This is a genomic window from Azospirillum sp. (assembly GCF_050789165.1).
The window spans coordinates 1-51,973 of sequence record NZ_JBOZRT010000038.1 but is presented as its reverse complement, the minus strand read 5'-3'; the positions used below and the strand labels follow the sequence as shown (position 1 = coordinate 51,973).

Here is a 51,973-nt window from a genome sequence, read left to right as displayed (position 1 = left end):
ATCGAGGAAGCGCTCGGTGACCAGCCGCTCCGGCGCCACGTAGACGAGGTCGATGTCGCCGTTGACCATGGCGCGCTCGACCTCGCGTGCCTCGGCGGCGCCCAGCGACGAGTTGAGGAACGCCGCCCGCACGCCGAGCTGGCGCAGCGCCGTCACCTGATCGCGCATCAGCGCGATCAGCGGCGACACCACGATGGTGACGCCTTTGCGCACCAGCGCCGGGATCTGGTAGCACAGCGACTTGCCGCCGCCGGTCGGCATCAGCACCAGCGCGTCGTTCCCGGCGATCACGTGGTTGATGATGTCCGCCTGCTGGCCGCGGAACGCGTCGTAGCCGAACACGCTGCGCAGCACGTCCAGCGCCGAGTCGGTGTGTCTGGAGAACAGCGTATCCACGCTCATCCGATGCTAAATCCGGTGGCCGTAAGGCTGGCCGTCATACAACGGCTATGATGTGGCACAGATCCCCGCGCCGGTGAAGCGCCATTCTGGCAGTCCTGCGCGGACATCGGTGCGACAGCGCGTCGTCCGCGAATACGCTTGTGCTCCGTTCCCGCGTCGCGCGTAAATGGAAACGGCGGGTGGATTGGCCACCCGCCGCTTTCAAAGGAGGATAAGGCATGAAGAAGATGCCCATTCTCCTGGTGATCGAGTGGCGAGGCTGGGGATCAAGATCCGCCGGAACCGCCGCTAACCACCAAGGAGGTAGCCGGTGGGTGTAGCAGCACCCATCGGCTACCTCCCAATATAGGCGCGTGCAGCCGCCTTGGCAAATACCCGCTACAGCAGGTCCCGCAGCATCGCCACCAGCGGCACGTCGGCCGGCGGCATCGGGTAGTCACCCATACGGTTCGGCGTGACCCAGGCCAGCTTCTGTCCCTCCAGCGGCCGCACCGTGCCGTTCCACACACGGCAGACGTACAGCGGCATCAGCAGGTGGAAGTCCTCGTAGGTGTGCGAGGCGAAGGTGAAGGGGGCGAGGCAACTGGCGGCGGTGTCGATGTCCAACTCCTCCTTCAGCTCGCGCACCAGCGCGGCCTCCGGCGTTTCGTCGGCGTGGACCTTGCCGCCGGGGAACTCCCACAGGCCGGCAAGCGTCTTGCCGGGCGGGCGCTGCGCCAGCAGCACGCGCCCGTCGGCATCGACCAGCGCCACCGCGACGACCAACACCACGCGCTTGGTGCCGGCCGGCGGGGTGGAGTTCGGGTTGAAGCAGGGTGTCGGCTCGTCGAGGTCCACGCCGATCAGCTCCGGTAGCTGCCGTTGATGTCGATGTAGCCGTGCGTCAGGTCGCAGGTCCACACGGTGGACCGGCCCGGCCCGCCGAGGTCGAGGTCGACCAGGATGTCCACCTCCCTGCCCTTCATGTGCGCGGTCACCGGCGCCTCGTCGTAGCCCGGCACCTCCATGCCGTCGGCGCAGATCAGCACGCCACCGATGGAGATCTTCAGCTTGTCGCGGTCGGCGCGCTCGCCGGCGCGGCCCACAGCGGCGACGATGCGGCCCCAGTTGGCGTCTTCGCCGGCGATGGCGGTCTTCACCAGCGGGGAGTTGGCAATGGTCAGGGCGATGCGCTTGGCGGCGGCATCGCTGTCGGCGCCCGTCACGGTGATGGCGACGAACTTGGTCGCCCCCTCGCCGTCGCGCACGATCTGTTGCGCGAGGTCGAGGCTGACCTCCTCCAGCGCGCGGCGGAAGTCCGCCAGTTCCGGATCCTCGGCGACCGCCGGGGGCGGGTTGCCGGCCTTGCCCGTGGCGAACAACAGCACGGTGTCGGAGGTCGAGGTGTCGCCGTCCACGGTGATGCTGTTGAACGAGCGCTCGTTGATCTCCGACAGCAGGGCCTGCAGCACCGGCGCCGGGATCGCCGCGTCGGTGAAGATGTAGCCGAGCATCGTCGCCATGTCCGGCGCGATCATGCCCGAGCCCTTGCAGAAGCCATTGATGGTCACCGTCCGGCCCGACAGCACCGCGGTGCGGGTCGATCCCTTCGGGAAGGTGTCGGTGGTCATGATGGCGCGGGCGGCAGCCTCCCACGCGTCCTCCGACAAGCCGTCGGCCATGGCCGGCAGCACGCGGGCGATGGCATCGGGGGCGAGCGGGATGCCGATCACGCCGGTGGAGGACAGGTAGACCTCGGCCGGGGCGCAGCCGGCCAGCGCCGCCGCGGCCTTCACGGTGGCCTGCACCGTGGCGTCGCCGGCCTTGCCGGTGAAGGCGTTGGCGTTGCCGGCGTTGACCACCACCGCACGCGCCTGCCCGTGCGCCAGCGCCATGCGGCACCATTCCACGGGCGCCGAGGCGGTCTTCGAGCGGGTCAGCACGCCGGCCACCGTGGTGCCCGGGTCGAGCACGGCGAGCATGACGTCGTCGCGCCCCTTGTATCGGATGCCGCTGTTGGTCGTGGCGAAGCGCACGCCGGCGATGACGGGCAGCGACGGGAACGAGGCCGGGGCGAGCGGGGAGACGGGCAGTGCCATGGGGTGGTCCGTGGGCGGTGGGGTGGTCGAGGCGGAGACACTTGCCCCCACCCTAACCCTCCCCCGCTTCGCAGGGGAGGGGAATGGAGGCACCCTCCCCTGCGTTAGCGGGGGAGGGTCGGGGTGGGGGCAGCAGGGCCGGCGCTTACTTCTTCGCCGGCTCGGCCGGCTTGGCATCGGTCTTCGGGGCCGCCGCCGGCTCTTCCTTCGGCATCGGCGAGCCGTCGACCTGGAAGGTCTCGACCTTGGCGCCCTTGCGCAGGTCGTCGATCACCGCGGTGACGATGTCCTTGGACATCTCCTTCTCCAGCTGCGGCTTCATCTCGTCCAGCGTCGGCGGCGGCGCCTTGCGCTTGTCTTCGACCTTGATGACGTGATAGCCGAACTGCGTCTTCACCGGCTCCTTGCTGATCTCGCCAGGCTTCATGGCAAAAGCGGCGTTGGCGAACGGCTCGACCATCGTGTCCTTGGTGAAGTAGCCAAGGTCGCCGCCCTGCGCCGCCGCCACGGTGTCCTTCGACTTCTCCTTGGCCAGCTTGGCGAAGTCGCCGCCCTTGCTCAGCTGGGCGATGATGTCCTTGGCCTCGGCCTCGTTCTCCACGAGGATGTGCGACGCCTTCACCTCGTCCTGTGGCGGGTTGTTCTTCAGGTAGTCCTTGTAGGCGGCGTCCAGCTTGTCGGGCGTGATGCGCGACTGCACGGCCTTGGTGATGAAGGCGCGCTGCACGATGCGCTCCTCGGCCTGCTTCAGCTCGGCCTTGGTCTCCTCGGTCTTGTCCAGGCCGTCCTTATAGGCGGCGGCGCTGAGCAGCTTCTGGTTCACCAACTGGTCGACCAGCGCGCCATAGATCATGTCGAGCGGCATCTGCTGCACCTGGGGCGGCAGCTGGCTGACCAGACGCATCAGGTCGGAAAGGTGGACTTCCTGCTCGTTGACGCGGGCGACCACGGGATCGGTGCCGACGGCCGGGTTGGGAGCCGCCTGCGTCGTGGCCGGCGCCGGGGGCGTCGCCGGGGTGGTCTGGGCGTGCGCGGCCAGGGCCAGGCCGCAGGCCGCGAACGACAGCAGCGCGCTGCGGAGCACTCGGTTCACCATGGAAATCCCTATTCCTTCCGGGCGGAGTTTGGTCGAGGAGTCGGCGCGGGGCCGTCCGCCGGCACCCCGCGCCCGGGTATTTGGGACCGATTAAGCATGGCTCAACCCCGCTCGGCAAGGTCGGTGGCGCCGACCTGCGGCGCTTTCGCCCCAAAGTTCCGTTGGAGAAGTCCGAGGCTTGCACTAAGGTGTGGCCGCTTCGTGGCAGGGATTCCGGCCGGCGGGTCTCGTTGACACGCCCCGGCAACGGTCCTATGTGACAGCCGTTCGAAGCAGGCCCCGCTCTATCCGTTTACCTGAGGTTTTCATGTTCGGTGCTCTCGCCCGCAAGATCTTCGGCACCGCCAACACGCGCGTGGTCAAGGCCCTGCAAAAGCCCGTCGCGCAGATCAACGCCCTGGAGCCGCAGGTGGCGGCGCTCTCCGACGAGGAGCTGCGCGGGCGCACCGACTGGCTGCGCGGCCGACTCAGCAACGGCGAGACGCTGGACGACATCCTGCCCGACGCCTTCGCCACCGTGCGCGAGGCGGCCAAGCGCGTGCTCGGCCAGCGGCACTTCGACGTGCAGCTGATGGGCGGCATGGTGCTGCACCAGGGCAAAATCTCGGAGATGCGCACGGGCGAAGGCAAGACGCTGGTCGCCACGCTGGCCACCTACCTCAACGCGATCGAGGGCAAGGGCGTCCACGTCGTCACCGTGAACGACTACCTGGCCCAGCGCGACAGCGAGTGGATGGGCCGCGTCTACCGCTTCCTCGGGCTGAGCGTCGGCTGCATCGTGCACGGCCTGGACGACGACGAGCGCCGCGCCGCCTACGCCGCCGACATCACCTACGGCACCAACAACGAGTTCGGCTTCGACTACCTGCGCGACAACATGAAGTTCCGGCTGGAGGACCTCGTCCAGCGGGCCTTCAACTTCGCCATCGTCGACGAGGTCGACTCGATCCTGGTGGACGAGGCGCGGACGCCGCTCATCATCTCCGGTCCCTCGACGGATTCGTCCGAGATGTACGTGGCGGTGGACCAGCTGATCCCGCAGCTGACGCCCGCCGATTACGAGAAGGACGAGAAGCACCGCGCCGTCAGCTTCACCGAGGCCGGCCAGGTTCACATGGAGGAGTTGCTGCGCGAGTCCGGCCTGCTGAAGACCGGCGGCATGTACGACCTGCAGAACGTGGCGCTGGTCCACCACGCCCAGCAGGCGCTGCGCGCGCACCACCTGTTCACCCGCGACAAGGACTACATCGTCAAGGACGACAAGGTCGTCATCATCGACGAGTTCACCGGCCGCATGATGGAGGGCCGCCGCTACTCGGAAGGCCTGCACCAGGCGCTGGAGGCCAAGGAGAAGGTGGAGATCCAGCGCGAGAACCAGACGCTCGCCTCGATCACCTTCCAGAACTACTTCCGCCTCTACCCGAAGCTGGCCGGCATGACCGGCACGGCGATGACCGAGGCGGCCGAGTTCGGCGAGATCTATGGCCTGGAGGTCGTCGACATCCCGACCAACCTGCCGGTCTCGCGCAAGGACCACGACGACGAGGTCTACCGCAAGGCCTCGGAGAAGAACGACGCCATCGTCACCCTGATCGAGGAGGCCCGACAGCGCCAGCAGCCGGTGCTGGTCGGCACCACCTCGATCGAGAAGTCGGAGGAGCTGTCGGCGCTGCTCAAGCGCAAGGGCATCCCGCACAACGTGCTGAACGCCCGCCACCACGAGCAGGAAGCCTACATCGTGGCGCAGGCCGGCCGCCCCGGCGCCGTCACGGTCGCCACCAACATGGCCGGCCGCGGCACCGACATCCAGCTGGGCGGCAACGTCGACATGCGCATCCGCACCGAGCTGGCCCAGGTCACCGACGAGGCCGAGCGCGAGCGCCGCATCCAGCAGATCAAGGACGAGGTCGAAAAGGCGCGCGACCTGGTGAAGCAGGCCGGCGGCCTCTACGTCGTCGGCACCGAGCGGCACGAGAGCCGCCGCATCGACAACCAGCTGCGCGGCCGCTCCGGCCGCCAGGGCGACCCGGGTGCGTCGAAGTTCTTCCTGTCGCTGGAAGACGACCTGATGCGCATCTTCGGGTCCGAGCGCATGGACAGCATGCTCCAGCGCCTCGGCCTGAAGGAGGGCGAGGCGATCATCCACCCCTGGATCAACAAGGCGCTGGAGAAGGCCCAGCAGAAGGTCGAGGCGCACCACTTCGAGACGCGCAAGAACCTGCTGAAGTTCGACAACGTGATGAACGACCAGCGCAAGGTCATCTACGAGCAGCGCCGCGAGATCATGGACGCCGAGGACATCGGCGACACCATCCGCGAGATGCGCCACTTCGTGGTGAACGCGATGGTCTCCTCGTCGATCCCGGCCAACTCCTACTCCGAGCAGTGGGACATGTCCGGTCTGCACGAGGAGGTGAAGCGCGTCTTCGGGCTCGACCTGCCGGTGGCCGAGTGGGCCAAGGAAGAGGGCATCGCCGAGCCGGAGATCGAGGAGCGCGTGCGCGAGGCGACGGATTCCAAGTACGCGGCCAAGGTCGCGAACTACGGCCCCGAGACCATGCGCCACGTGGAGAAGAGCCTGCTGCTGCAGCTCCTCGACCAGGAATGGAAGGACCACCTGCTGCAGCTCGACCACCTGCGCCAGGGCATCAGCCTGCGCGCCTACGCGCAGAAGGACCCGCTGAACGAGTACAAGCGCGAAGCGTTCGAGCTGTTCGAGACGATGCTGGTGAACCTGCGCGAGTCGGTGACCAGCGTGCTGATGCACGTCGAGATCCGCCTGCAGCCGACCGAGGAGGAGCTGTTCGCCCAGCGCATGCAGGAGATGCACGAGAGCCGCACGGACCCGGCGTTGGCGATGGCCGGAGGCGAGGACGAGCTTCCCGAGGGCATGCGCCGCTCCGCCGGCGCTGCGGCCACCGATGACGCCTGGGCCTCCACGCCGCGGAACGCCCCCTGCCCCTGCGGGTCGGGCAAGAAGTTCAAGCACTGCCACGGCAAGGTCGGTTGATCCCGCAAAGCCCCTTTCCTCCAGGAGAGGGGCTTTTCACTTCAAGACGCAGTTCTGCTTCTTGGCCCGCATGGCCGCGCAGAACTGCGCCGCTTCGTCGCGCCCGGCAAAACCGCCGACGCGCAGCAGGGTGAAGGAACGACCGTCCTTGCTGCGCGTGCGGGTCAGGAACAGCGGCTCGCGCCCGTCGAGCAGCCCACCCATCACCGTCTTCATGTGCAGCCAGTCGACGCGCGCCCGCTCCTCGGAGGCGTAGAGGTCCAGCTCCGCCACGACGCCACCGGAAGCCAGCCCAGCCACAATCGCCGACGCTCCCTTCACCGGCCCGGTTTCCGCCGCCAGTTGGCGCGTCACGCAGTCCGCCATCGCGCGCAGGCTCTGCTTGGCCCCCTGGAGCGAATAGCCGACATCGCCAAGCTCGTTCAGGTACAGCCAGTGGCCGTTGCCCAGCAGTTCCCTGAGCGCGGCGTTGTCCGGCAGGTCGACGACGACACTCTGCCGCATCGCCTCGGCCGGCGCCTGATAGACGACACCGTCGTCCACCATGTACCGCACGCCGAACGCACCGCCCGGCGGCATCCGGGTGCGCGGGTTGCTGACGATCATGAAGAAGTCCTGCTCGCGGGTCAGCGCGAAGGACAGCACGCTGTCGTCGTCGAACTCGCGCATCACCGCGCAGCTCTCCAACGCTCCATTGCCGTTGCGGACAATGTTTCCCCGCCACGCCGTGCCGGCATCGAACGTCTCCCCCGCCGCGACGGCGGTCGAGGCGGCGAGCAGGATTGCGAACGGCAGCAGGCGGAGGCACCAGGAGAGCGGCTTCATCGTGCGGCAGCCTACACCTCTTTGTGCGTGCCTCGGAAGTGCGTGCCGGAACCGGACACGGCTCCGTTGCCGTTTCCTTCCTGCGGACAGGAGGAGAGGCATGCTCGAGGAGTTCAAGGCATTCATCAGCCGCGGCAACGTGGTCGAACTGGCGGTCGGCATCATCATCGGCGCCGCCTTCACCGGCGTCGTCAACTCGCTGGTGCAGGACGTGCTGACGCCACCCATCGGCTGGCTCACCGGCGGGCTGGACTTTTCCAACCACTTCATCAGCCTGTCGGGCGGGCGGTACGACAGCCTCGCCGCCGCGCAGGCGGCCGGGGCGGCGACCATCAATTACGGCAAGTTCCTCAACGCCGTGCTGAACTTCTTCATCGTCTCGCTGGCGCTGTTCGCAATCGTCAAGCAGGTCAACCGCTTCCACCGCAGCCAACCCAAGCCGCCGCCCCGGCAGGAGGTGCTGCTGGCGGAGATCCGCGACGCCCTGCGCGCCGCGCCCCGGCGGGAATGATCCTTTAACGGAAAGGCGCTAAGCTGGGTGTCGACCGGCCACCGAGGCCCGGGAGGTGCCGCATGGCCCACGCTCGCCGCAGCCCTCGCAACCACGACCACTCCGCCGCCCGGCTCGTGCTGTTCATGATCGCCGTGCTGGCGACCCTGGCAGCGCTCGGCTGGGCCGGCACCAGCATGTACCAGCGCGCCACCCAGCAGAAGCGCATCGTCACCCTGATGGGCGCCAGGGGCAACTTCGCCACCCTGCCGGAGATGGAGCTGACCCTCGGCGGCGCCCGCTCCATGGACCTGAAAGTGACGCTGGAGCTGAAGCCCCGGGCCAGTCCCGATGTCGCCGACCGCTACAGCCGCCGCATCATCGACCGACTCTACGACGACATCCGCCAGCACGAGCCGGAAGACCTGCTCGGCCCCGGCTCGGCCATGCTCGTCAAGCGGTCGGTCGCCCGCGCCGTGCGCGCCGAGACCGGGCAGAACATGGTCAAGGACGTGCTAATCGAGAAGATGCTGGTGAAATAACGCTTACAGCGCCGTGGCCACCGTCAGCAGACCGGCCGCCAGCACCACCAACAGGTCGCCCAGCGCCGTCAGCCCCAGCGCGCGGCCGATGTCTGCGGCGGTGGCGCGGGCCTTGCCACGGCCGATCCACGGCTCTTCCACGGTGACGCCGCCGTCGCGGTGCGGACCGCCGAGCGCGAGGTCGAGCGCACCGGCGGTCGCCGCCACCGGCCAGCCCATGTTGAAGGACGGGTGCTTGCCGGCGTCGCGGCCGAGCGTCCGAAAGGCGCCGCCGACGCTGGCGGTGCCGAGGAAGGGGGCGGCCAGCGCCAGCAGCACGCCGGCCAGCCGCGCCGGGATGGCGTTCAGCGCGTCGTCGAGGCGCGCCGCGGTGTGCCCGAAGCGCTCGTAGCGCACGCCGGGGTGGCCGAGCGCGCGGTCGGCGCCGTCGATGAAGGCCCAGGCCAGCATCCCCGGCACGCCCAGCAGCAGGTACCAGAAGGCGGGCGCCACCACCTTGCGGTCGAAGGCCTTGGCGGCGTGCTCGACGGCGGCGCGGACGACGCCGTGCTCGTCCAGTCCCTGGACCGGCCGGCGGGTCATCGCCGCCACCTCCATGCGCGCGGCGGCCAAGCCGCCATCCTCCAGCGCCCTCCGCACGGCGCGCACCCGCACCCAGGCGGCGCGGCCGCGCACGCAGGCGAGCACCACCGCCAGCTCGAGGATCCACCCCAGGGGCCGCCCACCCACCCACTCGACCACGAGGCCGAGCAGCAGCGCCGCCAGCAGCAGCGCCAGCACCACGACCGCGCCGCGCATCATCAGCGCGGTGTCGCCGCGCTCCGGCCGGTTGATCCGGCGGTCGAACAGGCCGCAGACGCGCGCCGACAGCGCCGACGGGTCGCTCAGCGCGCGGCCGATCCAGTGACCGGCCGCCGCGTCCAGCAGCAGGGCGATCAGCAGGAGGACCGGCGCGGCCGAGCCGCCGAAGCCTCCGAACAGCGTGCCGACCATCGCCGGGCGGTCAGCGCTTGGCTTGGCGCAGCAAGGTGGCGACGCGGGAGTTGCGGCTCTCCTGCGCCCAGCTCAGCGCATCGCGGCCGGTGAAGTCGGACCGGTCGGGCTTCGCGCCGGCCTTCAGCAGGCGCTCCACCACGTCGGCCCTGCCGCTGCGCGCGGCGACCATCAGAGGCGTCACGCCCTGCTTGTTCTCCTGGTCCGGCTTGGCGCCCTTGGCAAGCAGCAGCTCGACCATGTCCAGGTTGCCGCTCTCGGCGGCGAAGTACAGCGGCGGGTTGCCGGTGCGGTCGGCGCGGTCCGGCCGCGCACCGCCGTCGAGCAGCAGCTTCGCCATGTCCGGGAAGCCGGCGACGATCGAATGGATCAGCGGCGTGCGGCCGCCGATGTCGGCGACGTTTGGGTTCTCGCCGCGCATCAGCTGCTGGCGGGCGAGGCCCAGGTCGTTGCTGGTCACCGCCTTCACCAGGTCGGGAGCGGCCAGGATGTTGATCTCCGCGTGCGCCGTCGCCGCGAGCCCGCAGGCCAGCAGGCCGGCCAGGACCAGTCGCTTCACGTCGCTCTCCTTTCAACGCTCGAACAGTCGGCGCATATTAGTCAAAGCCGGCCACCGAAGACCAGACCATGCTGCGCAACCCTCTCGCCCGCCACGTCACCCTGTTCCTCGCCGTCAAGGCCGTGCTGATCGCCCTGGGCCTGTGGTGGTTCCTGTCCTCCATGCCGGAGCCGCGCGGCGCCGTCGCCCTGCCGGCCGCCGCCACCCAGCGTTGACGGAACCTCCGCCCTGCCCAGCCGGTTTCCCTCTGGCCGAACCAAGGAGGGTGGAGATGAGTTACGAGACCAACGCCAACGCTGGCGCCAACGCCGGCCGTGCCGGAGCGGCCCAGGGCTCGGTGCGCGAGGCGGTGGCCGTCTTCGACAGCCCCGAGGCCTTGCAGCGCGCGGTGGACGACCTGTCCATGGCGCATTTCGAGCGGCACGAGCTGAGCCTGATGGCGAGCAGCGACACGCTGCGCGACCGCTTCGGCCACATGGTGGCCGACACCGAATCCGCGAAGCACGACCCCGACGCGCCGCGCCAGTCCTACGTGGCGCCGGAGGAGGTCGGCAACGCCCAGGGCGTCGCCATGGGCATCCCCGCCTACATCGGCGCGGTGCTGGCGACCGGCGCGGTGCTGGCCACCGGCGGCACCGCTCTGGCCGCCGCCGCCGCGGCCGCCGCGGCGGGGGTGGGCGGCGGCGCGCTGGGCTCCGTGCTGTCGTCCTGGATCTCCGACCAGCGGGCGGAACCGCTGCGCGAACAGCTCGGCAAGGGCGGCATCCTGCTGTGGGTCAGCCTGCGCAACGCCGAGCGCGAGCGTCTGGCGCGCGAGATCCTCGCCCGCCACACCAGCCACCCCGTCGAGGTGCACGAGGTGTCGCAGACCGGCGGGCACGTGTAACAGCAAAGCCTGTTGATTCAGGTCATAGGCAAGCGGGCGGCGGCGTCCTATCTATCCGCGCATGGACGCCTCCTCCGCGCTTTCCCTGCTCCAGGCCGGGCTCAACCACTGCACGGTGGTGATCGACCGCGATGGCGGCCTGCTGCTGGCGCTGCTCACCGCCGGGCTGGTCGGCGGCACCACGCACTGTGCCGGCATGTGCGGGCCGTTCGTGCTGGCGCAAGTCACCGCGCGCCTGGAGCAGGTGCCGGTGGCGCGGATGAGCGAGTTGCACCGGCTGACCGGCGCCGCGGTGCTGCCCTACCATTTCGGCCGCGCCACCACCTACGCGCTGCTCGGCGCCGTGGCGGCGCTGGTGGCCGGACACGTCGGGGCGCTGCCGGGGCTGCGCTGGGTGTCGGTGGCGCTGCTGGCGTTCGCGGCGCTGTTCTTCCTGGGCTATGCGGTGAAAGGCCTGTCGGCGTGGCTGCCGCAGGGTGAGGGCCGGCTGCGCCGCTGGTGGGGCGAGCGCGTGTCGCGTATCGCCCGGCCACTTTTCGGCAACCCGACGGGTTGGCGCGGTTACGGCCTCGGCGTGGCGCTCGGCTTCATCCCCTGCGGCCTGCTGTACGGCGCCATCGCCGTCGCGGCGGCGAGCGGCAGCGCGCTGAGCGGCGCGCTCGGCATGGCGGCGTTCGCGCTGGGCACGGTGCCGAGCCTGCTGGCGGTCGGCCTCGCCGGCCACCTCGCCGGCCGCACGTGGCGCTCCGCGATGGCGCGCGCCGCCCCGGTGATCATGGCGGTCAACGCCGGGGTGCTCGGCTGGATGGCATGGCGGCTGGTTGCCTGAAATCCACCGGTAACACGGCCTTCGTATAATCGGGCACGACAACCACGAAGGGCGGGATCGTGCCGGAAGACAGTCCCATCGACATGGCGCACGCTCATTGGGAGCGGATGCGCCGGGTGCGCCTGATGCCGTCCCGCGCGGACCTCGACCCGGTGGACATTCCCCGCCTGCTGCCGGTGACCATCCTGGTCGAGGTGCTGCGGGACCCGCTGGACTTCCGCTACCGGCTTCTCGGCACGGAGATCGACCGCATCGTCAAGGCGAACTACCGCGGCCGCTGCTTTTCAGAATTGGAACACATCGCGACGGGCGGCCGGCTGTGGAGCGACCACGAGCGGGTCGTCCTCACCCGCGCGCCGGTGCGCTCGACCGTCGAGTACATCGGTCACGACCAGTTCGTCCGCACGCTCAGCCACGGCCTGTTCCCGCTGTCGAACGACGGCGAGACCGTGCACATGATCTGGGCGGTGGGGGAGATCGGGCGGCGAGACATCCGCACGACGCCGTGAATCCCTGCCGGTCCTATACCCAAAGACTGCAAGCGCCGCGTCGCCGGCTCCGATATGTTGATACCAACATGTGGAGGGAGGGAACGCATGGCGACGCGGGTGCACGTCCTGGTCGGCACGAAGAAGGGCCTTTTCATCCTGGACAGCGACGCGGAACGCCGGTCGTGGCGGCTGCGCGGCCCGTTCTGCGAGACCTGGCCGGTCAACCACGCGATGGCCGACCCGGCGACCGGCGCGCTGTACGCCGGCGGCGGCAACGAGTGGTTCGGGCCGGCGGTGTGGCGGTCCACCGACCTCGGCGCCACCTGGACGCACTCCAGCGACGGGCTGGCCTACCCGGCGGGCGAGACGCCGGTGAAGGCGGTGTGGAGCCTCGTCACCGCGGCGGACGGCGCGCTCTATGCCGGGGTCGAGCCAGCCGGCTTGTTTCGCAGCGAGGACGCCGGCCGGTCGTGGCGTCACATTTCTGGGCTGCGCGCCCACCCCTCGCGCGCCGAGTGGCAGCCGGGCGGCGGCGGGCTGATCCTGCACACCATCGTGCCGCACCCGCGGGATCCCCGGCGGATGTGGGTGGGCATCTCGGCCGGCGGCGTGTTCTACACGGACGACGGCGGCGCCACCTGGGAGCCGCGCAACCGCGGCACGCGCGCCGACTATATGCCCGAGGACCAGCGCTACCCCGAGTACGGGCAGTGCGTGCACCACATCGCGATGGCGGCCGGTGCGCCGGAGCGGCTGTACCAGCAGAACCATTGCGGCATGTACCGCAGCGACGACGGCGGCCGAAGCTGGGAGAGCATCGAGGCCGGCCTGCCCTCCAGCTTCGGCTTCCCGGCGGCGGCGCACCCGCGCGACCCGGACACGCTGTACCTGCTGCCGTTGAACGGCGATTCGATCGGCCGCTTCATGCCCGAGGGCAAAGCCGCGGTGTGGCGCACCCGCGACGGCGGCGCCACCTGGGAGGACCGCCGCACGGGCCTACCGCAGGAGAACGCGTTCTTCGGCGTGCTGCGGCAGGCGATGGCGGCCGACCGGCTGGACCCGGTCGGGGTGTATTTCGGCACCGGCGGCGGCGCGCTGTACGCCAGCGCCGACGAGGGCGACCGCTGGACCTGCATCGCCCAGCACCTGCCGGCGATCCTGTCGGTGGAGACGCTGGTGGTGGACGGGTAGCGCCATGCCGGTCGTGGTCCACCTGCCCGCCGCGCTGCTGCCCCTGTTCCCGGGTGCGGCGCGGCGGGTGGAGGTGCCGGCGTCCACGGTCGCCGAGATGATGGACGCGCTGAACGCCCGCTGGCCGGGGATGCGCGACCGCCTGTGCGACGAGACCCCGGCAATTCGCAGGCACATCAACGTCTTCGTGGGTGGGGAGCGGGTGGGCCTGGAGACGCGGCTGGAGCCGGGGGCGGAGGTGATCGTCATGACGGCGATCAGCGGGGGATGAGGAACTACAGCGCGGCGAGGGGCGGCACTGGGGGCGCGCCAGCAGCAATAGGCGACATCCACGGAGGCCCAAGTAAGCGCTGAACCTTGAACTGCCCTACCCCACCTCCACCCCATCCCGGTCGCTCCACCCCCACTGCTCCCACCCGTTGTCGAGGAACGCCGTGAACCGGTCGCCCTCCGGCAAGCCCTCGCAGGCGACCATGGAGGGCATCACCCAATGCGCCCCGCGCGTCCACCACAGGCTGGGACGCTCGGGGAGGTCGCCCACCATCGCCTCCAGCTGGGCACGGTGCACCGGGTTCACGCCGGCGAACAGCGCCGGCGGGCGGCCGAGGAAGGTCAGCTCGCCGGGCAGCAGGTCGGGGTCGGTGCCGTCGCTGCGGCAGGCCTCCAGCGCCAGTTCCTCGGCGCTCGCGAACCAGGGGGCGAGCGCGTAGGGGACGCTGGCGAGGTCGAGGTCGGCGGGCAGCGCCGCGGCGATCACGAAAGGGTAGAGCCGGCCCACCCGGTCGCAACTCGGCACCAGCACGCCGGCCACCGGCGCCTCGCCGCACACGCCCGCGGCGAAGGCGAAGCGCCACACCGGGCTGGCGGCGAACAGCCGCTCCCACGCCGCCCCGATGCGGCCGCGGCTGGCCATCAGCGCGGCCTGCAGCCAGGAATCGAACGGCTCGACGAACGACCGCGGCAGGCCGGATCCCACGAAGTCGCCGCGGGCCGGGACCTTGCCGTGGAAGCCGGGGCCGAATGGGGTCATGCCGGCGCCTGCGGGCGGGGGGCCTGGCGCAGCACCTCCTGCACGCGCTCCAGCAGCGCGTCGTCGGCGGGCACGGGGGCGAAGCCGACATCGAACAAGGCGGCCAGATGCTCGCCCAGCGCGCGGCGGCGCGCCTCGTTGGGCGGGCCTTGCAGCGTGCGCTGCCAGTCGGCGGCCATCCACTCGTTGAAGAAGGCGAGGTCCAGCGGTTCGCGCCCAGCCAGCATCAGGTAGGCGCGCAGGGACAGGCGCAGCTGGTCGGGGCGCGCCCAGTTGGTGCGCAGCTGCTCCTCCAGCCGCAGCACGATGCGCGACAGGAAGACGCTGCGCAGCGCCCGGCGGTAGGCGCCATCCGCGAGGCGGCCCAGGCGGTCGCCCTGGTACAGCCCGCCGGTCAGCTCTACGGGCGGCCAGGGCCCGCGGGTCGTTCCGTCGGCGTAGCCGGTGGGGATGGTGCGCAGCGCGTCCAGCGCCGGCAGGATCGCCGCGAAGTCGGTGTCGTCCACCCGGCCAAGCGAGCGCGGCGGCGTGTCCAGCACCGCCAGCGCCTGCGCCGCCTTGGCCGCGGCGGCATCGACGCGGGCGATCAGGTCGAGGTTGCCGGCGGTGCTGCGCGCCCAGAACAGCGTCACCGCCAGCCCGGCCGCCAGCGTCGCCCCGGCCAGCGCCGCCCCGCGCAGGCGTCGGCGGCGCTCCAGCGCCTCATCGACGCCGGCCAAGTTGGCCTCGGCGAAGATCAGCTCGCGGAACAGGCGCTCCAGGAAGAAGCTCTGCTTGACGGCATGCTCGTCGGCACCGCCAGGGTGGCCGGCGCCGAAGCCGGCGAAGGGCACAGCCAGCCGGTCCACCGCCACGCCACCCTGGGTGGCCGAGCTGAGATAGACGCCGCGCAGCAGCAGCGGCGGCTCGCCGTCGTTCGGGGTGAAGACGGTCTCCAGCAGGTCGGCCAGCGGCGCCTCCAGCGAGGCGACCTGCAGGGGGAAGGTGAAGTTCAGGCTGCGGCGCTCGACGTCCGGCTCCTGGTGCAGGCGCTCCAGCAGGCGCTCGTCCAGGCGGCGCAGCAGCGCCAGGAAGCTGTCGCGGAACCAGCCGGCGGGGCCGAGGCCGTTGGGGCCGTCGCCGACCGGGAAGGTCATGCCCCAGACCTGCGCGCGCTCGTCCGGCGTCAGCGTATCGAAGAAGCCGTTGAAGCCGGTGACGAGGTCCGCCTTGGTGCACAGCACATAGACCGGGAAGCGCACGCCCAGCTGCCGGCGCAGCTCGGTCAGGCGGCGGTAGATGGTCTGGGCGTGGGCGCGGCGCTCACCGTCGCTCCACGACGCGAGGTCGGCGAGGCTGACGGTCAGCAGCACGCCGTTGACCGGCTGGCGCGGCCGGTGCTCCTTGAGGATGTCCAGGAGGCCGGTCCAGACGCGGGAATCCACGCCGTGGCGGCTGTCCTGCGTGGTGTAGCGGCCGGCGGTGTCGATCAGCACCGCGCGCTCGGTGAACCACCAGTCGCCGTGCCGGGTGCCGCCGACGCCGGTCAGCGGCAGGCCGTGCGCCTGCCCGTCCACCGGGAAGCCCAGCCCGGCCGAGGACAGCGCCGTCGTCTTGCCCGACCCCGGCGCGCCGATCACCAAGTACCACGGCAGCTGGTAGACGTAGCGCCCGCCCCAGCGCGTGCCGAACCGCAGGGAGCGCAGCCGCTCCAGCGCCTCGCGGGCGCGGTCCTGGAGGATGCCCAGCTCCTCGACGGAGGCCTGGGCGTCGGGATCGTCGGCGCTGGCCGACAGGGCGGCGACGAGGCGCTCGTTGGCGGCGCGCTCACGCCGGTCGATGCGCAGGTTGGCCAGCGCCCACCCCGACAGCACCACCACGCCCAGCAGCAGGCGCGGCAGAGCGTCCTCCAGCGGCCGGTGACCGGCGAGGACCAGCAGAGGGGCGAGCACCCAGGCGACCCCGGCCACCGCCACGGCGCCGGCCAGCGTCACCAGCCAGCGGGTGCGAGCGGTGGCGGTGCGGCGGGGCTTCTGAAGCTTGGGCGCGGCGGGCATGCGGGCCTAGTTCGGGTAGAAGTGCAGGTCGACGCGCCGGTTGGCGGCGCGGTTGGTGGCGGACGTGTTGGGCGCCAGCGGCTCGGCGCCGCCGCGCCCCTCCGAGGTCAGGCGGCCGGGACCGACGTGGCGTTCGAGGATCGCGCGCACCGCCTCCGCCTGCGCCTCGGTCAGCGCCTGCGGGGTTGCGAAACGGACGCTGCGCACGTGCAGGTCGTCGGTGTGGCCAACCACCACGAGGTGGCCGTTGATGGGGCCCAGCGTCTGGCCGATGCGCTCCACCACCGCGCGGTAGCGGGCGCGCAACGTGTCACTGCCGGCCGGGAACAGGTTGCCGCCGCGCACCCGCACGATCAGCGCGCCGTCGTCGGCGGGCAGCACCTCGACGTCGTTGGTGGCGATCTCCGGCGCCAGCGCCTGGCGGATGCGCGTCACCAGCGCCGGCCCGACGTCGGGCGGCGGCGGCGGGGCGAGGCGGGTGATCTCGATGGGCCGCTCCGGCAGCAGCACGGCGAGGCGTCCGACCACCGGGTCAGCCCGCTCGGTCACCACGCCGGCGAGGGTCAGGAACAGCCCGGTCAGCGCCGCTGCGACCAAGGCGGCCAGCACCCAGGGCGGGACGACCACGCCCAGCGGCCGGAACCGCTCCGCCACGCCCTTCCACGCAGGAGAGAGGGTGCGGTCGGCGTGCACGCGCTCGCGCCGCAGCAGGCGGTAAAGGTTGTCGCGCAGGTGGCTGAGGTCGTGGCTGCCGCGCGGGCGGTCGCGGAACTTGCCCTCGAAACCCAGCGACAGGCAGGCATAGAACAGCTCCAGCTCCCGCCGGTGCAGGTGCGGATGGGTCAGCATGACTTCGAGGAAGTCGAAGAAGCGGTCGGCCGCGCCGTTGGTGCGCTCGATGGTCGCCACCAGCCCGTCCCGCGACCAGGACGAGCGCGGCCCCCAGGGCGTGGCCAGCACCACATCGTCCAGCGTGGCGCACAGCGCAAAGCGGCCGACGCGGATCTCCTCCTGCGCGATGCCGGCGACGGAGGCCGCCTGCTCGAAGCGGTGGATCTCGGCGACGAGGCGTTCGCGCAGGCCGTTGGGGTCGGAATGGCTGGGCAGGTCGCGCAGCCGCCCGCCGAGGTCGAGCAGCGGTGCCGACGCCGCCAGCAGCGGGTTCCACGAGGCGCGTAGGAACGCCCCGGCGCTCAGCTCCGCCAGCACGGGTGCGGGGGCGGGTTCCGGACGCGCGGACGCGGCGGCGGGGGCGCCGCGCAGCATCGTCTTGCTCGCCGTATCGTCCGGCACCGGGCCAACCTCTTCACGTTTCCGCGTAAGGGTATAGCAGCCTACCCCCTTCGGGTCACGCGAGGTACGCGCCGTGTGCTATCATCGTCACATGGACATCCAGGAAGAGACCCGGAACGGCGTCGTCGTGCTGCGCCCCGCCGGGCGCATCGACAGCGGCACCGCCGCGGTCTTCGAGAAGCGCGTCGCGCAGGCGGTGGCCGCCGGCAAGGTGCGCGTCGTCATCGACATGGGCGGGGTGAGCGGCGTCGGTTCGGCCGGGCTGCGCTCGCTGCTGATGGCGTCGAAGCGGGCGCATGCCGGCGGCAGCCGCATCGTGCTGGCCGGTCTGTCGCCCGCCGTGCGCCGCGACTTCGACACCAGCGGCTTCACGGGCCTGTTCGCCATGCACGCCGATGTGGAGGCGGCGCTGAAGGCGCTGGCGCCGTAGGCACGTCGCAGCAGGAGGACTGCCGCATCCGCTCGCGCAGCCAGTCCGCCAGGGCAAGGGATGCGCGGGTCTGCGCCTGCCCTTCCGCCCACACCAGCCAGTAGGCGCACAACGCCGGCACGGCCAGCGCCACCGGTGCCACCAGCCGCCCTTCCTCCAGGTCGCGCGCCACCAGCAGCGAACGACCGAGCGCCACGCCCGCCCCTGCCGCCGCCGCGCGGTACAGGCTCGCCCCCTCGTCGAAGCGAGGGCCGTACGTCATGCCGCACGCGTCGAGCCCGGCCGCGCGCAGCCAGCTCGGCCAGCCGCCGGGAATGTCGTCCATCAGCAGCGGCGCCCCGACCAGCGACGCCGGGTCGGCGGTGATGCCGTGACGGACGGCCAAGGCCGGCGTGCAGATCGGCGTCAGCGTCTCGAAGCCCAGCGGTTCCGCCTCGACTCCCGGCCAGCCGCCCTGGCCGTAGCGCATGGCAAGGTCGATGCCGTCGCGCCGCAGGTCCGCCAGGGCGCGGCTAGCATGGATGCGCAGGTCGATGCCGGGGTGGCGCGCGGTGAAGTCGGGCAGGCTGGGCGACAGCCACAGCGCCGCCACGGACGGTAGCAGCGACAGCGTCACCTGATCCTGCCGCCGCACACGCGCCAGCATGGCGTCGTTGGCGTCACGGATGCGCCCAAGCCCGTCGGACACGCGGACGAAATACTCCCTCCCCGCCTCGGTCAACGCCACCTGCCGGCCACGCCGGGTGAACAGCGCGACGGCAAACCAGTCCTCCAGCGTGCGGACGTGGCGGCTGACCGCGCTTTGGGTCAGGCACAGCTCCTCGGCCGCCTGGGTGAAGCTGCCCAGCCGCGCCGCCGCCTCGAACGCCCGCACCGCGGCCAGCGAGGGATGCCCTCTTGCATGAGTTTGGATCATGGAAAGGGAAGCCTTTAGTCGTTTTGCCGGCCATCCGCCCGCACCTACGATCATGTGGAAGCGTAACCCGGAGGGAAGGGATCGGTCCATGAGCCACACCACCACAGGGAGCACCGCCGCATCCCGCCCGCCCGCCGCGGTGGGGGCGCCGCTCTCTGTGCCGTTGCCGCTGCTCATGCTGTCGGGCGCGCTGGCGCTGGGGATCGGGTCGGGGCTGGGCGGCAAGCCGCTGCTGCGCGCGCTGGACGCCGGCTTCGGCGCGTCGCTGGCGGAGTACGCGCTGATCCTGATCCCGGCGTTCATCATGGCGTCGTCGCTGTCGCGCAGCAGAGCGCAGGCGGCGTCGGGGCGAGCGGCGACTCTGCTGGCGCCACTGGCCGGCGCCGGCATGGCCTGCCCCGACACCGCCTACGCCGCCCTGTCCGCAACGGCGGGGCCGCGCAAGCTGTCCACACTGTTCGGCGCCTATGCCGGGTTCAAGCTGCTGGTGCCGGCCGGACCGGCCATCGTCGCCACCGGGCTGGGAGGCTTCGACATCCGGCTGACGGTGGCGGCGCTGCCCGTGTTCCTGGTGGCCTGGGGGGCCGGGCTGCTGTTCGCCCGGCGCTTCGAGGCGGCGGACGGGCCGGCCGCAGCGGGGCGTCCAGGGGGGCGCGTGCTGGCGCCGCTCGCCACCATCGCCGGGTTGCTGGCGCTCGGCTACGCGCTGCAACGGGATGGCGACCTGCCGCCACTGCCCGGATTCCTGGTCAGCCCCAAGGGGGCCTTGCTGCTGGCGGCTTGCGTGTCGCTGCTGCCGCTGAGCCGCGAGGAGCGCGCGCAGGCGCTGGACAGCGGCATGCGGCGCACCGCCCCCCTGCTGCTGACGATCGGCGCGGCGAGCGCGCTCGGCGCCATGCTGGCGGAGACGATGCCGGTGGCCCGATACGCCGACGCGCTGGTGTCGACCGGGCTGGTGCTGCCGGCGCTGTTCGTCTTCACCGCGACCTTCAAGGTGCTCAAAGGTTCCTCGATGGCGACCTTCGCCGGAACCAGCGGCGTCGTGGCCGCGCTGCTGCCGTCCTTGGCGGTGTCACCGGAAGCAGCCGCACTGGCCATGTGCGCCGGTGCCTTCGTGGCGATCACGCCGAACGACAGCCTGTACTGGCTGGTCCGCCAGGACGCCCTCGCCGGCCGCGACGAAGCGGCGGCCATGCGCGTCCTCACGGTCGGCTCGACGCTTCAGGGAACGGCGGCGCTGCTGACGGTGTGCGCGATGCAGGCGGCGGGGCTGCTGTGACGTCGGCCGACCGCATGCAGCGCATCACCGTGAAGCAAGGCCGGCACGCTCGCGAGTCTCGCCGCCGGTGACGGCGTCCATCAGGCGGCGCGACATAGTGAACGCCGACGTGCCACTCCAGGCCGCTGGGAGGGCGGAAGGTGTGGGTGAAGCCGCTGGAGTTGCGGTGCTCCCCCAGCACGCAGACCCGCCAGCTGCGGACGGCGACTGCGGCGTGGGCCGCACCGGTGCTGGCGGCGCTCGCCGGACTGGCCGGCGCGGGGCCCGGTTCGCTGGTCAGCGACCGCGCGGCGCAGGCGCTCGGCCCGTTCGAGCGGATCCTGCCCTCGCCGCTGGTCTACTTCGGTTACGCGGCTCTGCTGGCAGTGGCGATCCCGGTGCTGGTGGCGCTGATGCGCGCTCCGCCACACCTCGGCCGCGAGTTGCTGGCGATGGAGGCCGAAGACCACGACCTGCGCGTCCACACTTCCGTCGGCAGCGACCTCCTGCTGATGCGCATGCGCGACGCGGTGACCGAACTGGCGCCGCCGGACGGGCTGCGGGTGCACCGCTCCGGGTGGGTGACGCGCACCGGGGTGGAGCGCGCGGCGCGCAACGGCACCGGCCTGGCACTGCCCCTGCGCAGCGGGCTGACCGTGCCGGTGGCCCGCGCGCAGCGCCGTGCAAGTCAGGGAGTGGTTGGGCGCGTAAGGATCAGTCCATCGCCCGGCTGGTCGGGTTGCCGATCATCGACAGGAACTCGCGCCGGGTCGACGGATCGGTGCGGAAGGCGCCGAGCATGCGGCTGGTCACCATGGTGACACCCGTCTTGTGCACGCCGCGCGTGGTCATGCACTGGTGCGCCGCCTCGACCACCACGGCCACGCCCTCGGGCTGCAGCACCTCGTCGATGGTGTTGGCGATCTGCGCGGTCATTTTCTCCTGGATCTGCAGGCGCTTGGCGTAGGCCTCGACCAGGCGCGCCAGCTTGGAGATGCCGACCACGCGGCGGCGCGGCAGGTAGGCCACGTGCGCCTTGCCGATGATCGGCACCATGTGGTGCTCGCAGTAGGATTCGACGCGGATGTCGCGCAGCACGACCATCTCGTCGTAGCCGTCGATCTCCTCGAAGGTGCGCTGCAGAATCTCGACCGGGTCGATGCCGTAGCCGCCGAAGAACTCCTCGTACGAACGCACGACGCGGTCGGGCGTGCCCAGCAGCCCCTCGCGCGCCGGGTCGTCGCCGGCCCAGCGGATCAGCGTGCGGACCGCCTCCTCGGCTTCGGAGCGGGTCGGGCGCGCCACCTCGGGCCGGGCGGCGCGGGGATGGCCCGGGCCGCGCAGCACGTTGTCGGCTTCGGGGGGCTTCGGGGAAACGGTCACGGCGACGGTCCTTCTCTCAAACGCTGGCTCTCAAGCGCAGGCGTGGCCTTGATACGCGGGCCTCGCCCGGCCGGATCACCGCCACCCGTGCGGAGGTAACCCTTGCACGCGGAGAGTCAACCCGTGCGCAACGCGGATCAGTTCAGCTGTCGCGGCTGGTGCGGGCTGTCGAGCGAGAAGGCGGGGATGGCGACGTCGAAGGTCTCGCCACGCCCGGTCTCCATCTGGTAGCTGCCGACCATGATGCCGGAAGGCGCCGCCAGCGGCGTGCCGCTGGTGTACTCGAACGCCTCGCCGGGCTCGAGCACCGGCTGCTCGCCGACCACGCCGGGGCCGCGCACCTCCTGCACGCGGCCGAAGCTGTCGGTGATCCGCCAGTAGCGGGTGCGCAATTGCACCGTCTCGCTGCCCTCGTTCTCGATGCGGACATGGTAGGCCCAGACGAAGTGGTTCTCCGTCGGGGCCGACTGGTCCTCGAGGTACATGGGGTTGACCGTGATGCGGATGGAGCGCGTTGTCTTGCTGTACATCCTGACCTCCCGCCGCGTCGACGGCGGCTTCCTTAGCCATAGAATAGGTGTGCGTTTGCCGCGGTGTCCAGGGGAGGCGCCGTGCGCGCCGACGCCGGGCGGGCCGATGCAGCGGGGACACACCGGAGACCATTTGTGGCCGCCCCGCCCCGCTCCCTTGCACGGCACCCGGCCCGATGATATATGCGAGGCCTTCTGCAACGGCCGAAGAGTTCGCGCCATGCGGCGTCCGTACGCCCTACGACTCCGACGACGGATCAGCACCCCGCGCATCGCGGGTGCGGTCGTCCTTGGGTCGCGTGCGGAAGCCGAGGGGCTTCGCCGGAACTGATCCGGCCCTCCCTCCCGGCGAAGGCGCGACCCGCACCTTCCCCATCTTCCCGCCGGGAGATCCCAGTCGATGATCATCACCCCTGAACTGCCGCGGCACGCCGCCGCGATCGAGTCGTTGCTCGATACCGCCTTCGGCCCCGACCGGCTGTCCAAGACGGCCTACCGGCTGCGCGACGGCGTGGCGCCGATCCCCGAGCTGTGCCTGGTGGCGCTGGGTCACGACGACCTGGGCAACGAGGTGCTGAAGGGCACCATCCGCTACTGGCCGGTGAGCATCGGCGAGGGCAAGGTGCCGGCGCTGCTGCTCGGCCCGATCGCGGTGGACCCCGCGCTGCAGGGCAGCGGCCTGGGAAGCCGGTTGATTCGGATGACGCTGAACAAGGCGGCGGCGGCCGGGCACCGGACGGCGCTGCTGGTCGGCGACGCGCCGTACTATCAACGCTTTGGATTCACGCGGGACCTGACGCAGGCCCTGCAGTTCCCCGGCCCGGTGGACCTGAACCGGTTCCTTGGGCTGGAACTGGTGCCCGGCGCGCTGGACGGCGCGTCCGGCATGGTCGGGCGCTGGAACGGCAATGGCGGCAGCGGCGGCGGGGAGGCGGCGGCCCCGATGGTCCCCGCCTCCCCTAAGGCGCTGCCGGCGGGTGGCCTGTGGCACGCCCTGCCGGTTCACGCGCCTGCCTAAAACCGGTTGTTGAAACCGGCGGCGGGGTTCCCTATAAACGGGGGGCGGCGCGGGTGTAGCTCAATGGTAGAGCAGAAGCTTCCCAAGCTTACGACGAGGGTTCGATTCCCTTCACCCGCTCCAACGCCTCCCGGACCATGAACACTTCATCGGCAACCGCGCTCAGGTGGGCAGCGGGGCCGCTTGGCGCGCCAGCAGCTTCCAGGCGCCGCCGTCCTTCTTCCACACCTGCAGAACCTTGATGTGGGCCGTGCTGGTCTTGCCGTCCGGCAGATTGTTCACCGCGTCAAAGGTGTGCCGGGCGATCGCCGTGTCGCCGACCACCTGGATCGCGTGGTCGGACAGGTCCAGCGTCTTGAACGCGTTCTTTCCCTCCAGGCTGGCAACGAACGCAGCCTTGTCCTCGAGTCGGCCGTTGGAGTGCCCGTAAGTCAGCTGCTCCATGGTCAGCGCCTTCAGCCCGGCACCGTTGCCGGCCAGCATCGCCACGCGCAGCGCCTCCACAGCCTTAACGACATCGCTCTGCCCCTCCTGGGCGATGGCGCTGGCCAGCGGGGCAACGACCACCGGCACCGCAAGCGCGAGGGCTGCCGCGGCGAGAATGCGGCGGCGGGCGGGAATCAGATCGGTCCTGGGCATGTCTTCCTCCGTGTTGTGGTTTTGGCGCGCCCGGCGGACACTCACAGCGGACGCGCACACTAGTATACTAGTGTCCAAGAAAAACGCCAGGGGCTCCCGCGGCGATCGTGCCGCGCCTTGCTGACGGGAGCACTCCCTTATGCGTTCCCATCACTGGGGTGATCGCACTGATCTTTCAGCGCGGATTTGCGAGCGCCGGGCCGGCAAGCCCGCCATGACGACCGACCGACGCCCCGCCGTATGTTTCAGCGGCGCGCCCGTCGCGTCATGCAGCACCTCACACAACCCTTATTTGCGCATAGACCTCCAAGCATAGGCAGACGTACAGAGCACAACCCACACGGATCGGCCATACGCCCAATAGACCCAACTAGATTGTGCCTTTATCGTTGAGGGTGTGAACAACACAGCTAATGAGCCAGACGATGGCCAGACCTCAGATCCATCCGACCGGCCGCGAAAGCCATTTTACGGAGAATGAAATAATTGTAACAAAGACAGACGCCAGAGGTCTGATCACTTATGCAAACGAAACATTTCTACGCGTCTCGCATTTTCAGATCAACGAGGTTCTTGGGAAGCCACACAATCTGATCCGCCACCCGGACATGCCGCGCTGCGTCTTCAAGATCCTGTGGGATACACTGACCAGCGGCAGGGAAATGTTCGCCTACGTGCTCAACCTGGCGAGCAACGGCGATCACTACTGGGTGTTCGCGCACGTCACCCCGAGTGTCGATGCCGGAGGCCGGATCGTCGGCTACCACTCCATGCGCCGCAAGCCGGTAGCGGCCCAGGTCGAGGCGGCGCGCGCTCTCTACCGCACGCTGCTGGACGAGGAGCGCGCCGCCGCCAGCCCCGCCGAGGGCATGCAGCGCTCCACCGACCGCCTGATGTCCATCCTGCGCAGCAAGGGAGTCGGCTATGACGAATTTGTCTTCGCTCTCTAAAGCCCTGCTGTTGACCGCGGTCGCCGCCGCGGTGGTGCTGGCCGACACCGTGCAGCCGTGGCTGCTGGACGCCGGGTCGGCCGGGCTGGTGGTCGGGCATCTGGTCATGTTGGCGCTGCTCGGCGCGACGGCGGCGGAACTGGTGCGGACGGCGCGCGCCGTCGGCCGCGCGGCAGCGGTGTGCGACGCGGCGGCGGCCGGCGATCTGGAGGTGCGCATCCTCACGGCACCCGAACCTGGTGAGATCGGCCGTCTGCAGCGCAGCGTCAACAACCTGCTGGACATCACCGATGCCTTCGTGCGCGAGGCCAGCGGCTCGGCCCGCTACGTCGCCGAGGGCAAGTATTTCCGCCAGGTGCTGCTGCAGGGGCTGCCCGGCAGCTTCCGCACCGCCGCGCGCACGCTGAACGAGGCGACCGAGCGCATGGAGGCGCAGGTCAAGGAGTTCGCCGCCTACACCACCGAGTTCGAGCGCAGCATCGGCGGCATCGTCACCGGCGTGTCGAGCGCGGCCGGCGACATGCGCTGCAGCGCCGAGACCATGTCGCGCACCGCCAGCCAGACCAGCGAGCAGGCGGTCACCGTCGCCGCGGCGGGCGAGCAGGCCTCAGCCAACGTGCAGACGGTGGCGACCGCAGCGGAGGAGCTGTCCTGCTCGATCGACGAGATCAGCCGCCAGATCGTCCTTACCTCGACCATTGCCCGCACCGGCGTCGAACGCGCCGAGCGCGCCAACGCCACCGTGCGCGGCCTGACCGAGGCGGCACAGAAGGTCGGCGAGGTGGTGCGGCTGATCAACGACATCGCGCACCAGACCAATCTGCTGGCGCTGAACGCCACCATCGAAGCCGCGCGGGCCGGCGAGGCTGGCAAGGGTTTCGCCGTGGTGGCCGGCGAGGTGAAGGCGCTGGCCAGCCAGACCGCGCACGCGACCACCTCCATCGGCGCGCAGATCGAAGCGATCCAGCACGCCACCCAGGAGGCGGTGACCGCCATCGCCGAGATCGGTGGCGCCATCCTGGAGATGAGCGGCATCGCCGGCACCATCGCCTCGGCGGTGGAGGAGCAGGCGGCGGCCTCGCACGAGATCGCCCGCAACGTCCAGCAGGCGGCGCAGGGCACCGAGGAGGTCTCCGCCCGCATCGCCAGCGTCCGGCAGGCGGCCGGCGAAGCCGGCGAGACGGCAGGCCTCGTGTTCTCGGCGGCGTCCGTGCTGTCGCGGCAGGCGGAGCAACTGCGGACGGACGTGGACCGGTTCCTGGCGAAGGCGCGGAGGGCGTAAGGTTCGCCACCCCTCCCCATCCCTCCCGGCGTCGCGGAGGAGGCCAGGGAGGGGCAAAAAAGAAAAGGGCGCCGAAACCGGCGCCCCTTTCCCTTACCTGATCGCCCCTCAGCGGGTCTGCTGGATCGCCGAGAGGATCCAGCGGCCGCCCTGGCTGCGGACGAAGGTCCACAGCTCGGCCGCCTCGGTCGGGCGGTTGGGATCCCCCTCGACGACGCGGCCGGTGGCGCGGTCCACCGTCACGTCGATCAGCGAGAAGCGCATCGCGACCGTGACGTACTCGGCGTTCCCCTCGCGCCATGCCTCGGACAGGTCGCCCTGCAGCAGGCGGACGTCGGAGATCCGGTTCGCCACGCCGCGGCTGGCGTTGGCGGCGAGATCCTCGGAGAAGTACGAGAGCATCTCCGGCGTTGCCAGGCCGCGCAGCGTCGCGAGGTCCTCGGCGGCGTAGGCGGTCTGGATGGAGATCAGCAGACGCTCGAACTCCTGGTAGTCCTGCGGGCCGATGCCGATCTCGTCACGCGGGCGCGCGGCACCGCCGCCGAGGCCGCCGCCAAGCGGGGCACCGCCCAGCGGAGCACCACCAAGCGGCCCCCCGCCCATCGGGTTGCCGTCACGGCGCAGCGGCTCGGCCGCCGCCGAGGCGTAGGCCGGGGCCGGCCCGGCGCTGCGGTTGCGGAAGAAGCGCATCGCCAGCCGGACCAGGAAGACGACCAGGACGATCTGCAAGATGAAGCCGAGGATGCCGGCGAAGCTGCCCAAGCCGTTGAAGAAGCCGCCGCCGAACAGCAGGCTGCCGATGCCGGCGCCGATCAGGCCGCCCATCAGGCCGGACATGAAGCCGCCGCCGCCGAACAAGCCGCGCGACGGCGCCGGGGCCGGCGCGCCCATCGGGGCCGAGGGGCGCGGCGCGGTCGGCTGCGCCATCGACCGCTCCATGGGGGCGGCAGTGCTCGGCGCGGTGCTGGTGGCCGGAGGCGCGGAGTAGGTGCGCGAGCCCCGGCTGCCGCTGGAGGAACTGCTGCCGGCACGGGCGTCGGCGCCGCTGGCCGACAGGGCGACGGCCAGCGCCACCACGATGGCGGCGAAGGCACGGGTGCGTCGGGAACGGGAGTCGTGGGTCATGGCTCGTTCGTCGTTGGGCCCGCGGAGCGCGGGACGCCGCATATGTGGGGTCGGTCCTGCTCTCGTTTTAGAGGGGGAACCGCCGGTTGTCACGTGATCAACAATTGGGCACGCGAAACAGTGCGGCGGGGACGAATCAGGCGGTGCGAATGCCGTGCTGCCGCAGCAGGTTGTAGAGCGTCGGCCGGCTGACCTCGAGCAGGCGCGCCGCCGCCGACAGGTTGCCGTCCACCCGCGCCAGCGCGTCGAGCACCGCCCGCCGCTCCGCCGCGTCGCGCACCGCGCGCAGCGTCGGCGGCGCGTCGCCGGCGAGCCGGCGCCCTTCCTGCTCCAGGGCGTGGCGGTGGTGCGCGCGCTCGATCACCAGGGCGAGTTCGGCGCGTTCAGCGGTTCGCGGCACCACATCGTGCGCGCCCAGCGCGACCGCGCGCGCCGCCGCGGCACGATCGTTTCCGCCGTCGAGCATGACCACCTTGCAGGCCGGTGCTTCTGCCAGGATGGCGCCGAGCGTCGCCACCCCCTCTCCACCCGGGTCGAGAGGCACCAGAGCGACCGTCGGCCGGTGCGCCTTGACGGTCGCCAGCGCGCTGGAACGGTCGATGGCCACGACGATGCGCCAGGAGCGCAACGTGTCGCACAGCGTGCGGCCGAGGGCGGATTCGTCGTCAGCGAGAAGCAGCGTGCGCAGGATCATGGCCCCCTAACCAGGTCCGGTGGACGATGCGGCGTGGCGAAAGAATGGGCGGCGCCATCCCGGCTGTCCAAGGCGCGTTGGCATGACGCGGCGCGCAATTGTGGCAAATTCTTGTTATCGAAGGGGGTGGCCGGCCCTGCTACAAGAATGGGAACGACAATCGAGAAGCCACCGGAGGAATCCCCATGGCGTTGACGAAGGGCTACAAGGACCTGCTGGCCGAGGCGAACACCCGCATCGAGACGGTCACGGCGGAGCGTGCGCGCACTTGGTTCGACTCCAAAGACCCCGACGTGGTCTTCGTCGATATCCGCGACCCGCGCGAGTTGGAGCGCGACGGCATGATCCCCGGCGCGCTGCACGCGCCGCGCGGCATGCTGGAGTTCTGGGTCGATCCGGAGAGCCCGTACCACAAGCCGGTGTTCGCGTCGGGCAAGCGCTTCGTCCTCTACTGCGCCAGCGGCTGGCGCTCGGCGCTGGCCACCGACACACTGCGCGGCATGGGTCTGGCGCCGATCTGCCACCTGGGCGGCGGCTTCAAGGGCTGGAAGGAGGCCGGATACCCGGTCGATCAGCCGCCCCGGAAAGAGAAACAGAACGCCTGACGGCCGCGACGGCGTCGCGCTCGGCGGCCTGGATGGCGTCGGCGATCAGGCGCTCGAAGGTGCGCTCGGCGACCACCGAAAACAGATCGATGCGGAAGTTGCCCTGCAGCGTCTGGCGCAGCCGTCGGGCCCGTTCGCTCGGCGTCATCCTCATCCCCTTCGCACCCGTGGCAAGCTGTGTGAGCGTACGCGGACGGGCGCCGTGGGCAACGGCGTGGGCGGCGTACGCCGCGGTGCGATTCAGGAGATGCCCGAACGGGCGGATGGGCGGGAAAGGGTGGTGACCCCGGCTGGACTCGAACCAGCTGCCTACGGTTTAGGAAACCGTCGCTCTATCCAGATGAGCTACGGGGCCGCCGCGAGCGCTTATAGCACGCCTTTTCGTGCGTTTCAGCGGCAAATCGGGAGCCCGCCCGTTTCCGCCCGGCCCGTTTCGGCTGGGCAAGCCGGCGCGCGTGCGTATACTGCCCCGATGTCACGCATGCTGTTCCTACGCGACATACAGGTCGACATCCAGATGCGCTGCCGCGGCTGCGGGCACGAAGGGGTGCTCGCGCGCCCGGATCTGGAGCGGCGGTTCGGGCCCAACTACCCGGTGCTGTCGATCGCCCCGCATTACCGTTGCTCGCGCTGCAACTCCAAGGACGTCGAGAGCGGCCCGGCGCCGAACGCGTCGGCCGCCTTCACGGCCGCCCCCGCGATGCCGGAGGATTTCGGCGGCGCGCTGGGTGCGCTGCAAGGGCTGCTGGACAGCGTGCGCAGCCAGCCGGAGGCCAGGGATGCGGCCCCCAATCCCCCGGAACCCAAGGACGACGTCCAGAACCTGATGGGCGACGGCCTGTTCGACACCATGGTCGAGGAGCCCGAAGAGGACGAGGCGCCGCCCCCTCCGCAGGCGCCGTCCATCATCGAAACGCACGAGGAACCGGAAGCCGACGAGTTCGACGAACTGTTCGCCAAGCTGGTGGCCGCGCGCTCACAGGACGGGGAGAAGGGCGAAGAGGAAGAGGAAGAGGAGCCGCCGCCCCCGGCTCCGGCCGATTCACCCTTCGACGAGACGCTGGCCGCGCTGCGCGCCCTCACCTCGGAGACGGAGGTCGCGGACGAGCAGGAGGCGGACGAGCCCACGGACGAGCATCCGCTGTACGACGAGACGGCGGAAGCGCTGGACAAGGCGCTGGATGCGCTGGACGAGCCGTCGGAAGACCTCGACGACATCCCGGACGAGGAGATCCTGTCCTTCGCCATCCGCGATCCCGACGCCCGCGCCACGCCGGAACCAATGGACGAGTTGGACGGCGAACCGGACGAGGAATTGGACGAGGACGGGCCGGAAGACGAGGAGCCTCTGGACCTCGCCGCCTACCGCCGCCCGCCGCCGGAGCACGGTTCGCTCAACGAGAGCCTCGCGGCGTTGCGCGCGCTGGTCGAGAAGGCCGCCGAGGAGCCGGAACCGGAGCCGAAGAAGAAGTCGCGCACCCGCGCCACCGTCGAGGACGAGCCGGCGGAGGAGCCGCCTCCCCCGCCGCCGGTGAAGACGGCGCAGGAGAAGTCGCTGGAGGAGACGCTGGCGCAACTGCGCGGCATGCTCGACCTTGACAAGGATCCCGGCGAAGAGGGCGAGCCGGTCATCAAGCCGCGCCGACGCTAACCGCGCCCCGCCGGTGCCACGCGCAGCAGTTCCCCGCGGCTCTCGTCGGTCAGTAGGTAGAGCGCGCCGTCCGGCCCCTGCCGCACGTCGCGGATGCGCTGGCCCAGCTCGCCGAGCAGCCGTTCCTCGTGCGTCACACGCGTGCCGTCCAGCTCCAGCCGCACCACGCAGCGGCACACCAGCCCGCCGTTGAACAGATTGCCCTTCCAGCCGGGCACCGCGTCGGCGGTGTAGAACGCCATGCCCGACGCCGCGATCACCGGCGTCCACTGGTAGATCGGGTCCTCCATCCCCGGCGCCTTCTGCTGCCCGGTACCGACCGGCGTGCCGTCGTAGTTGACTCCGTAGCTCACCACCGGCCAGCCGTAGTTCTTCCCCGGCTGCGGCACGTTGATCTCGTCGCCGCCGCGCGGGCCGTGCTCGCTGGTCCACAGGGCGCCGGTCGCCGGGTTCAACGCCGCCCCCTGCATGTTGCGGTGGCCGTAGGACCATATCTCCGGCAGCGCGCCGGCCTTGCCGACGAAGGGGTTGTCCTTGGGCACCGAACCGTCGGGGCGGATGCGCACCACCTTGCCGAAGTGCGAATCCAGATCCTGGGCGCGGGTACGGAACTGCGGTTCGGAGCGCTCGCCCAGCGTGACGAACAGGTTGCCGGCGCGGTCGAACACCAGCCGGGAGCCGAAGTGCAAGCGGCTCTGCACCTTGGGCTTCTGCGAGAAGATCACCTTCACGTCGCGCAGCGAGCGCGCGTCGTCGCTGAGCGTGCCGCGCGCCACGGCGGTCGAGTTGCCTCCCTCCCCCGGTTCCGAAAAGCTGAGATAGACCAGCCTGTTGCGGCCGAAGTCCGGGTCGAGCGCGACGTCGAGCAGCCCGCCCTGGCCGCGCGCGTCCACCTTGGGCACGCCGGCGATCGGCTCCGACACCGCGCCGGCCGCCGACACCAGCCGCAGCCGGCCCGGCCGCTCCGTCACCAGCATGCCGCCACCGGGCAGGAAGGCCATGCCCCAGGGGTGCTCCAGCCCGCCGGCGACGGTGGTGACGCGCAGCGTCGCTTTTTCGGTTCGGATGGTCCGGTCGGTGGCGCCGGCCCCGGCGCAGCCCATCAGGGTTGCGGCGAGGGCGGCCAGCACGGCGGTGCGCATGGAGCCTCCCTGGGTCGAGTGTCCCCCACAGGTGGGCTTGGCCGCGCGCCGCTCAAGACAGGCTACGCCGTCGGAGCCGCCTCATCCAGAAAGACGATCTCCCCCTCCATCAGGAGCAGGCAGATGCACTCGCCCGACGGGTCTCCGGTGGCGTGGTGATCGGAGCCCGGCTCGTATTCGATGACGTCGCCCACGCGGAACCGGCCGTACTCGTCGCGGAAGGCGCCCTGCAGGACCAGCAGCATCTCGGTCGCGGCGTGACGGTGCGCCGGTACCCTTACACCCGGCTCCATGCGCAACAGGCGGACCGAACTGTCGCTGGTGCCCCGATTCCAGGACGACACCCAGACGCCCGGCACCAGGGCGGTCCAGGCGCGGTCCCGCACCGGACCGTCGAGCCAGGAGCGCAGCGGTTCCGGCACCGCGCCGACCGTGGCCGGCCGCGGACGCGGCGGAGGAACGAACGCCGGAGGCTCGGCGCCGAGCCGGCCGTGCAGGCGTTCCAGAATGGCGTCCAAATGGCCGTCGGCGGACACCGCGGGAGTCTCGTCGAACCAAGCGCCGCACTGCGCCTCGAACGCGGCGACGCGCTCCCGGCAGGAAGGGCAATAGGCGAGGTGCGTGGCGACCAGCAGGGACCTGGCTTCCCGCAGCCCGCCAGCGGCGTAGCCGAACAGGAGATCGTCCTGCGGGTGGTGGCCGGGCAGACCCATGCTCACGCCGTCTCCTTCACCGACCGCCGGAGCTGCGCGAGCGCCGCGCGCAGGCGGGTTTTCACCGTGCCGAGCGGGATCCGTCTCTCTTCGGCGATCTCGCTGTGCGATTTGTCTTCATAATACGACAACCGCAGCGCTTCGGTTTGTTCGGGCGACAGTTTTTTGATTGCTTCGCGCACGAAACGGCCATCCAGAGCGGCCTGCGTCGCCTCCTCCGGCGATAGCGGCGGCAGAGCGGCCATGGCGGGATCGTGCGGGTCGGGCGCCGGGCGCGCCTCACGGCGCAGCCGATCGATGCGCCGGTTGCGCACGATGGTGAACATCCAGGTCGCCGCCGAGGCCTGCGAAGGGTCGAAGGTCTCGGCGCGCAGCCACAGCGTCAGCATGGCGTCCTGCACCAGTTCCTCCGCCGTCGAACGGTCGGATCCCAGCTTCAGCACGTACGCCTCGATCTTCGGCGCGAAGTGCCGGTACAGCGCATCGAACGCCGTCCGGTCGCGATGGCGCGCCACCGCGAGGATCAGGTCGTCGAAGGACGGGACGCCGGACATGCGACTCCAGGGGAGGCTTGACCGGCGCAGCCTAGCACGCCGCGGTTAACGTAAGATATCCTGGCGTGGCAGACATCCGGAGGGAGGACGGCATGGCGGGCGGGGACCTGACGGTGCGGGTGGCGACGGCCGACGAGGTGGCGCTGATCATCGATTGGGCCGCCGCCGAGGGCTGGAACCCCGGCGCCGCCGACGCCGCGTGCTTCCGCGCCCAGGACCCGTCGGGGTTCTTCGTCGGAATCGCGGACGGTGAGCCGGTCTCCGCCGTGTCGGTGGTGACCTACGGCGAGGCCCTCGCCTTCCTCGGCCTCTACATCGTGCGGCCGCACCGGCGCGGGCGCGGCTGGGGCATGGCGACGTGGCGCGCCGGGCTGGCGCACGCCGGCGGGCGACCGGTCGGGCTCGACGGCGTGGTGGCGCAGCAGGACAACTACCGCAAGTCCGGCTTCGCCCTGGCGCATCGCAACGTCCGCTACGGCGGTACCGTGGCGCCGGGACGGCGCGACCCGGCGGTGGTGCCGGTGGCGGAGGTGCCCTTCGCCGACATCGCGGCCTACGATTCCCGGTGCTTTCCGGCGGAGCGGCCGGCGTTCCTGCGCGCCTGGACCACCGCGCCGGGGCATCATGCGCTGGCCCTGCGGCGCGATGGCCGGCTGGCCGGCTACGGCGTCGTCCGCCCCTGCCGCGAGGGGCGCAAAGTCGGCCCGCTGTTCGCCGACGACCGCACGGCGGCCGGGACGCTGTTCGACGCGCTGACCGCGGCGGCCGGCACCGGCCCGGTCTTCCTCGACGTGCCGGAGCCGAACGCGGAAGCGGTGGATCTGGCGCGGTCGCGCGGCCTCACGCCCGTGTTCGAGACGGCGCGCATGTACACCGCTCCGGTGCGCCCGGTGGCGGACGGCCAAGTCTTCGGCATCACGACATTCGAACTGGGATGATCGAGCCCAGCGTCACCCTTTCGCCACGTTCCGAGGACAAAACTCGGACGGGGTACCCCACCTCTTTCGCGCAGGGCGGGTGCGGCGTATATCACGCCGGGGTGGGTTGACGGAAAGGCAGCGGCGGCGCCGTGACATCGAACCGGTCGGACGAACTGTTTGCAGGACTGAGGCCCGTCCACTCGCATGAGGAGGACAAGCCACTCCGCCTGCCCAAGCCGAAGCTGCCGAAACTCCCTAAGCTGACGCTCGCCCGCCGCGCCAAGCGGCCGAAGCCGGAGCGTCCCTCCGGAGGCCACCAGCCCCCCCCGCCGCCGCGCCCCAAGGTGCAGAAGCCGAAGCCGGCAAAGCGCGGGCGCTCCTGGCTGCGCACGCTGGGCACCTGGACGGTGGTTGCGGGGATCTGGGGCGGCATGGCGGCGGGCGCGGTGCTCGCCTACTTCGCCTACGATCTGCCGGACATCGGCGCCGTGGCGCAGGCCGAGCGGCGGCCGGCGGTCATCGTGCTGGCCAGCGACGGCACCGAGTTCGCCCGCTTCGGCGACCTGCACGGCACGGTGCTGACCGTCAAGGAACTGCCGCCGCACCTCGTCAACGCCGTGCTGGCGATCGAGGACCGGCGCTTCTATTACCATTTCGGCATCGATCCGATCGGCCTGGCGCGCGCAGTCTACGTCAACTGGCGGTCCGGGCGGGCGGTGCAGGGCGGCTCGACCATCACCCAGCAGCTCGCCAAGAACCTGTTCCTGACGCCGGAGAAGTCGCTCAAGCGCAAGATGCAGGAGGCGATGCTGGCGCTGTGGCTGGAGCACCGCTTCAGCAAGGACCAGATCCTCACCGCCTACCTGAACCGCGTCTACCTGGGCGCCGGCACCTACGGCGTCGACGCCGCGGCACGCACCTATTTCGGCAAGCCGGCGACTCAGGCGGATGTGCGCGAGGCGGCGGTCATCGCCGGCCTGCTGAAGGCGCCGTCGCGCTACGCCCCCAGTTCCAACCCCGACGAGTCGGCGGAGCGCGCCAAGGTGGTGATGGCCGCCATGGTGGACGGCGGCTTCATCACCGCGCAGGAGCTGGAGGCCGCGCGCAACACCCCGCCGGCGCCGAAGCACAAGCCGGGCGGCGATGGCCGCTACTTCGCCGACTGGGTGACCGAACTGGTCAACGGCTTCATCGGCGCCGAGCACGGCGACGTGGTGGTGAGGACGACGCTGGACCTCAAGGTGCAGCGCGCCGCCGAGAACCGGGTGCAGGAGATCCTGACCGGCCCCGGCGCGCAGCAGAACGTCGGGCAGGCCGCGGTGGTCGCCATGGCGCCGGACGGCGCGGTGCGCGCCCTGGTCGGCGGCCGCGACTACGACGCCAGCGAATTCAACCGCGCCACCCAGGCGCGCCGGCAGCCGGGCTCGTCCTTCAAGCCGTTCGTCTACCTCGCCGCGCTGCAGCAGGGCTGGAACCCGGACAGCACCATCGAGGACACGCCGCTGCGCATCGGCACCTGGGCGCCGAGCAACTACGAGGGCAAGTTCCGCGGCAGCGTCACGCTGGCCACGGCGCTGGCGCATTCCTCCAACGTCGGCACCGTGCGCCTGATCGAGCGGGTCGGCGTGGACCGGGTGCGGCAGCTGGCGGCCTCGTTCGGCGTCGGCTCGCCGCTGGGCCGCGACTTGTCGCTGGCGCTGGGCACCAGCGAGGTGACGCTGCTGGAGCTGACGCGCGCCTACGCCGGCCTCGCCAACCGCGGCGTGCCGGTGATGCCCTACGCCATCACCGAGATCGCCGACCGCCAGGGCAACGTGCTGTACCGCCGCCAGGGCGGCGGCGCCGACCCGGTGGCCGACCCGGCCCAGGTGGGGCAGTTGGTGCGCATGATGACCGGCGTGGTGGAGTACGGCACCGGCAAGTCGGCCAGGCTGGACCGCCCGGTGGCCGGCAAGACCGGCACGACGCAGGACTACCACGACGCCTGGTTCATGGGCTTCACCGCCGACCTCGTGGCCGGCGTCTGGCTGGGCAACGACAACAACGCGGAGATGAAGCGCGTCACCGGCGGCAGCCTGCCGGCGAAGCTGTGGCACGCCTTCATGGCCGACGCGCACGCCGGCCTGCCGCCGCGGCCGCTGCCCGGCATGGACGGCGTTGCCGGCCCGGCCTACGTCGCCACCGCCCCGCTGACGGCGGGCGAGCCGGCGCACGGCAAGCCGACGCCGTCCGGCGGTGGGGGCGGTGGCATCGGCGGGCTGATCGACCGGCTCCTCGGTGGCGTCTCGGCGCCCAGCGGGCCAGTGGTCCGCGCCGACCTGCCCAGCCACACCCGGTGACGGACGCGCGCGTGTCGCCGCCGGCCTTCGAACCCAAGGCGTTCCCGCCCCGCCGCTTCGAGGAGGGCGCCTTCATCTTCCGCGAAGGCGACCCACCCGGCTGCGCCTACGTGGTGCAGACCGGCAAGGTCGAGATCTTCCGCGGCCAGGGGGCGAGCCGCCGGCTGCTCGGCGCCGTCAAGCCGGGCGGCATCTTCGGCGAGATGGCGCTGATCGACAACAGCCCGCGCATGGCCGACGCCATCGCCGCCGAGACCACGGTGTGCCTCGTCATCCCGCCCGCCGCCTTCCGCGAGAAGCTGGAGAAGGCCGACCCGTTCATCCGGGCGCTGCTGCGAATCCTGGTGAAGAACACGCGGTCGATGGCGGAGGTGATGGATTAGGCTGCGCCCAGCCAGTCCACCACGCCCTTCCCTGCCTTCACCCCCGTCGCGAAGCAGCCCTGCAGCAGGTAGCCGCCGGTCGGCGCCTCCCAGTCCAGCATCTCGCCAGCGACGAAGACGCCCGGCAGGCGGGTCAGCATCAGCCGGTCGTCCACCGCGTCGAAGCGCACGCCGCCGGCCGAGGAGATGGCGCGCTCGATGGGGCGCACGGCGGTCAGCGGCACCGAGAGCGCCTTGATGTGCCCGGCGAGCGCCGCGGGGTCGGACAGGTCGGCCACCGGCGCGAACTCGCGCAGCAGGGCGGCGCGCACGCCAGTCAGGTTCAGCGCCTTCTTCAGGAAGGTGGACAGCGATTCCGCCCCGCGACCGCGCAGGCGCTTGCGCAGGTCCTCCTCGCGGCGCTCCGGCATCAAGTCGATGGTCAGGGTGGCCCAGCCGTCGCGCTCGATGGCGTCGCGGATCGGCGCGCTGAGCGCGTAGACGGCGCCGCCCTCGATGCCGGTCTCGGTGACGACGAACTCTCCCTTCACCCGGCGCTCGCCGAAGGACAGCGCGACGCTCTTCACCGGCTCGCCGGCGAAACGGGTGCGCAGGTGCTCCGACCACGGCACCTCGATGCCCATGTTGGACGGGCGCAGCGGCGCCACGTCGATGCCGCGGGCCTGCAGGATCCCGGTCCAGGCGCCGTCGGAGCCGGTGCGCGGCCAGCTCGCCCCGCCCAGCGCCAGCACCACCGCCTTGGCGTTCACGGCGACCGGCGCGCCGTCGGGGCCGGAGACGCGCAACGCGCCGTCCTCGTCCCATCCCAGCCAGCGGTGGCGGGCATGCAGCGTCACGCCCAGCCCGCCCAGCCGGCGCAACCACGCCCGCACCAGCGTGGATGCCTTCATCCCCGTGGGGAACACCCGACCGCTGGAGCCGACGAAGGTCTCGATCCCCAGACCCGCCGCCCAGGCGCGCAGGTCATCCGGCGTGAAGCCGGCGAGGCACTCCGCGAAGAACCCCGCGCGCTCGCCGTAGCGGCCGACGAAGGAGTCCAGCGGCTCCGAATGCGTCAGGTTCAGCCCGCCGCGCCCGGCCAGCAGCAGCTTGCGCGCCGGCGAGGGCATACGCTCGAACACGGCAACGGAACGGCCGCTGCCGGCGATCACCTCGGCCGCCATCAGCCCGGCCGGGCCGGCGCCGACCACCGCGACGTCGGTCTCAAGAATGGTCATCGAAAGCCTTTCCGGGCACCACGTCCGTCATCAACACCCGCACTCCGCCGCACTTCAGGACCGCTACCCTGTGGTGTTCGCGGGCGGAAGGCAAGACGCGTCGATGCCGACGCGCCGGAAAGGCCAGCGTTGGCCGGGGCAAGAGAATCCCGCCATCACCTTCCTACTCGACCCGATCGCAGCGCAACCAAAAGGTTTCGGTTTGCTTTCGTTTCCATTTTTCGATATCGTTAGCTAGCATTGCAAAGCGCCGTTAACGCAACACGGACTGTATCACGCAACGAGTATTCAGGTATCCGGATTGCCCCCGTTACAAAACAGCGCCTACGTTTGAATTTGCTATGGCCCGCAAAATGAAGACAGGGTGTGTGCTACATGAGTGTTACGCCAACGATGAGTCTCAGGGTCCCGCCCTGCCCCGAGACACGAAAGGCTCTGCGTGAAACCGCGCGCGCCCTGCGCGAAGGGCGGATCACCGCCGCGCGCTTGCTCTCCTGGCTCGCTGGCGAGCAGGTGGCGGCCGGCGGCCTCGCCGACCGCGTGAAGCATCTCGAGGATCGGGTCGACGCCCTGGAGACGGGCTTGAGGAACGCGTGAGCAGCGCACGCACAGCAACGGACTACGGCGCCGGCACGGCGAGTGCCGTCACCATGCGCGCACGGATGCGCTCCGCCGCCGCGATCGCACCCTCGGCCTGGGTGCGCGTGACCAGTTCGAACGGCGCCACGCCTTCGTAGCTGCATTGCCCGCTCAGCACGGCGAGCGCGGACATCAGGGTGTGTCCGTCCTCGGTCAGGTCCTCGGACACCGCCATTCCCACCTCATCCCGCACCCGGCCGAGCAGCAGGAGCAGGTTCTGCTGCCCCAGGACCCGGCCGTCATGCGCCACCAGCACCGCCTTGATAGCCTTGCCCGCCGCCTCGCCCGCCGCGAGGCAGGCCCAATCGTGATGCCCCGCCGTCAGCGCTGCGCGGGCGTGCTCCAGATCGTGCGCGGATTGCCGCACCCAGGCGGCCATCGTCTCGGGCATGGCGCTCGCTCCCCGCTGCCGATGGGAAAAGGGCATCGCAGACACAGGGTTGTTGTCAAGGTCCGGGGCGCACGCAGAAATCTGCGCCAAATTGTCTCAAATGCTCGGCTATATCCGTTAACGAATAGATGGTATCACCATCCGCCAGGGTTCATCGGCGGAGGACTGCAGCGTGCGCGACAACGGCCCCATCACCAACCGGGAAGTGGAACTGGGTGACGGCGACCTGATCGTGTCGCGCACCGACCCCAAGGGCAAGATCACCTTCGTCAACAAGACGTTCGTCGACATCAGCGGCTTCACGGAAGCGGAGCTGATCGGCGCACCGCACAACATCCTGCGCCATCCGCACATGCCCGCCGGCGCCTTCGCCGACCTGTGGGCCACCATCAAGGCGGGACGCCCCTGGGAAGGGCTGGTCAAGAACCGCACCAAGGGCGGCGACCACTATTGGGTGCGCGCCAACGTCACGCCGATCCTCGAGAACGGCCAAGTCACCGGCTACATCTCCATCCGCTCCAAGCCGTCGCGCGCCCAGATCAGCGAGGCGGAGCGCATCTACGAGCTGTTCCGCACCGGGCGCGCCGGCCACCTAACGGTGCGCGAGGGCGTGGTCGCGTCGAAGGGCATCCGGGCGCGCCTGGACGATCTGTGCGCCAGTGTCGCCGGGCGGACGGCCGGGGCCTTCGCGCTGATGGGCGCGCTGCTGGCCTGGGCCGGCGCCTCGGCGCTGGACGGCATGGCGTCGGTCGGCGCCGCGCTCGGCGCGCTGGCGCTGGCCGGCGTCCTGGCGGCGGCGCTGGTAGCCACCGTGCGCACGCCACTGCGCCGCTTCGAGGACCATCTCGACCACGTCGCCCGCGGCGAGCTGATGCACGAGGTGGAGACCGCCGCCACGCCGGAGTTCCGCCGCCTGAGCGCGCTGCTGCGCACCATGAAGGCGACCATCGCCTACTCGATCCAGGAACGCGCCGAGCGCGAGCGCCAAGCCGCCGAAGACCGCCGCAAGGCGCTGCTGGAGATGGCCAACACCGTCGAGACGGAGGCCGGCGCCGCGGTGGAGCAGGTGGCGATGCGCACCCGCGCCATGGCGCAGGGCGCCGACACCATGGCCAACTCCGCCGACCGGGTCAGCCAGCACTCGCAGGGCGTGGCCGCCGCGGCCGAGGAGGCGCTGGCCAACGCCCAGGCGGTCGCCGCCGCGACCGAGGAGCTGGCCGCCTCTATCCGCGAGATCACCAGCCAGGTGGCGCACGCCGGCGCGGTCACCAAGTCGGCGGTGGACGACAGCCGGCAGTCGGAGCAGGCCATCGTCTCGCTGTCCGATGCGGTCGGCCGCATCGGCGAGGTCGCCGGGCTGATCCAGGACATCGCGGCGCAGACCAACCTGCTGGCGCTGAACGCCACCATCGAGGCGGCGCGGGCGGGCGAGGCCGGCAAGGGCTTCGCCGTGGTGGCCGGCGAGGTGAAGAACCTCGCCAACCAGACGGCGCGCTCGACCGAGGAGATCACCCGGCAGATCCAGGAGATCCAGGCCGCCACCCGCGACGCGGTGGCCGCGGTGTCCGGCATCGGCCGCACCATCGGCGACATCGACCACATCTCCGCCTCCATCGCCGCCGCCATGGAGGAGCAGGCCGCCGCCACCCAGGAGATCAGCCGCAACGTCGCCGAGACCAGCGCCGCCGCGCAGGAGGTGGCGACCCTGATCTCCTCGGTGTCGCGCGACGCCGACGAGACGCGCGGGCAGGCGGTCGGCGTGCATTCCACCTCCGACGAGGTGGCCGATGGCATCCAGACGCTGCGCCAAGTGCTGGTGCGCGTGGTGCGCACCTCGACCAAGGAGACCGACCGCCGCATGTCGGCGCGCTACCGCTGCGACGCCGCCTGCGCCATCCGCACGGCGACCGGCGAGCAGCGCGGCAAGCTCAGCGACATCTCGGAGGGCGGGGCCACCCTGGCCGGGTTCGCCGACACCGACGTCGGCCAGACCGGCATCCTGCAGGTGCCTGAGTTCGGGCTGGAGGTGCGCTTCGAGGTCTGTTCGACCTCCGCCGGCCGCCTGCACGTCCGCTTCCGCGACCCGGACGACCGCGCCATGCGGGCGCTGGGCACCATGCTGACGCGCCTGTCCGGGCGCGCGGCGTAGCGCGCCCTATCCCACCAGCCCGTGTTTGCGCAGGTAGCCGCGCAGCTGGTGGTAGCTCAAGCCGAGGTCGGCGGCGGTGCGGCGCTGGTTGAAGCGGTTGCGCTCCAGCGCCGCCTTGAGCATCGCGGTCTCGAACGCCCGCACGCGCTCCAGGAACGGACCGCCGGGATCGTCCGGCGGGTCGGCGGCGGGGACCGGTGGTGGCGGGCGCCACGCCGGGCGGAAGGGGTTCAGCACGATGGCGTCCACCGGCGCCTCGGGATCGGCCGCCGCCACTGAACGCTCCACCGCGTTGCGCAACTCGCGCACGTTGCCGGGCCAGCCGTGCCCGCGCAGGTCGTCCAGCGCCCGCGGCGTGAAGCCGGGGAACAGAGGGCGGTCCAACTCGCGCACCATGCCCAGCGCGAAGTGCTCGGCCAGCACCGGGATGTCCTCCGGACGGGACCGCAGCGGCGGCAGGTGCACCACGTCGAAGGCGAGGCGGTCCAGCAGGTCGGCGCGGAAGCGGCCGGCCTCGGCCAATGCCGGCAGGTCGGCGTTGGTGGCGCCCACCACGCGCACGTCCACCGTCTGCGTGCGGCCACCGACCCGCTCGATCTCGCCATACTCGACGGCGCGCAGCAGCTTTTCCTGAACGGCGGCGCTGGAGGTCGCCAGCTCGTCGAGGAACAGGGTGCCGCCGTCCGCCTGCTCGACCCGGCCGGTGTGGCGGCGGGTGGCGCCGGTGAAGGAGCCCGCCTCGTGGCCGAAAAGCTCGGAATCCAGCAGCGTCTCCGGCAGCGCGGCGCAGTTCACCTTGATCAGGGGCCGATCCCAGCGCCGCGACAGGTAGTGCAGGCGGGCGGCGATCAGCTCCTTGCCGGTGCCGCGCTCGCCGATCACCAGCACCGGCCGCTCCAGCGGCGCCACCCGCGAGACATGCGCCAGCGCAGCCTGGAAGGCCGGCGATTGACCGATCAGCGGCGGCGGGCTGGTGGGCATCATGGCGTAATCAGCGAAGATTTGGTGGATTTGACGACTATCTCGCCGATACAGCTAAGCATACTGCTGCCGCGGATCAAGGAATCCTTGGATTCCGGCGTCTGGCACGGCGGTTGCAAGGGAGGGTGCAGTCAAGGAGACCGCTATGAGCGACACCACCGACCGTTACCGCCCCTACCGCCGCCCGGACTGGTCCGACACAACGGCGCGGGTGCGCGCGTACCTGCGCAGCCGGCCGACCGAGTCCTGGCTGTTCTTCTTTGCCGGCATCGTCGCCGGCGCCATCCTCGGGTAAGGACCAATCCCCATGAGCATCTTTTCGCGCCTGACGGACATCGTTCAGTCCAACATCAACGCGCTGCTCGACCGCGCCGAGGAGCCGGAGAAGCTGATCCGCCTGATCATCCAGGAGATGGAGGACACGCTGGTCGAGGTGCGCTCCTCCACCGTCAAGATCATCGCGGAGAAGAAGGAGATCGAACGCCGCGTCGGCGACCTCTCCCGCGAGCGCGACGAGTGGGAGCGCAAGGCCGAGATCGCGCTGACCCGCGACCGCGAGGACCTCGCCAAGGAGGCGCTGCGCCTGCGCACCCGCGCCGCCGAGGAGGTGGATACGCTGACCGAGCAGCTGATCCAGGTCGAGGCGGCACTGGCCAAGGCCAACGACGACATCGGCCGCCTGCAGGCCAAGCTGGCCGACGCCAAGAACCGCGAGAAGGCGCTGGTGGCGCGCACCAAGACCGCCGCCAACCGCGTCAAGGTGCGCGAGCGCCTGAACGACGACCGCATCAACGAGGCGCTGTCGCGCTTCGAGCAGGTGGAGCGGAACCTGGACGAGCTGGAAGGCCGCGTCGAGGTGCACGATCTGGGCCACCGCAAGTCGGTCGCCGAGGAGATCGCCGAGCTGGAGGCCACCCACAAGCTCGACGAGGAACTCGCCGCGCTGAAGGCCCGCGTCGCAGCCCGCAAGGGGTCGTAAGAATCCCTCGCCCCCTCCCCGGTACAAACCCCCGCCGTCCCGCCGGCAGATCCTCGATCCGCCGGTGCCCGACCGTGCAAACACCGTTTGCGCGACAGGGCGGGGAGGGGGCTCTTTTCCCGGACGCGACCGTCCTCACATCTGCGTGGAGCGAACTGCCGAAGAGCCCGCCCCTCCCTCAACCGTCATCCCCGCGCAGGCGGGGATCCATAACTCCCAACGCGATCGGCTATGGAACGCATGGATCCCCGCCTTCGCGGGGATGACGGAAAAGAGAAGTAGGGATTCCTCGGCGAACCGCTCCTGACCGACCCAATTAAAGGCTCAATCCGCCATGGGCTTCTTCGGCTTCGTGCTGTCGATCCTCCTCGTCACCATCGTGCTGCCGGTGTGGATCGTCTTCCACTACGTCACCAAGTGGCGCACCCAGCGCGGCCTGTCCGCCCAGGACGAACGGCTGCTGGCCGAGCTGTGGGACACCGCCAACCGCTTGGAAACCCGCATCCACACGCTGGAGCGCGTGCTCGACGCCGAAGCGCCGGGCTGGCGCGCCAAGGTCTGAAGGGAGGGGCCGTCATGACCCAAGACAACCGAAATCCGGGGCCGTCGCCGTTCGATTCACCGAACCCGCACCGGCTGTACCGCAACCCGCGGAACGGCTACGTCGCCGGCGTGTGCGCCGGCATCGCCGACTATTTCGGGATTCAGCCGTTCCTGATCCGGCTGGCCATGGTGGTCGGGGTGTTCGTCTTCAGCGTGCCGGTGCTGATCGCCTACGTCATCGCGGCGCTGGCGCTGCCGTCGCGCCCGGAGCGGCTGTACCGCTCGCAGGAGGACGAAGAATTCTGGCGCACCGTCACCATCAAGCCCGACCGCTCGCTCGCCGGGCTGGCGCAGCGCTTCCGCGACGTCGAGAAGCGGATCGTCGGCTTGGAAGCCTACGTCGCCTCCAAGGAATACGAGCTGAACCGCGCCTTCCGCGACCTCGAAAAGCGGTAAGGGAAGCGGAAGCGGCCGGACCCTAGCGGCGGACGCGCCGCCGGTCCCGGGTGCGGATACGCACCGGTTTCAGGTTCCGCGAACCGGCGACCACCGCCATGCCGGCGAGCGCCAGCCCCATCGTCGCACCGAGCACAAGCAGATCCATGCGAACACCTCCTTGACCCTTCATAACGATGGTCGGGCCAAATCGTTGACAAGAGGTGGACAAAAAAGTGGACACGGCGGAAGCGTGACGGTTTTTTTTGCCACCCTACTCCGCCCGCGGCTCGATGGACTGGATGGTGAAGCCCTTCGGGTGCGGGAAGCGGGCGGCCACCTTCTCGCGCACCTTGTTCTCATCCAGGCCCCACACCAGGAAGCGCCGGCCCCGCTTCCAGCTGTCGAGCGCCGGGCGCTCCAGATTGGCGTTGACCTTCTCGGCGTAGGACGCGTTGGAGATCCTCACCAGCCAGCCCAGATCGTTCTGCGTGTGCCGGTCGTCGAGCACGAAGATGCGCCGGTCCACCGCGCCCAGCGCGCGCAGCCGTTCCTCCAGCTCTTCGCAGGCGATCTCCATGGCGGTCTTGCGGCGCTTGGCGGCGACCAGTTCGCGCCGGAGACCAAGGGTCTGGCGGGCGGCGCGCTTGATGCGCTCGACCTGCTGCTGCCGACGCGCCTGCGCCTTGTCGATCATCGCCGCGGTCTCGCGCAGCCGCTTGACGGCCTGGCTCATGGCGAAGGCCATCGCGGTGGCGCCGACCATGCCGGCGAACACAAACGCCATCATGCCGCCTTGCCCTCCCCGGCCGCGGGGCCGCCCACCTCGAACAGCGAGACGACCCTGTAGCCGAAGGCCGGCGGGTAGTGCGCCTCGATCATTTTGCGCGCATCGGCCAGCGCCGGCGCCCAGACCTCCATATCCTGCGGCTGCGCCCAGCGGGCGTCGATGAACGCGTGCTGGGTCTGGGCGGTGGAGCCGACGTACTTGTTCAGCACCTGGGCGTGGAAGCAGTGCAGCCCCTTGACCTCCTCGCCGATCAGGTGGACCACCCGCTCTCCACCGCGCAGCAGGTCGGACACCCGCCGGTCCAGCTGGCCTCGACGGTGCACCACCTCGCTGGTCGCGTCGTGGACCGCCTTGATCTCCTTGCGACGTTCCTCACGGCGCGCCTCCAGCCCCTGCTCCAGCCGGGCGCGGCGCACCAGCATGTCACGGATGCCCAGAGAGCCGTGCTTCTGCTCGATCATCCGCTCGCCGACGATCACCACCAGCTTGGCGATGCCGAAGGCGACGCCGGAGAACGCCAGCGCGTAGAACAGGGCTTGGCCGTAGGTCTGCCACATGCAGAGGGAATCCCGCAGGGAACCGTCCAGAGGTACCGCGACAATCGACCTATATCAATAGGACAGGTTGCGCGCTGCAACATACCTCCCGTTCGGAGGGGGTGTGCTTGAGCTTGATCAAGGCGGCCACCGCGCCGCGTCATTACCGTCGCACCAGCATTTGAGGGGTGTACGACCATGACGATGTCGCGACGGACGCTGATGACTGCCCTGCTGGGCACTGCGGCGGCCGGCGGTGCGCTGGCGCTGCTGCGCGGGATGACCTCCCCGGCCGACGCCGCGCCGGCGGTGACGGTGTGGAAGGCGGCGAGCTGCGGCTGCTGCGGTGGCTGGGTGGACCACATGCGCAACGCCGGCTTCCCGGTCACCGTGCACGTGGTGGACGATGTGGATCCTGTGAAGGCCCGCCTGGGCGTGCCGGAGCGTCTTCAGTCCTGCCACACGGCGGAAGTCGACGGCTACGTGCTGGAGGGCCACGTCCCGGCCGACAGCGTCGCCCGCCTGCTGCGCGAGCGTCCGTCTGCCAAGGGCCTGGCGGTGCCGGGCATGCCGCAGGGCTCGGCGGGCATGGAGACCGGCACCAAGGACCCGTACCAGGTGGTGCTGTTCGGCGGCAGCGTCGGCACGCGGGTCTACGAGACGCGCTGAGCGGAACCTTTACCGTCTCCGTACGGTTGGCGGGAAGACGACGGGCGGTGCCGGGGGGCTCCGCCCGCACCGGCTTCCACGCACCTCAAGGGAGACAGACGATGAAGCGCACGCTCCTCCTCGGCGCGGCCACCGCCCTGATGTTCACGACCGGCGCCATGGCGCAGTCGAACCCGGCCCAGCAGCCGAACAGCGCCACCCAGCAGAACGTCACCCAGCAGAAGCAGAACCCGTCCATGGCGCCGAACGCCGTCGGCGACAAGGCGGGCATGGGCACCGCCGCCTCGCTCGACCACCTGATGGGCAAGGACGTCTACGGCGCCGAGGGCAACAAGATCGGCTCGATCGAGGACATCATCCTCGACCCGCAGACCGGCAAGGCGCAGTTGGCGGTGATCGAGCGCGGCGGCCTGCTCGGCATCGGCGGCAAGAGCTTCGCCATCGACTACACGCTGATCGGCATGGAAGGCGATCGCCTCGTCGCCAAGCAGGTGACCGAGGCCCAGGCCAAGGCGATGCCCGAGTTCAAGTACAGCGACAACGCGGTGTCCTACAACCGCAGCCGCAACCAGGGCAGCGGCACCGTCAAGCAGTAACGCACGCCGTGTGAGGGCCGGAGCTGCACCGGCCCTCGCATTCCGCACCCGCCTTGCAACTATTTGCCGCGAATTTTACCGGTAGCCCAGCTATGCGCGTACCGATGGTTCTGCTAGGGTCCGGGTTCCCCTGTCGCTAGGGCATATGCGGAACGGTGTGGTGCCATCATGCAGCTGATCTCCCGGATCTCCATCTCGACCAAGGTCACGATCCTCAACCTCGTCGGCATGCTGCTGCTCAGCGCCGCGGTGCTGATCGTCATCGGCCAGGTGCTGGCGCGCGACCTGGAACGGCAGGCGGTGGACATGCAGACGCTGTCCATGCAGATCGCCTGGAGCGCGCTGAACCGCCTGGGCGGCGACTTTGCCGTCGCCGACGGCCGGCTGAAGCGCGGCGACAGCGCGCTGAACGAGAACTACGAGATCGTCGACAGCATCAAGCAGATCACCGGCGGCACCGCCACCCTGTTCCAGGGCGACACCCGCGTCGCCACCAACGTGCTGAAGGACGACGGCAGCCGCGCCATCGGCACCAAGCTGGCCGCCGGCCCGGCCTACGACGCTGTGCTCCGCCAGGGCGTGCCGTACCGCGGTGTCGTGCAGATCCTCGGCGAGGACTATTTCGCCGCCTACGACCCGCTGAAGGACCGCAACGGGCAGGTCGTCGGCATCCTCTACGTCGGCATCAAGAAGAGCCTCGTCTTCCAGAGCTTCAACGGCAACATGCGGCTGGCGGCGTTGGGCGTGGCCGGCTTCGCGGTGCTGCTGGCGGTGCCCGGCTATCTGCTGCTGCGCCGGCTGCTGCGGCCGCTGGGCACGCTGAAGCGGGCGATGGACGCGCTGTCGTGCGGCGACCTGAACGCCCCCATCGACGGCACCGGCCGCGGCGACGAGATCGGCAACATGGCGCGCGCCGTGGTCGTGTTCCGCGACGGCATGGTCGAAGCCGAGCGCCTGCGCGCCGAGCAGGAGCGTCAGCGCGGGGAGGCCGAGGAGCAGAAGCACCGCGCGCTGGAGATGATGGCCGAAACCGTCGAGCGCGAGAGCCGCGACGCCGTCGAGCGCGTCGCCCAGCACACCCAGGCGATGGACGTCAATTCCGGCCGGATGGCGGAGTCCGCGGCCCTTGTCGGCAGCAACGCGCAGGACGTCGCCGCCGCCGCGGCGCAGGCGCTGAGCAACGCGCAGACCGTCGCCTCGGCCTCCGAACAGCTCTCCGCCTCGATCCGCGAGATCGGCGGACAGGTCAGCCAGGCCAGCAGCATCACCCGACGCGCCGTCACCACCAGCGCCGGCACGCAGGAGACCATCCGCTCGCTGTCCACCGCCGTCGACCGCATCGGCGAGGTGGCGACCCTGATCCAGTCCATCGCCGCGCAGACCAACCTGCTGGCGCTGAACGCGACGATCGAAGCCGCCCGCGCGGGCGAGGCCGGCAAGGGCTTCGCGGTGGTGGCAACCGAGGTGAAGAACCTCGCCAACCAGACCGCCGGCGCCACCGAGGAGATCGCGCAGCAGATCACCAGCATCCAGACCAGCACGCACGCCACCGTCGAGGCCGTGCAGGAGATCGGCCGCACCATCGCCGAGATCGACAGCATCTCGTCGATGATCGCCGCCGCGGTGGAGGAGCAGGCCGCCGCCACCCACGAGATCAGCCGCAACGTCAACCAGACCGCCACCGCCGCCACCGAGGTGGCGCAGCGCATCAGCGAGGTGTCGCGCGAGGCGGCGGTGACCGGCGACCGCGCCGGCGAGATGCGCACCATGGCCGCCACCGTGGTTGCCGGCATCGATGAGCTGAAGCGCGTGCTGGTCCGCGTCGTGCGCACCGCCACCTCGGAGGTCGACCGCCGCCGCTACCCGCGCCACAAGGTGGAGGCGCGCTGCACGGTGGAGACGGTGTCTGGCCGGGCGGACGCCACCCTGTCCGACCTGTCGCGCTGCGGCGCCAACGTGCGCGGCGTTCCCGGCCTCACGCCGGGCGGGCGCGGCACCCTGCACTACGACGGGCTGGGCCTGGCGGTTCCATTCAGCGTCATGGCGGTGGACGGCGACTCCCTGCACATCAGCTTCCGCACCGAGGCGCTGGACGAGGCCGACTTCAACGCCCGTTTCGACCGGCTGGAGCGTGTCCTGGGGGGCACACGTGCGGCCTGACGCCGCACGGCATCCCCGCGTATGTTGCACTGCACCGATGAAAGTGGTATGACCACTCTCACCCAAAGGGATGTGCCGCTACGACCTTCGCGGTAGCTCCCGGCCACTGACAGTGAGAGCACGGCGATGACGGTCCGGCACATCCATGTTTCCCAGGAACTGCGCAACGGCAAGCTGGTGACGCTGGAACACGCGGTGTTCGAGCGCGGCGTGGCCGAGCCGTCCGACACCAGCACCATCTTCGACCGCGCCGGCTGGCAGGCGTGGCTGGCCCGCGAGGCGGCCGGAGCCTTCCGCAAGGCGGCCTGACGCCGCGCACGGGGATCTCGAAAAGAGGCGGGCTGCGGCCCGCCTTTTTCGTTTCAGGACTCCAGCGCCCGGCGCAGCGCCTCGGCGGTGGCGGCATCGGCGGGGAAGAACGCCTCGATGGCCAGTTCCGACAACGTGATGTCGACCGCCGTGCCGAACACCGTCGTCGCGCTGAAGAAGCCGAGCATGCCGTGCTCCGTGCGCAGGCGCAGCGGCACCACCACGTCGGCGTAAGGCTCCCGCCGGTCGGCGGCCGGGCCGCCGGGCGCCGGATAGGCGGCCAGCTCGTCGTGCAGCGCGCTCAGCACCGGGTCGGCGGTGACCTCGACCTGACGCTGCAGCCGCGCCAGCACGTGCTCCCGCCATTGGCGCAGGTTGTCGATGCGCGGCGCCAGCCCGGCCGGGTGCAGGCTGAGGCGCAGGACGTTGACCGGCGGCGCCAGCAGCTCGGCCGCCGCGCCCGTCAGCAGCGGGGCGACGGCGCGGTTGGCGGCCACCAGCGTCCAGTGCCGGTCCACCGCCAGCGCCGGGTAGGGCTCGTGCCCGGTCAGCACGAGGTCCACCGCCTTGCGCGCCGCGGCGAGCGCCGGGTCGTCGAGACGGCGCTCGCGGTACACCGGCGCGAAGCCGGCGGCGACCAGCAGCGTGTTGCGGTCGCGCAGCGGAATGTCCAGGCGTTCGGCGAGATGGATCAGCATCGGCCGGCTCGGCTGCGCGCGGCCGGTCTCGAGGAAGCTGATGTGCCGCGTCGACACGTCGGCGTGGCAGGCGAGGTCGAGTTGGCTGAGCCCGCGCCGTTGGCGCCATGTGCGCAGCAGGTCCCCGATTGGGACGGTGGCTGTGTTCATGGCCGCGAGGATAGCGCCGCTTCATTCGCGCACCAATGACCTGCGAGGTAATCGACTCCGCTCCCCGCCGCCAGGGAAGATCGCCGCATCATCCCCCGATGGAAGGAGACGCATCATGAGCCTGACTCTGAACGCCACCACCACCGCGCCCGACACCCTGCTGCGCCGCGTGCTGCTGGCCGACGCCGTCGTGAGCGCCCTGATGGGTGCGGTGCTGGTGGTGGACGCCGGGATGCTGGCCGGATGGCTCGGCCTGCCGGTGACGCTGCTGCGGCTGGCTGGCATGAGCCTGTTGCCGTTCGCCGCCGTGCTGGTGTATCTCGCCACCCGCCCGTCGGTGCCGCGCCGCGGCGCCTGGGCGGTGATCGCCGTCGATGCCCTGTGGGTCGTGGACAGCGCCGTGCTGCTGCTGAGCGGCTGGGTGGAGCCGACGACGCCGGGCACCGTCGTCGTCATCGGGCAGGCGGTGGCGGTGCTGGGCTTCGCCGAACTCACGTGGTTCGGGCTGCGCCGGACGGCGTAACCCGGGGCATCCGGGCGGGGCCCGCGGGGGCGCCGCCCGATTTTGCGCGGCCTGCCCCAAAAAATTCGCGCGACGCGGGGACGAACACGTCCAATATGTCTGTCATGGTGGGGCGGGATGTCCGCCCCGGAACAGGTCTGGTGTTGATGACGATCGAAGGTTACCTGGGTTTCCGCGTCGGCGATGTGGTTCTGGATTCGGCGGAGCTGACCGCCGGCACCGCCACGATCAAGGAGTTCCATCTGGTCCCGAGCCATTGGTCGAACGGCCCGACGGCCATCGCCGTGATGGAGAACGGCGCCGAGCGCTACGTCATCCAGCTCAAGAAGGTCCTGCCCATCGCCAGCCCGACGCGCGAGGACGAGGACGACACGGGCAACGTGGTAAAGCTGCACCGGAGCGCGGGCTGATCACGGCCCGGCACCCGGCACGGCTTCCCTCACCTCCCGCCGCACCACCTTGCCCACGGGGTTGCGCGGGATGGCCGCCAGGATGTGCACGCGCTTGGGCGTCTTGACGCCGCCCAGCGCCGCGCGGACGTGGTTGATGATCGCCTCGGGCGCCGCCTGCACGCCGGGGCGCAGCGTCACCGCGGCGTGCACCGCCTCGCCCCATTTGTCGTCGGGGACGCCGAACACCACTGCCTCGTGCACCGCCGGGTGGCTGACCAGCGCGGCCTCGACGTCGTTCGGGTAGACGTTGAAGCCCCCGGTGATGATGACGTCGCGCAGCCGGTCCTTGATGGTCAGGTAACCGGCCTCGTCGAACACGCCGACGTCGCCGGTGTGCAGCCAGCCGTCGCGGAGCGTCTCCGCAGTCGCCTCGGGCATGTCGAGGTAGCCGAGCATCAGCAGGTCGCCGCGCACGACGATCTCACCCTCCTCGCCCGGCGGCAGGATGCGGCCGTCGCGGTCCATCACCGCGACCCGTGCCAGCAGCCCCGGCCGGCCGCACGAGGCCAGCCGCGTCCCGCCGGCGTAATCGCGCGCCGTCATCACGGTGATGACCTGCGGCGCCTCGGTCTGGCCGTAGTTGCTGCCGATCACCGGGCCGAAGATGTCCAGCGCCTGCCGGACCTTCTCCGGCGGCATGGGAGCCGCGCCGTAGATCAGGTGGCGCAGGCGCGGCGCCCGGAAAGGCCGGCCGGCGAGTTCCTGCTGCATGGTGTAGATCAGCGTCGGCGGCACGAAGCTGAGGGTCACATGGCGGGTCTCCAGCGCCTCCAGCACCGCTGCCGGGGTGGTCCTGCCCTCCAGGAACACCAGCCGCCCGCCGGCAGCCAGGATCGGCGTGACGTAGCAGGAGGTGCCGTGCGTCAGCGGCGCGGCCACCAGATAGCCGTCGTCCGGCCCGAGCCCCCAGCCGTGCATCATCGACACCGCCCCGGCGACCCAGGCGCGGCAAGGCTGCAGCACGCCCTTCGGCCGGCCGCTGGAGCCGCCGGTGAACTTGATCGCCTGCGCCGAGTCGAGTGACCGCTCGATCCGCTCCGGTCTCCGCCCGCGATGGGCTTCGATCAGTCCCGTGACGGAGTCGGCCGCCGCCGAGCCTTGTCCCAGCACCCGTTTGGCGTCGGGCGGCATGCCCACGAGGTCCAGGCAGTCCTCGTCCACCACGACGATGCCGGGCGCCGTGGCGGCCACCTTGGCATCCAGCTCGGAGCGCGATTCGCGGGGATTGAGCGGCACCCACACCTTGCCGGCGGCCAGCGTGGCGAGCAGCGCCAGCAGGTGCGCCACCGTATTGTGGGCGCATATTCCGACGCGGCTGTCCGGTGCGGGGTCGAGCGCCTGGAACGCCGAAGCCAGCGCGTCCACACGCGCCGTCAACTCGGCGTAGGTCAGGATGCCGGAGGGCGCGTCGACGGCGACGGCGTCGGGTGTGAACCGGGCGGAGCGGTACAGGAAATCGATGGGCAGCAAGGA

60 protein-coding genes and 2 tRNA genes (1 of these 62 cut by a window edge) are annotated in these 51,973 nt (G+C 70.7%); 33 read left to right on the top strand and 29 right to left on the bottom strand.

Features of this window, described 5'->3' with window-relative positions; all coding sequences use genetic code 11:
* The 4 genes from recQ to ACRWK7_RS08230 form a co-directional block, all read right to left on the bottom strand.
* A protein-coding gene (gene recQ / locus ACRWK7_RS08245) for a DNA helicase RecQ (RefSeq protein WP_431855724.1) crosses the window boundary here: on the bottom strand, window positions 1–402 show its 5' portion. It extends 1,485 nt beyond the left edge of the window; the window shows 402 of its 1,887 coding nt (coding positions 1–402); the start codon lies at window positions 400–402; its stop codon lies beyond the left edge, outside the window.
* A 378-nt stretch (window positions 403–780) separates the two neighbouring features.
* Window positions 781–1,239, bottom strand: coding sequence for a (deoxy)nucleoside triphosphate pyrophosphohydrolase (locus ACRWK7_RS08240; RefSeq protein WP_431855723.1), 459 nt, complete (start codon window positions 1,237–1,239; stop codon window positions 781–783).
* A 5-nt stretch (window positions 1,240–1,244) separates the two neighbouring features.
* Window positions 1,245–2,480 carry a bifunctional glutamate N-acetyltransferase/amino-acid acetyltransferase ArgJ gene (gene argJ / locus ACRWK7_RS08235; RefSeq protein ID WP_431855722.1) on the bottom strand — a complete coding sequence of 412 codons (1,236 nt, stop codon included), beginning with the start codon at window positions 2,478–2,480 and terminating at the stop codon, window positions 1,245–1,247.
* 145 nt (window positions 2,481–2,625) lie between these two features.
* Entirely contained in the window at window positions 2,626–3,576 is a 951-nt protein-coding gene (locus tag ACRWK7_RS08230) for a peptidylprolyl isomerase (RefSeq protein ID WP_431855721.1), read from the bottom strand.
* A gap of 307 nt (window positions 3,577–3,883) precedes the next feature.
* On the opposite strand from ACRWK7_RS08230, the gene secA reads away from it, so the two are divergent.
* Complete coding sequence (gene secA, locus ACRWK7_RS08225) at window positions 3,884–6,586, top strand: preprotein translocase subunit SecA (protein WP_431855720.1); 2,703 nt, start codon at window positions 3,884–3,886, stop codon at window positions 6,584–6,586.
* 36 nt (window positions 6,587–6,622) lie between these two features.
* Here secA and ACRWK7_RS08220 read toward each other — a convergent pair whose 3' ends face one another.
* Window positions 6,623–7,411 (bottom strand): SPOR domain-containing protein, encoded by a 789-nt coding sequence (locus ACRWK7_RS08220; protein ID WP_431855719.1) that lies wholly within the window; start codon window positions 7,409–7,411, stop codon window positions 6,623–6,625.
* Between the two features lie 100 nt (window positions 7,412–7,511).
* Between ACRWK7_RS08220 and mscL the strand changes: the two genes are divergently transcribed.
* Together mscL and ACRWK7_RS08210 are read left to right on the top strand one after the other, a co-directional pair.
* Window positions 7,512–7,922: a large conductance mechanosensitive channel protein MscL gene (mscL, locus tag ACRWK7_RS08215; protein ID WP_431855718.1), complete on the top strand. Its 411-nt coding sequence runs from the start codon at window positions 7,512–7,514 to the stop codon at window positions 7,920–7,922.
* A 62-nt stretch (window positions 7,923–7,984) separates the two neighbouring features.
* Window positions 7,985–8,443 (top strand): hypothetical protein, encoded by a 459-nt coding sequence (locus ACRWK7_RS08210; RefSeq protein WP_431855717.1) that lies wholly within the window; start codon window positions 7,985–7,987, stop codon window positions 8,441–8,443.
* Between the two features lie 3 nt (window positions 8,444–8,446).
* Here ACRWK7_RS08210 and ACRWK7_RS08205 read toward each other — a convergent pair whose 3' ends face one another.
* Both ACRWK7_RS08205 and ACRWK7_RS08200 read right to left on the bottom strand, forming a co-directional pair.
* Window positions 8,447–9,436 (bottom strand): CobD/CbiB family cobalamin biosynthesis protein, encoded by a 990-nt coding sequence (locus ACRWK7_RS08205; RefSeq protein WP_431855716.1) that lies wholly within the window; start codon window positions 9,434–9,436, stop codon window positions 8,447–8,449.
* Between the two features lie 10 nt (window positions 9,437–9,446).
* Window positions 9,447–9,995: an ankyrin repeat domain-containing protein gene (locus ACRWK7_RS08200; RefSeq protein WP_431855715.1), complete on the bottom strand. Its 549-nt coding sequence runs from the start codon at window positions 9,993–9,995 to the stop codon at window positions 9,447–9,449.
* 68 nt (window positions 9,996–10,063) lie between these two features.
* Between ACRWK7_RS08200 and ACRWK7_RS08195 the strand changes: the two genes are divergently transcribed.
* From ACRWK7_RS08195 to ACRWK7_RS08170, 6 genes are all read left to right on the top strand, one after another.
* Window positions 10,064–10,210 carry a hypothetical protein gene (locus ACRWK7_RS08195; RefSeq protein ID WP_431855714.1) on the top strand — a complete coding sequence of 49 codons (147 nt, stop codon included), beginning with the start codon at window positions 10,064–10,066 and terminating at the stop codon, window positions 10,208–10,210.
* 56 nt (window positions 10,211–10,266) lie between these two features.
* Window positions 10,267–10,881, top strand: coding sequence for a hypothetical protein (locus tag ACRWK7_RS08190; protein ID WP_431855713.1), 615 nt, complete (start codon window positions 10,267–10,269; stop codon window positions 10,879–10,881).
* A gap of 61 nt (window positions 10,882–10,942) precedes the next feature.
* Window positions 10,943–11,710: a sulfite exporter TauE/SafE family protein gene (locus ACRWK7_RS08185; RefSeq protein ID WP_431855712.1), complete on the top strand. Its 768-nt coding sequence runs from the start codon at window positions 10,943–10,945 to the stop codon at window positions 11,708–11,710.
* A 59-nt stretch (window positions 11,711–11,769) separates the two neighbouring features.
* A complete protein-coding gene (locus tag ACRWK7_RS08180; RefSeq protein ID WP_431855711.1) occupies window positions 11,770–12,219 on the top strand; it encodes a PAS domain-containing protein in 450 nt (149 codons plus the stop codon).
* An 87-nt stretch (window positions 12,220–12,306) separates the two neighbouring features.
* Window positions 12,307–13,392 carry a WD40/YVTN/BNR-like repeat-containing protein gene (locus ACRWK7_RS08175; protein ID WP_431855710.1) on the top strand — a complete coding sequence of 362 codons (1,086 nt, stop codon included), beginning with the start codon at window positions 12,307–12,309 and terminating at the stop codon, window positions 13,390–13,392.
* Between the two features lie 4 nt (window positions 13,393–13,396).
* Complete coding sequence (locus ACRWK7_RS08170) at window positions 13,397–13,663, top strand: MoaD/ThiS family protein (protein ID WP_431855709.1); 267 nt, start codon at window positions 13,397–13,399, stop codon at window positions 13,661–13,663.
* A 96-nt stretch (window positions 13,664–13,759) separates the two neighbouring features.
* On the opposite strand, the gene tagF is transcribed toward ACRWK7_RS08170, so the two are convergent.
* The 3 genes from tagF to icmH are packed head-to-tail and all read right to left on the bottom strand — an operon-like array spanning window position 13,760 to window position 17,751.
* Window positions 13,760–14,422, bottom strand: coding sequence for a type VI secretion system-associated protein TagF (gene tagF, locus ACRWK7_RS08165; protein WP_431855708.1), 663 nt, complete (start codon window positions 14,420–14,422; stop codon window positions 13,760–13,762).
* On the bottom strand, window positions 14,419–16,458 hold the full coding sequence (gene tssM, locus ACRWK7_RS08160) for a type VI secretion system membrane subunit TssM (protein ID WP_431855707.1): 2,040 nt from the start codon (window positions 16,456–16,458) through the stop codon (window positions 14,419–14,421). The genes tagF and tssM overlap by 4 nt, the downstream gene beginning before the upstream one ends.
* A gap of 6 nt (window positions 16,459–16,464) precedes the next feature.
* Window positions 16,465–17,751 carry a type IVB secretion system protein IcmH/DotU gene (icmH, locus tag ACRWK7_RS08155; RefSeq protein WP_431855706.1) on the bottom strand — a complete coding sequence of 429 codons (1,287 nt, stop codon included), beginning with the start codon at window positions 17,749–17,751 and terminating at the stop codon, window positions 16,465–16,467.
* Between the two features lie 91 nt (window positions 17,752–17,842).
* Between icmH and ACRWK7_RS08150 the strand changes: the two genes are divergently transcribed.
* Entirely contained in the window at window positions 17,843–18,181 is a 339-nt protein-coding gene (locus tag ACRWK7_RS08150; protein WP_431855705.1) for an STAS domain-containing protein, read from the top strand.
* On the opposite strand, the gene gcvA is transcribed toward ACRWK7_RS08150, so the two are convergent.
* On the bottom strand, window positions 18,120–19,097 hold the full coding sequence (gene gcvA / locus ACRWK7_RS08145) for a transcriptional regulator GcvA (protein WP_431855704.1): 978 nt from the start codon (window positions 19,095–19,097) through the stop codon (window positions 18,120–18,122). The genes ACRWK7_RS08150 and gcvA overlap by 62 nt on opposite strands.
* A gap of 88 nt (window positions 19,098–19,185) precedes the next feature.
* Here gcvA and ACRWK7_RS08140 point away from each other — a divergent pair, with 88 nt between their 5' ends.
* Together ACRWK7_RS08140 and ACRWK7_RS08135 are read left to right on the top strand one after the other, a co-directional pair.
* Window positions 19,186–20,376 carry a hypothetical protein gene (locus tag ACRWK7_RS08140; RefSeq protein WP_431855703.1) on the top strand — a complete coding sequence of 397 codons (1,191 nt, stop codon included), beginning with the start codon at window positions 19,186–19,188 and terminating at the stop codon, window positions 20,374–20,376.
* A 140-nt stretch (window positions 20,377–20,516) separates the two neighbouring features.
* Window positions 20,517–21,176, top strand: coding sequence for a LytTR family DNA-binding domain-containing protein (locus ACRWK7_RS08135; protein WP_431855702.1), 660 nt, complete (start codon window positions 20,517–20,519; stop codon window positions 21,174–21,176).
* Here ACRWK7_RS08135 and folE read toward each other — a convergent pair.
* Together folE and apaG are read right to left on the bottom strand one after the other, a co-directional pair.
* The gene (gene folE / locus ACRWK7_RS08130; RefSeq protein WP_431855799.1) at window positions 21,070–21,702 is read right to left on the bottom strand and encodes a GTP cyclohydrolase I FolE; all 633 of its coding nucleotides are present in this window, start codon (window positions 21,700–21,702) and stop codon (window positions 21,070–21,072) included. The two genes, ACRWK7_RS08135 and folE, sit on opposite strands and share 107 nt — an antisense overlap.
* Window positions 21,703–21,875: 173 nt before the next feature.
* Entirely contained in the window at window positions 21,876–22,268 is a 393-nt protein-coding gene (gene apaG, locus ACRWK7_RS08125) for a Co2+/Mg2+ efflux protein ApaG (protein ID WP_109116939.1), read from the bottom strand.
* Between the two features lie 400 nt (window positions 22,269–22,668).
* On the opposite strand from apaG, the gene ACRWK7_RS08120 reads away from it, so the two are divergent.
* On the top strand, window positions 22,669–23,286 hold the full coding sequence (locus ACRWK7_RS08120) for a GNAT family N-acetyltransferase (RefSeq protein ID WP_431855701.1): 618 nt from the start codon (window positions 22,669–22,671) through the stop codon (window positions 23,284–23,286).
* Window positions 23,287–23,335: 49 nt separating this feature from the next.
* A tRNA-Gly gene (locus ACRWK7_RS08115) sits at window positions 23,336–23,409 on the top strand.
* Between the two features lie 39 nt (window positions 23,410–23,448).
* On the opposite strand, the gene ACRWK7_RS08110 is transcribed toward ACRWK7_RS08115, so the two are convergent.
* Window positions 23,449–23,925, bottom strand: a complete 477-nt coding sequence (locus tag ACRWK7_RS08110; protein ID WP_431855700.1) for a nuclear transport factor 2 family protein — start codon at window positions 23,923–23,925, stop codon at window positions 23,449–23,451.
* 413 nt (window positions 23,926–24,338) lie between these two features.
* Here ACRWK7_RS08110 and ACRWK7_RS08105 point away from each other — a divergent pair, with 413 nt between their 5' ends.
* Both ACRWK7_RS08105 and ACRWK7_RS08100 read left to right on the top strand, forming a co-directional pair.
* A complete protein-coding gene (locus tag ACRWK7_RS08105; RefSeq protein ID WP_431855699.1) occupies window positions 24,339–24,875 on the top strand; it encodes a PAS domain-containing protein in 537 nt (178 codons plus the stop codon).
* Complete coding sequence (locus ACRWK7_RS08100; RefSeq protein ID WP_431855698.1) at window positions 24,850–26,157, top strand: methyl-accepting chemotaxis protein; 1,308 nt, start codon at window positions 24,850–24,852, stop codon at window positions 26,155–26,157. Before ACRWK7_RS08105 ends, ACRWK7_RS08100 begins: the two co-directional genes overlap by 26 nt.
* A 108-nt stretch (window positions 26,158–26,265) precedes the next feature.
* Here the strand turns inward: ACRWK7_RS08100 and ACRWK7_RS08095 are convergent, their stop codons facing one another.
* Together ACRWK7_RS08095 and ACRWK7_RS08090 are read right to left on the bottom strand one after the other, a co-directional pair.
* Complete coding sequence (locus tag ACRWK7_RS08095) at window positions 26,266–27,282, bottom strand: Tim44 domain-containing protein (RefSeq protein ID WP_431855697.1); 1,017 nt, start codon at window positions 27,280–27,282, stop codon at window positions 26,266–26,268.
* 136 nt (window positions 27,283–27,418) lie between these two features.
* Window positions 27,419–27,976, bottom strand: a complete 558-nt coding sequence (locus ACRWK7_RS08090) for a helix-turn-helix domain-containing protein (RefSeq protein ID WP_431855696.1) — start codon at window positions 27,974–27,976, stop codon at window positions 27,419–27,421.
* 185 nt (window positions 27,977–28,161) lie between these two features.
* Between ACRWK7_RS08090 and ACRWK7_RS08085 the strand changes: the two genes are divergently transcribed.
* Entirely contained in the window at window positions 28,162–28,581 is a 420-nt protein-coding gene (locus ACRWK7_RS08085) for a rhodanese-like domain-containing protein (protein ID WP_431855695.1), read from the top strand.
* On the opposite strand, the gene ACRWK7_RS08080 is transcribed toward ACRWK7_RS08085, so the two are convergent.
* The gene (locus ACRWK7_RS08080; protein WP_431855694.1) at window positions 28,514–28,729 is read right to left on the bottom strand and encodes a hypothetical protein; all 216 of its coding nucleotides are present in this window, start codon (window positions 28,727–28,729) and stop codon (window positions 28,514–28,516) included. The two genes, ACRWK7_RS08085 and ACRWK7_RS08080, sit on opposite strands and share 68 nt — an antisense overlap.
* Window positions 28,730–28,859: 130 nt before the next feature.
* Window positions 28,860–28,936, bottom strand: a tRNA-Arg gene (locus ACRWK7_RS08075).
* Window positions 28,937–29,062: 126 nt separating this feature from the next.
* On the opposite strand from ACRWK7_RS08075, the gene ACRWK7_RS08070 reads away from it, so the two are divergent.
* Window positions 29,063–30,232: a hypothetical protein gene (locus ACRWK7_RS08070; protein ID WP_431855693.1), complete on the top strand. Its 1,170-nt coding sequence runs from the start codon at window positions 29,063–29,065 to the stop codon at window positions 30,230–30,232.
* On the opposite strand, the gene ACRWK7_RS08065 is transcribed toward ACRWK7_RS08070, so the two are convergent.
* The 3 genes from ACRWK7_RS08065 to ACRWK7_RS08055 form a co-directional block, all read right to left on the bottom strand.
* Entirely contained in the window at window positions 30,229–31,374 is a 1,146-nt protein-coding gene (locus ACRWK7_RS08065) for a PQQ-dependent sugar dehydrogenase (RefSeq protein WP_431855692.1), read from the bottom strand. The two genes, ACRWK7_RS08070 and ACRWK7_RS08065, sit on opposite strands and share 4 nt — an antisense overlap.
* A gap of 62 nt (window positions 31,375–31,436) precedes the next feature.
* Window positions 31,437–32,087, bottom strand: a complete 651-nt coding sequence (locus ACRWK7_RS08060; protein ID WP_431855798.1) for a ChrR family anti-sigma-E factor — start codon at window positions 32,085–32,087, stop codon at window positions 31,437–31,439.
* A 2-nt stretch (window positions 32,088–32,089) separates the two neighbouring features.
* Window positions 32,090–32,641: a sigma-70 family RNA polymerase sigma factor gene (locus ACRWK7_RS08055; protein WP_431855691.1), complete on the bottom strand. Its 552-nt coding sequence runs from the start codon at window positions 32,639–32,641 to the stop codon at window positions 32,090–32,092.
* 92 nt (window positions 32,642–32,733) lie between these two features.
* On the opposite strand from ACRWK7_RS08055, the gene ACRWK7_RS08050 reads away from it, so the two are divergent.
* From ACRWK7_RS08050 to ACRWK7_RS08040, 3 genes are all read left to right on the top strand, one after another.
* Window positions 32,734–33,579 carry a GNAT family N-acetyltransferase gene (locus ACRWK7_RS08050; protein ID WP_431855690.1) on the top strand — a complete coding sequence of 282 codons (846 nt, stop codon included), beginning with the start codon at window positions 32,734–32,736 and terminating at the stop codon, window positions 33,577–33,579.
* 131 nt (window positions 33,580–33,710) lie between these two features.
* The gene (locus tag ACRWK7_RS08045; RefSeq protein WP_431855689.1) at window positions 33,711–35,900 is read left to right on the top strand and encodes a transglycosylase domain-containing protein; all 2,190 of its coding nucleotides are present in this window, start codon (window positions 33,711–33,713) and stop codon (window positions 35,898–35,900) included.
* Between the two features lie 11 nt (window positions 35,901–35,911).
* Window positions 35,912–36,283: a cyclic nucleotide-binding domain-containing protein gene (locus ACRWK7_RS08040; RefSeq protein WP_431855688.1), complete on the top strand. Its 372-nt coding sequence runs from the start codon at window positions 35,912–35,914 to the stop codon at window positions 36,281–36,283.
* On the opposite strand, the gene ACRWK7_RS08035 is transcribed toward ACRWK7_RS08040, so the two are convergent.
* Window positions 36,280–37,500 carry an NAD(P)/FAD-dependent oxidoreductase gene (locus ACRWK7_RS08035; RefSeq protein ID WP_431855687.1) on the bottom strand — a complete coding sequence of 407 codons (1,221 nt, stop codon included), beginning with the start codon at window positions 37,498–37,500 and terminating at the stop codon, window positions 36,280–36,282. The two genes, ACRWK7_RS08040 and ACRWK7_RS08035, sit on opposite strands and share 4 nt — an antisense overlap.
* 393 nt (window positions 37,501–37,893) lie before the next feature.
* Between ACRWK7_RS08035 and ACRWK7_RS08030 the strand changes: the two genes are divergently transcribed.
* Window positions 37,894–38,097: a hypothetical protein gene (locus ACRWK7_RS08030; protein WP_431855686.1), complete on the top strand. Its 204-nt coding sequence runs from the start codon at window positions 37,894–37,896 to the stop codon at window positions 38,095–38,097.
* Between the two features lie 22 nt (window positions 38,098–38,119).
* Here the strand turns inward: ACRWK7_RS08030 and ACRWK7_RS08025 are convergent, their stop codons facing one another.
* Window positions 38,120–38,530, bottom strand: coding sequence for a HEPN domain-containing protein (locus ACRWK7_RS08025; RefSeq protein ID WP_431855685.1), 411 nt, complete (start codon window positions 38,528–38,530; stop codon window positions 38,120–38,122).
* 172 nt (window positions 38,531–38,702) lie between these two features.
* On the opposite strand from ACRWK7_RS08025, the gene ACRWK7_RS08020 reads away from it, so the two are divergent.
* Window positions 38,703–40,679, top strand: a complete 1,977-nt coding sequence (locus ACRWK7_RS08020) for a methyl-accepting chemotaxis protein (RefSeq protein WP_431855684.1) — start codon at window positions 38,703–38,705, stop codon at window positions 40,677–40,679.
* A 6-nt stretch (window positions 40,680–40,685) separates the two neighbouring features.
* Here ACRWK7_RS08020 and ACRWK7_RS08015 read toward each other — a convergent pair whose 3' ends face one another.
* A complete protein-coding gene (locus ACRWK7_RS08015; protein ID WP_431855797.1) occupies window positions 40,686–41,660 on the bottom strand; it encodes a sigma 54-interacting transcriptional regulator in 975 nt (324 codons plus the stop codon).
* Between the two features lie 145 nt (window positions 41,661–41,805).
* Here ACRWK7_RS08015 and ACRWK7_RS08010 point away from each other — a divergent pair, with 145 nt between their 5' ends.
* From ACRWK7_RS08010 to pspC, 4 genes are all read left to right on the top strand, one after another.
* On the top strand, window positions 41,806–41,955 hold the full coding sequence (locus ACRWK7_RS08010) for a hypothetical protein (RefSeq protein ID WP_431855683.1): 150 nt from the start codon (window positions 41,806–41,808) through the stop codon (window positions 41,953–41,955).
* A gap of 12 nt (window positions 41,956–41,967) precedes the next feature.
* The gene (gene pspA / locus ACRWK7_RS08005; protein WP_431855682.1) at window positions 41,968–42,639 is read left to right on the top strand and encodes a phage shock protein PspA; all 672 of its coding nucleotides are present in this window, start codon (window positions 41,968–41,970) and stop codon (window positions 42,637–42,639) included.
* A 334-nt stretch (window positions 42,640–42,973) separates the two neighbouring features.
* On the top strand, window positions 42,974–43,201 hold the full coding sequence (gene pspB / locus ACRWK7_RS08000; protein ID WP_431855681.1) for an envelope stress response membrane protein PspB: 228 nt from the start codon (window positions 42,974–42,976) through the stop codon (window positions 43,199–43,201).
* 14 nt (window positions 43,202–43,215) lie between these two features.
* On the top strand, window positions 43,216–43,638 hold the full coding sequence (gene pspC, locus ACRWK7_RS07995) for an envelope stress response membrane protein PspC (protein ID WP_431855680.1): 423 nt from the start codon (window positions 43,216–43,218) through the stop codon (window positions 43,636–43,638).
* 22 nt (window positions 43,639–43,660) lie between these two features.
* Here pspC and ACRWK7_RS07990 read toward each other — a convergent pair whose 3' ends face one another.
* The 3 genes from ACRWK7_RS07990 to ACRWK7_RS07980 all read right to left on the bottom strand — a co-directional run bounded on the left by ACRWK7_RS07990 (window position 43,661) and on the right by ACRWK7_RS07980 (window position 44,964).
* Window positions 43,661–43,786, bottom strand: coding sequence for a hypothetical protein (locus tag ACRWK7_RS07990; protein ID WP_431855679.1), 126 nt, complete (start codon window positions 43,784–43,786; stop codon window positions 43,661–43,663).
* Between the two features lie 105 nt (window positions 43,787–43,891).
* A complete protein-coding gene (locus ACRWK7_RS07985; RefSeq protein ID WP_431855678.1) occupies window positions 43,892–44,407 on the bottom strand; it encodes a hypothetical protein in 516 nt (171 codons plus the stop codon).
* Window positions 44,404–44,964, bottom strand: coding sequence for a hypothetical protein (locus ACRWK7_RS07980; protein WP_431855677.1), 561 nt, complete (start codon window positions 44,962–44,964; stop codon window positions 44,404–44,406). The genes ACRWK7_RS07985 and ACRWK7_RS07980 overlap by 4 nt, the downstream gene beginning before the upstream one ends.
* 177 nt (window positions 44,965–45,141) lie before the next feature.
* On the opposite strand from ACRWK7_RS07980, the gene ACRWK7_RS07975 reads away from it, so the two are divergent.
* From ACRWK7_RS07975 to ACRWK7_RS07960, 4 genes are all read left to right on the top strand, one after another.
* Window positions 45,142–45,612: a DUF411 domain-containing protein gene (locus tag ACRWK7_RS07975; RefSeq protein WP_431855676.1), complete on the top strand. Its 471-nt coding sequence runs from the start codon at window positions 45,142–45,144 to the stop codon at window positions 45,610–45,612.
* A gap of 101 nt (window positions 45,613–45,713) precedes the next feature.
* Complete coding sequence (locus ACRWK7_RS07970) at window positions 45,714–46,208, top strand: PRC-barrel domain-containing protein (protein WP_431855675.1); 495 nt, start codon at window positions 45,714–45,716, stop codon at window positions 46,206–46,208.
* Between the two features lie 168 nt (window positions 46,209–46,376).
* A complete protein-coding gene (locus tag ACRWK7_RS07965; RefSeq protein WP_431855674.1) occupies window positions 46,377–48,368 on the top strand; it encodes a methyl-accepting chemotaxis protein in 1,992 nt (663 codons plus the stop codon).
* 126 nt (window positions 48,369–48,494) lie between these two features.
* Window positions 48,495–48,677, top strand: coding sequence for a hypothetical protein (locus tag ACRWK7_RS07960; protein WP_431855673.1), 183 nt, complete (start codon window positions 48,495–48,497; stop codon window positions 48,675–48,677).
* A gap of 53 nt (window positions 48,678–48,730) precedes the next feature.
* Here ACRWK7_RS07960 and ACRWK7_RS07955 read toward each other — a convergent pair whose 3' ends face one another.
* Window positions 48,731–49,525 (bottom strand): helix-turn-helix domain-containing protein, encoded by a 795-nt coding sequence (locus ACRWK7_RS07955; protein WP_431855672.1) that lies wholly within the window; start codon window positions 49,523–49,525, stop codon window positions 48,731–48,733.
* Window positions 49,526–49,640: 115 nt separating this feature from the next.
* Here ACRWK7_RS07955 and ACRWK7_RS07950 point away from each other — a divergent pair, with 115 nt between their 5' ends.
* Together ACRWK7_RS07950 and ACRWK7_RS07945 are read left to right on the top strand one after the other, a co-directional pair.
* Complete coding sequence (locus ACRWK7_RS07950; protein WP_431855671.1) at window positions 49,641–50,048, top strand: hypothetical protein; 408 nt, start codon at window positions 49,641–49,643, stop codon at window positions 50,046–50,048.
* Window positions 50,049–50,194: 146 nt separating this feature from the next.
* A complete protein-coding gene (locus ACRWK7_RS07945; protein ID WP_431855670.1) occupies window positions 50,195–50,458 on the top strand; it encodes a hypothetical protein in 264 nt (87 codons plus the stop codon).
* On the opposite strand, the gene ACRWK7_RS07940 is transcribed toward ACRWK7_RS07945, so the two are convergent.
* Window positions 50,459–51,973, bottom strand: a 1,515-nt coding sequence (locus tag ACRWK7_RS07940; protein ID WP_431855669.1) for a class I adenylate-forming enzyme family protein, incomplete at its 5' end; no start/stop codon positions are given.

What these genes read in the sequence shown, in the direction of transcription:
- ACRWK7_RS07980 (WP_431855677.1), bottom strand. Translation starts at nt 44,964, where the DNA reads ATGTGGCAGACCTACGGCCAAGCCCTGTTCTACGCGCTGGCGTTCTCC.
- ACRWK7_RS08185 (WP_431855712.1), top strand. Translation starts at nt 10,943, where the DNA reads ATGGACGCCTCCTCCGCGCTTTCCCTGCTCCAGGCCGGGCTCAACCAC.
- ACRWK7_RS08010 (WP_431855683.1), top strand. Translation starts at nt 41,806, where the DNA reads ATGAGCGACACCACCGACCGTTACCGCCCCTACCGCCGCCCGGACTGG.
- ACRWK7_RS08210 (WP_431855717.1), top strand. Translation starts at nt 7,985, where the DNA reads ATGGCCCACGCTCGCCGCAGCCCTCGCAACCACGACCACTCCGCCGCC.
- pspB (WP_431855681.1), top strand. Translation starts at nt 42,974, where the DNA reads ATGGGCTTCTTCGGCTTCGTGCTGTCGATCCTCCTCGTCACCATCGTG.
- ACRWK7_RS08190 (WP_431855713.1), top strand. Translation starts at nt 10,267, where the DNA reads ATGAGTTACGAGACCAACGCCAACGCTGGCGCCAACGCCGGCCGTGCC.
- ACRWK7_RS07945 (WP_431855670.1), top strand. Translation starts at nt 50,195, where the DNA reads ATGACGATCGAAGGTTACCTGGGTTTCCGCGTCGGCGATGTGGTTCTG.
- ACRWK7_RS08120 (WP_431855701.1), top strand. Translation starts at nt 22,669, where the DNA reads ATGATCATCACCCCTGAACTGCCGCGGCACGCCGCCGCGATCGAGTCG.
- ACRWK7_RS08095 (WP_431855697.1), bottom strand. Translation starts at nt 27,282, where the DNA reads ATGACCCACGACTCCCGTTCCCGACGCACCCGTGCCTTCGCCGCCATC.
- ACRWK7_RS07975 (WP_431855676.1), top strand. Translation starts at nt 45,142, where the DNA reads ATGACGATGTCGCGACGGACGCTGATGACTGCCCTGCTGGGCACTGCG.
- mscL (WP_431855718.1), top strand. Translation starts at nt 7,512, where the DNA reads ATGCTCGAGGAGTTCAAGGCATTCATCAGCCGCGGCAACGTGGTCGAA.
- ACRWK7_RS08065 (WP_431855692.1), bottom strand. Translation starts at nt 31,374, where the DNA reads ATGCGCACCGCCGTGCTGGCCGCCCTCGCCGCAACCCTGATGGGCTGC.
- ACRWK7_RS07955 (WP_431855672.1), bottom strand. Translation starts at nt 49,525, where the DNA reads ATGAACACAGCCACCGTCCCAATCGGGGACCTGCTGCGCACATGGCGC.
- ACRWK7_RS08110 (WP_431855700.1), bottom strand. Translation starts at nt 23,925, where the DNA reads ATGCCCAGGACCGATCTGATTCCCGCCCGCCGCCGCATTCTCGCCGCG.
- ACRWK7_RS07970 (WP_431855675.1), top strand. Translation starts at nt 45,714, where the DNA reads ATGAAGCGCACGCTCCTCCTCGGCGCGGCCACCGCCCTGATGTTCACG.
- ACRWK7_RS08025 (WP_431855685.1), bottom strand. Translation starts at nt 38,530, where the DNA reads ATGCCCGAGACGATGGCCGCCTGGGTGCGGCAATCCGCGCACGATCTG.
- ACRWK7_RS08030 (WP_431855686.1), top strand. Translation starts at nt 37,894, where the DNA reads ATGAGTCTCAGGGTCCCGCCCTGCCCCGAGACACGAAAGGCTCTGCGT.
- ACRWK7_RS08140 (WP_431855703.1), top strand. Translation starts at nt 19,186, where the DNA reads ATGAGCCACACCACCACAGGGAGCACCGCCGCATCCCGCCCGCCCGCC.
- ACRWK7_RS08035 (WP_431855687.1), bottom strand. Translation starts at nt 37,500, where the DNA reads ATGACCATTCTTGAGACCGACGTCGCGGTGGTCGGCGCCGGCCCGGCC.
- ACRWK7_RS08060 (WP_431855798.1), bottom strand. Translation starts at nt 32,087, where the DNA reads ATGGGTCTGCCCGGCCACCACCCGCAGGACGATCTCCTGTTCGGCTAC.
- ACRWK7_RS08085 (WP_431855695.1), top strand. Translation starts at nt 28,162, where the DNA reads ATGGCGTTGACGAAGGGCTACAAGGACCTGCTGGCCGAGGCGAACACC.
- apaG (WP_109116939.1), bottom strand. Translation starts at nt 22,268, where the DNA reads ATGTACAGCAAGACAACGCGCTCCATCCGCATCACGGTCAACCCCATG.
- ACRWK7_RS08205 (WP_431855716.1), bottom strand. Translation starts at nt 9,436, where the DNA reads ATGGTCGGCACGCTGTTCGGAGGCTTCGGCGGCTCGGCCGCGCCGGTC.
- ACRWK7_RS08070 (WP_431855693.1), top strand. Translation starts at nt 29,063, where the DNA reads ATGCTGTTCCTACGCGACATACAGGTCGACATCCAGATGCGCTGCCGC.
- gcvA (WP_431855704.1), bottom strand. Translation starts at nt 19,097, where the DNA reads ATGATCCAAACTCATGCAAGAGGGCATCCCTCGCTGGCCGCGGTGCGG.
- ACRWK7_RS07990 (WP_431855679.1), bottom strand. Translation starts at nt 43,786, where the DNA reads ATGGATCTGCTTGTGCTCGGTGCGACGATGGGGCTGGCGCTCGCCGGC.
- ACRWK7_RS08220 (WP_431855719.1), bottom strand. Translation starts at nt 7,411, where the DNA reads ATGAAGCCGCTCTCCTGGTGCCTCCGCCTGCTGCCGTTCGCAATCCTG.
- ACRWK7_RS08100 (WP_431855698.1), top strand. Translation starts at nt 24,850, where the DNA reads ATGACGAATTTGTCTTCGCTCTCTAAAGCCCTGCTGTTGACCGCGGTC.
- ACRWK7_RS08090 (WP_431855696.1), bottom strand. Translation starts at nt 27,976, where the DNA reads ATGATCCTGCGCACGCTGCTTCTCGCTGACGACGAATCCGCCCTCGGC.
- ACRWK7_RS08105 (WP_431855699.1), top strand. Translation starts at nt 24,339, where the DNA reads ATGAGCCAGACGATGGCCAGACCTCAGATCCATCCGACCGGCCGCGAA.
- tssM (WP_431855707.1), bottom strand. Translation starts at nt 16,458, where the DNA reads ATGCCCGCCGCGCCCAAGCTTCAGAAGCCCCGCCGCACCGCCACCGCT.
- ACRWK7_RS08170 (WP_431855709.1), top strand. Translation starts at nt 13,397, where the DNA reads ATGCCGGTCGTGGTCCACCTGCCCGCCGCGCTGCTGCCCCTGTTCCCG.
- ACRWK7_RS08230 (WP_431855721.1), bottom strand. Translation starts at nt 3,576, where the DNA reads ATGGTGAACCGAGTGCTCCGCAGCGCGCTGCTGTCGTTCGCGGCCTGC.
- ACRWK7_RS07960 (WP_431855673.1), top strand. Translation starts at nt 48,495, where the DNA reads ATGACGGTCCGGCACATCCATGTTTCCCAGGAACTGCGCAACGGCAAG.
- ACRWK7_RS08150 (WP_431855705.1), top strand. Translation starts at nt 17,843, where the DNA reads ATGGACATCCAGGAAGAGACCCGGAACGGCGTCGTCGTGCTGCGCCCC.
- pspA (WP_431855682.1), top strand. Translation starts at nt 41,968, where the DNA reads ATGAGCATCTTTTCGCGCCTGACGGACATCGTTCAGTCCAACATCAAC.
- ACRWK7_RS07985 (WP_431855678.1), bottom strand. Translation starts at nt 44,407, where the DNA reads ATGATGGCGTTTGTGTTCGCCGGCATGGTCGGCGCCACCGCGATGGCC.
- argJ (WP_431855722.1), bottom strand. Translation starts at nt 2,480, where the DNA reads ATGGCACTGCCCGTCTCCCCGCTCGCCCCGGCCTCGTTCCCGTCGCTG.
- ACRWK7_RS08055 (WP_431855691.1), bottom strand. Translation starts at nt 32,641, where the DNA reads ATGTCCGGCGTCCCGTCCTTCGACGACCTGATCCTCGCGGTGGCGCGC.
- tagF (WP_431855708.1), bottom strand. Translation starts at nt 14,422, where the DNA reads ATGACCCCATTCGGCCCCGGCTTCCACGGCAAGGTCCCGGCCCGCGGC.
- ACRWK7_RS08080 (WP_431855694.1), bottom strand. Translation starts at nt 28,729, where the DNA reads ATGACGCCGAGCGAACGGGCCCGACGGCTGCGCCAGACGCTGCAGGGC.
- ACRWK7_RS07965 (WP_431855674.1), top strand. Translation starts at nt 46,377, where the DNA reads ATGCAGCTGATCTCCCGGATCTCCATCTCGACCAAGGTCACGATCCTC.
- pspC (WP_431855680.1), top strand. Translation starts at nt 43,216, where the DNA reads ATGACCCAAGACAACCGAAATCCGGGGCCGTCGCCGTTCGATTCACCG.
- ACRWK7_RS08175 (WP_431855710.1), top strand. Translation starts at nt 12,307, where the DNA reads ATGGCGACGCGGGTGCACGTCCTGGTCGGCACGAAGAAGGGCCTTTTC.
- ACRWK7_RS08050 (WP_431855690.1), top strand. Translation starts at nt 32,734, where the DNA reads ATGGCGGGCGGGGACCTGACGGTGCGGGTGGCGACGGCCGACGAGGTG.
- ACRWK7_RS08195 (WP_431855714.1), top strand. Translation starts at nt 10,064, where the DNA reads ATGCTGCGCAACCCTCTCGCCCGCCACGTCACCCTGTTCCTCGCCGTC.
- ACRWK7_RS07950 (WP_431855671.1), top strand. Translation starts at nt 49,641, where the DNA reads ATGAGCCTGACTCTGAACGCCACCACCACCGCGCCCGACACCCTGCTG.
- secA (WP_431855720.1), top strand. Translation starts at nt 3,884, where the DNA reads ATGTTCGGTGCTCTCGCCCGCAAGATCTTCGGCACCGCCAACACGCGC.
- ACRWK7_RS08015 (WP_431855797.1), bottom strand. Translation starts at nt 41,660, where the DNA reads ATGCCCACCAGCCCGCCGCCGCTGATCGGTCAATCGCCGGCCTTCCAG.